General features: G+C 40.2%; 47 protein-coding genes and 1 riboswitch (1 of these 48 running past the window's edge). Of the genes, 19 read left to right on the top strand and 28 right to left on the bottom strand.

From position 1 onward, the window contains the following. Nucleotides 1-795, bottom strand: partial view of an AraC family transcriptional regulator gene (locus tag FTU02_RS13445; protein ID WP_180157570.1) — the 5' portion only. 234 nt of this gene lie to the left of the window's left edge; 795 of the gene's 1,029 nt are visible here — the first part of the coding sequence; its start codon is at nucleotides 793-795; its stop codon lies off the left edge, out of view. Nucleotides 796-940: 145 nt separating this feature from the next. On the opposite strand from FTU02_RS13445, the gene FTU02_RS13440 reads away from it, so the two are divergent. Next, nucleotides 941-1,816: a metal-dependent hydrolase gene (locus tag FTU02_RS13440; protein WP_180157568.1), complete on the top strand. Its 876-nt coding sequence runs from the start codon at nucleotides 941-943 to the stop codon at nucleotides 1,814-1,816. A 50-nt stretch (nucleotides 1,817-1,866) separates the two neighbouring features. On the opposite strand, the gene FTU02_RS13435 is transcribed toward FTU02_RS13440, so the two are convergent. From FTU02_RS13435 to FTU02_RS13410, 6 genes are all read right to left on the bottom strand, one after another. Further along, a complete protein-coding gene (locus FTU02_RS13435) occupies nucleotides 1,867-2,859 on the bottom strand; it encodes a DUF2804 domain-containing protein (protein WP_180157566.1) in 993 nt (330 codons plus the stop codon). A gap of 139 nt (nucleotides 2,860-2,998) precedes the next feature. Then, nucleotides 2,999-3,523: a DUF1543 domain-containing protein gene (locus tag FTU02_RS13430; RefSeq protein WP_180157564.1), complete on the bottom strand. Its 525-nt coding sequence runs from the start codon at nucleotides 3,521-3,523 to the stop codon at nucleotides 2,999-3,001. A gap of 23 nt (nucleotides 3,524-3,546) precedes the next feature. Continuing rightward, complete coding sequence (locus FTU02_RS13425) at nucleotides 3,547-4,272, bottom strand: CPBP family intramembrane glutamic endopeptidase (protein ID WP_180157562.1); 726 nt, start codon at nucleotides 4,270-4,272, stop codon at nucleotides 3,547-3,549. 221 nt (nucleotides 4,273-4,493) lie between these two features. Next, nucleotides 4,494-5,720: a tryptophan synthase subunit beta gene (gene trpB / locus FTU02_RS13420; protein ID WP_180024528.1), complete on the bottom strand. Its 1,227-nt coding sequence runs from the start codon at nucleotides 5,718-5,720 to the stop codon at nucleotides 4,494-4,496. Further along, complete coding sequence (locus FTU02_RS13415; protein WP_180085477.1) at nucleotides 5,704-6,345, bottom strand: phosphoribosylanthranilate isomerase; 642 nt, start codon at nucleotides 6,343-6,345, stop codon at nucleotides 5,704-5,706. Before FTU02_RS13415 ends, trpB begins: the two co-directional genes overlap by 17 nt. A gap of 160 nt (nucleotides 6,346-6,505) precedes the next feature. Beyond that, a complete protein-coding gene (locus FTU02_RS13410; protein WP_180157560.1) occupies nucleotides 6,506-8,374 on the bottom strand; it encodes a TonB-dependent receptor domain-containing protein in 1,869 nt (622 codons plus the stop codon). Between the two features lie 125 nt (nucleotides 8,375-8,499). Continuing rightward, nucleotides 8,500-8,665: riboswitch (cobalamin riboswitch) on the bottom strand. Nucleotides 8,666-8,901: 236 nt separating this feature from the next. Here FTU02_RS13410 and FTU02_RS13405 point away from each other — a divergent pair. The 3 genes from FTU02_RS13405 to FTU02_RS13395 all read left to right on the top strand — a co-directional run bounded on the left by FTU02_RS13405 (nucleotide 8,902) and on the right by FTU02_RS13395 (nucleotide 12,285). Beyond that, complete coding sequence (locus tag FTU02_RS13405) at nucleotides 8,902-10,755, top strand: TonB-dependent siderophore receptor (protein ID WP_180085482.1); 1,854 nt, start codon at nucleotides 8,902-8,904, stop codon at nucleotides 10,753-10,755. A gap of 46 nt (nucleotides 10,756-10,801) precedes the next feature. Next, nucleotides 10,802-11,386 carry a cob(I)yrinic acid a,c-diamide adenosyltransferase gene (locus tag FTU02_RS13400; protein WP_180085485.1) on the top strand — a complete coding sequence of 195 codons (585 nt, stop codon included), beginning with the start codon at nucleotides 10,802-10,804 and terminating at the stop codon, nucleotides 11,384-11,386. A gap of 185 nt (nucleotides 11,387-11,571) precedes the next feature. Further along, nucleotides 11,572-12,285: a glycerophosphodiester phosphodiesterase gene (locus FTU02_RS13395; protein ID WP_180085487.1), complete on the top strand. Its 714-nt coding sequence runs from the start codon at nucleotides 11,572-11,574 to the stop codon at nucleotides 12,283-12,285. Between the two features lie 66 nt (nucleotides 12,286-12,351). Here the strand turns inward: FTU02_RS13395 and FTU02_RS13390 are convergent, their stop codons facing one another. Next, entirely contained in the window at nucleotides 12,352-12,885 is a 534-nt protein-coding gene (locus tag FTU02_RS13390; protein ID WP_180085490.1) for an META domain-containing protein, read from the bottom strand. A gap of 190 nt (nucleotides 12,886-13,075) precedes the next feature. On the opposite strand from FTU02_RS13390, the gene FTU02_RS13385 reads away from it, so the two are divergent. The 4 genes from FTU02_RS13385 to FTU02_RS13370 all read left to right on the top strand — a co-directional run bounded on the left by FTU02_RS13385 (nucleotide 13,076) and on the right by FTU02_RS13370 (nucleotide 16,927). Continuing rightward, the gene (locus tag FTU02_RS13385; RefSeq protein WP_078191233.1) at nucleotides 13,076-14,236 is read left to right on the top strand and encodes an acyl-CoA desaturase; all 1,161 of its coding nucleotides are present in this window, start codon (nucleotides 13,076-13,078) and stop codon (nucleotides 14,234-14,236) included. 122 nt (nucleotides 14,237-14,358) lie between these two features. Further along, nucleotides 14,359-15,804: a YdiU family protein gene (locus tag FTU02_RS13380; RefSeq protein WP_180157558.1), complete on the top strand. Its 1,446-nt coding sequence runs from the start codon at nucleotides 14,359-14,361 to the stop codon at nucleotides 15,802-15,804. A gap of 111 nt (nucleotides 15,805-15,915) precedes the next feature. Then, nucleotides 15,916-16,521 carry a murein L,D-transpeptidase family protein gene (locus FTU02_RS13375; RefSeq protein WP_180157556.1) on the top strand — a complete coding sequence of 202 codons (606 nt, stop codon included), beginning with the start codon at nucleotides 15,916-15,918 and terminating at the stop codon, nucleotides 16,519-16,521. Nucleotides 16,522-16,555: 34 nt separating this feature from the next. Next, the gene (locus FTU02_RS13370; protein ID WP_218956195.1) at nucleotides 16,556-16,927 is read left to right on the top strand and encodes an MmcQ/YjbR family DNA-binding protein; all 372 of its coding nucleotides are present in this window, start codon (nucleotides 16,556-16,558) and stop codon (nucleotides 16,925-16,927) included. Nucleotides 16,928-17,004: 77 nt separating this feature from the next. Here FTU02_RS13370 and FTU02_RS13365 read toward each other — a convergent pair whose 3' ends face one another. The 6 genes from FTU02_RS13365 to baeS all read right to left on the bottom strand — a co-directional run bounded on the left by FTU02_RS13365 (nucleotide 17,005) and on the right by baeS (nucleotide 25,149). After that, nucleotides 17,005-17,514, bottom strand: coding sequence for a hypothetical protein (locus tag FTU02_RS13365; protein WP_180074264.1), 510 nt, complete (start codon nucleotides 17,512-17,514; stop codon nucleotides 17,005-17,007). Between the two features lie 193 nt (nucleotides 17,515-17,707). Further along, nucleotides 17,708-18,562, bottom strand: coding sequence for a hypothetical protein (locus tag FTU02_RS13360; protein ID WP_180157554.1), 855 nt, complete (start codon nucleotides 18,560-18,562; stop codon nucleotides 17,708-17,710). Between the two features lie 271 nt (nucleotides 18,563-18,833). Then, nucleotides 18,834-20,189, bottom strand: coding sequence for an amino acid permease (locus FTU02_RS13355; protein WP_180157552.1), 1,356 nt, complete (start codon nucleotides 20,187-20,189; stop codon nucleotides 18,834-18,836). Between the two features lie 648 nt (nucleotides 20,190-20,837). Further along, nucleotides 20,838-22,535: a carboxypeptidase regulatory-like domain-containing protein gene (locus tag FTU02_RS13350; RefSeq protein WP_180157550.1), complete on the bottom strand. Its 1,698-nt coding sequence runs from the start codon at nucleotides 22,533-22,535 to the stop codon at nucleotides 20,838-20,840. A 244-nt stretch (nucleotides 22,536-22,779) separates the two neighbouring features. Continuing rightward, nucleotides 22,780-23,466, bottom strand: a complete 687-nt coding sequence (locus FTU02_RS13345; RefSeq protein WP_078191240.1) for a response regulator — start codon at nucleotides 23,464-23,466, stop codon at nucleotides 22,780-22,782. 12 nt (nucleotides 23,467-23,478) lie between these two features. Further along, nucleotides 23,479-25,149 (bottom strand): sensor histidine kinase efflux regulator BaeS, encoded by a 1,671-nt coding sequence (baeS, locus tag FTU02_RS13340; RefSeq protein WP_180157548.1) that lies wholly within the window; start codon nucleotides 25,147-25,149, stop codon nucleotides 23,479-23,481. A 134-nt stretch (nucleotides 25,150-25,283) separates the two neighbouring features. On the opposite strand from baeS, the gene FTU02_RS13335 reads away from it, so the two are divergent. The 3 genes from FTU02_RS13335 (at nucleotide 25,284) to FTU02_RS13325 (ending at nucleotide 29,995) form a co-directional block, all read left to right on the top strand. Further along, nucleotides 25,284-25,901 carry a hypothetical protein gene (locus tag FTU02_RS13335; protein ID WP_180157546.1) on the top strand — a complete coding sequence of 206 codons (618 nt, stop codon included), beginning with the start codon at nucleotides 25,284-25,286 and terminating at the stop codon, nucleotides 25,899-25,901. A 316-nt stretch (nucleotides 25,902-26,217) separates the two neighbouring features. After that, complete coding sequence (locus FTU02_RS13330; protein ID WP_078194152.1) at nucleotides 26,218-28,020, top strand: acyl-CoA dehydrogenase C-terminal domain-containing protein; 1,803 nt, start codon at nucleotides 26,218-26,220, stop codon at nucleotides 28,018-28,020. 193 nt (nucleotides 28,021-28,213) lie between these two features. Next, a complete protein-coding gene (locus tag FTU02_RS13325) occupies nucleotides 28,214-29,995 on the top strand; it encodes an acyl-CoA dehydrogenase C-terminal domain-containing protein (RefSeq protein WP_078194153.1) in 1,782 nt (593 codons plus the stop codon). Between the two features lie 112 nt (nucleotides 29,996-30,107). On the opposite strand, the gene FTU02_RS13320 is transcribed toward FTU02_RS13325, so the two are convergent. Next, nucleotides 30,108-30,620, bottom strand: a complete 513-nt coding sequence (locus FTU02_RS13320) for a GNAT family N-acetyltransferase (RefSeq protein ID WP_180157544.1) — start codon at nucleotides 30,618-30,620, stop codon at nucleotides 30,108-30,110. A gap of 47 nt (nucleotides 30,621-30,667) precedes the next feature. Then, complete coding sequence (locus tag FTU02_RS13315) at nucleotides 30,668-31,300, bottom strand: FMN-binding negative transcriptional regulator (RefSeq protein ID WP_180157542.1); 633 nt, start codon at nucleotides 31,298-31,300, stop codon at nucleotides 30,668-30,670. Between the two features lie 170 nt (nucleotides 31,301-31,470). Here FTU02_RS13315 and FTU02_RS13310 point away from each other — a divergent pair, with 170 nt between their 5' ends. Then, nucleotides 31,471-31,968, top strand: coding sequence for a phosphate-starvation-inducible protein PsiE (locus FTU02_RS13310; protein ID WP_180026737.1), 498 nt, complete (start codon nucleotides 31,471-31,473; stop codon nucleotides 31,966-31,968). Nucleotides 31,969-32,036: 68 nt separating this feature from the next. Here the strand turns inward: FTU02_RS13310 and FTU02_RS13305 are convergent, their stop codons facing one another. Continuing rightward, entirely contained in the window at nucleotides 32,037-32,525 is a 489-nt protein-coding gene (locus tag FTU02_RS13305) for an RcnB family protein (protein WP_373684264.1), read from the bottom strand. Between the two features lie 183 nt (nucleotides 32,526-32,708). On the opposite strand from FTU02_RS13305, the gene FTU02_RS13300 reads away from it, so the two are divergent. Next, nucleotides 32,709-33,167: a hypothetical protein gene (locus FTU02_RS13300; protein ID WP_078194213.1), complete on the top strand. Its 459-nt coding sequence runs from the start codon at nucleotides 32,709-32,711 to the stop codon at nucleotides 33,165-33,167. An 87-nt stretch (nucleotides 33,168-33,254) separates the two neighbouring features. Here FTU02_RS13300 and FTU02_RS13295 read toward each other — a convergent pair whose 3' ends face one another. Beyond that, on the bottom strand, nucleotides 33,255-34,721 hold the full coding sequence (locus FTU02_RS13295) for a phospholipase D family protein (RefSeq protein WP_180157540.1): 1,467 nt from the start codon (nucleotides 34,719-34,721) through the stop codon (nucleotides 33,255-33,257). 109 nt (nucleotides 34,722-34,830) lie between these two features. Next, the gene (gene znuD / locus FTU02_RS13290) at nucleotides 34,831-36,915 is read right to left on the bottom strand and encodes a zinc piracy TonB-dependent receptor ZnuD (protein WP_180157538.1); all 2,085 of its coding nucleotides are present in this window, start codon (nucleotides 36,913-36,915) and stop codon (nucleotides 34,831-34,833) included. Between the two features lie 148 nt (nucleotides 36,916-37,063). On the opposite strand from znuD, the gene FTU02_RS13285 reads away from it, so the two are divergent. The 4 genes from FTU02_RS13285 (at nucleotide 37,064) to FTU02_RS13270 (ending at nucleotide 41,316) form a co-directional block, all read left to right on the top strand. Continuing rightward, nucleotides 37,064-37,843: a DUF4184 family protein gene (locus tag FTU02_RS13285; RefSeq protein ID WP_180157536.1), complete on the top strand. Its 780-nt coding sequence runs from the start codon at nucleotides 37,064-37,066 to the stop codon at nucleotides 37,841-37,843. Nucleotides 37,844-38,002: 159 nt separating this feature from the next. Then, nucleotides 38,003-39,787 carry an aspartate--tRNA ligase gene (aspS, locus tag FTU02_RS13280; RefSeq protein WP_180157535.1) on the top strand — a complete coding sequence of 595 codons (1,785 nt, stop codon included), beginning with the start codon at nucleotides 38,003-38,005 and terminating at the stop codon, nucleotides 39,785-39,787. Nucleotides 39,788-40,102: 315 nt separating this feature from the next. Then, the gene (locus FTU02_RS13275) at nucleotides 40,103-40,969 is read left to right on the top strand and encodes a lysophospholipid acyltransferase family protein (protein ID WP_180157533.1); all 867 of its coding nucleotides are present in this window, start codon (nucleotides 40,103-40,105) and stop codon (nucleotides 40,967-40,969) included. 125 nt (nucleotides 40,970-41,094) lie between these two features. Further along, nucleotides 41,095-41,316 carry a hypothetical protein gene (locus tag FTU02_RS13270; protein ID WP_180022426.1) on the top strand — a complete coding sequence of 74 codons (222 nt, stop codon included), beginning with the start codon at nucleotides 41,095-41,097 and terminating at the stop codon, nucleotides 41,314-41,316. Nucleotides 41,317-41,470: 154 nt separating this feature from the next. On the opposite strand, the gene FTU02_RS13265 is transcribed toward FTU02_RS13270, so the two are convergent. Then, on the bottom strand, nucleotides 41,471-42,226 hold the full coding sequence (locus FTU02_RS13265) for a glycosyltransferase family 25 protein (protein WP_180024549.1): 756 nt from the start codon (nucleotides 42,224-42,226) through the stop codon (nucleotides 41,471-41,473). 101 nt (nucleotides 42,227-42,327) lie between these two features. Between FTU02_RS13265 and FTU02_RS13260 the strand changes: the two genes are divergently transcribed. Further along, nucleotides 42,328-43,212 (top strand): hypothetical protein, encoded by an 885-nt coding sequence (locus FTU02_RS13260; protein WP_180024550.1) that lies wholly within the window; start codon nucleotides 42,328-42,330, stop codon nucleotides 43,210-43,212. Nucleotide 43,213: 1 nt separating this feature from the next. Here the strand turns inward: FTU02_RS13260 and FTU02_RS13255 are convergent, their stop codons facing one another. The 8 genes from FTU02_RS13255 to FTU02_RS13220 form a co-directional block, all read right to left on the bottom strand. Beyond that, nucleotides 43,214-44,206: a glycosyltransferase gene (locus FTU02_RS13255; RefSeq protein ID WP_180157531.1), complete on the bottom strand. Its 993-nt coding sequence runs from the start codon at nucleotides 44,204-44,206 to the stop codon at nucleotides 43,214-43,216. An 11-nt stretch (nucleotides 44,207-44,217) separates the two neighbouring features. Beyond that, nucleotides 44,218-44,862, bottom strand: a complete 645-nt coding sequence (locus FTU02_RS13250; protein ID WP_180024552.1) for a YrbL family protein — start codon at nucleotides 44,860-44,862, stop codon at nucleotides 44,218-44,220. Then, nucleotides 44,846-45,865 carry a glycosyltransferase gene (locus FTU02_RS13245; RefSeq protein WP_180024553.1) on the bottom strand — a complete coding sequence of 340 codons (1,020 nt, stop codon included), beginning with the start codon at nucleotides 45,863-45,865 and terminating at the stop codon, nucleotides 44,846-44,848. Before FTU02_RS13245 ends, FTU02_RS13250 begins: the two co-directional genes overlap by 17 nt. 182 nt (nucleotides 45,866-46,047) lie before the next feature. Continuing rightward, nucleotides 46,048-47,526 (bottom strand): phosphoethanolamine transferase, encoded by a 1,479-nt coding sequence (locus tag FTU02_RS13240; protein ID WP_180157529.1) that lies wholly within the window; start codon nucleotides 47,524-47,526, stop codon nucleotides 46,048-46,050. Nucleotides 47,527-47,614: 88 nt separating this feature from the next. After that, a complete protein-coding gene (locus FTU02_RS13235; protein ID WP_180157527.1) occupies nucleotides 47,615-48,508 on the bottom strand; it encodes a mitochondrial fission ELM1 family protein in 894 nt (297 codons plus the stop codon). Nucleotides 48,509-48,591: 83 nt separating this feature from the next. After that, on the bottom strand, nucleotides 48,592-49,518 hold the full coding sequence (locus FTU02_RS13230) for a branched-chain amino acid transaminase (RefSeq protein ID WP_078191262.1): 927 nt from the start codon (nucleotides 49,516-49,518) through the stop codon (nucleotides 48,592-48,594). Nucleotides 49,519-49,536: 18 nt separating this feature from the next. Beyond that, nucleotides 49,537-52,296 (bottom strand): bifunctional [glutamate--ammonia ligase]-adenylyl-L-tyrosine phosphorylase/[glutamate--ammonia-ligase] adenylyltransferase, encoded by a 2,760-nt coding sequence (gene glnE, locus FTU02_RS13225; RefSeq protein WP_180157525.1) that lies wholly within the window; start codon nucleotides 52,294-52,296, stop codon nucleotides 49,537-49,539. A gap of 117 nt (nucleotides 52,297-52,413) precedes the next feature. After that, nucleotides 52,414-53,691, bottom strand: a complete 1,278-nt coding sequence (locus tag FTU02_RS13220; protein ID WP_180066678.1) for a sensor histidine kinase KdpD — start codon at nucleotides 53,689-53,691, stop codon at nucleotides 52,414-52,416. Between the two features lie 1,122 nt (nucleotides 53,692-54,813). Between FTU02_RS13220 and FTU02_RS13215 the strand changes: the two genes are divergently transcribed. Then, nucleotides 54,814-57,048, top strand: a complete 2,235-nt coding sequence (locus tag FTU02_RS13215) for an NADP-dependent isocitrate dehydrogenase (protein ID WP_180157523.1) — start codon at nucleotides 54,814-54,816, stop codon at nucleotides 57,046-57,048. Nucleotides 57,049-57,671 lie beyond the last annotated feature (623 nt).

Here is a 57,671-nt window from a genome sequence, read left to right as displayed (position 1 = left end):
TAACTCCTCTGCTAACCACTCTATTTTAGGGGCTTGCTGTTTTTGTTTGAGATGATCAGCGATGCATTGTTGCATCTGTAGAATTGGATCTGCATGTTGCGGACGAGCGGCGATCGCCTCTTCGGCCTGACGTAATAACAATTGCATCAGTGACGGATCAGCAAGTTCTGACTTTAAATCCAAACTATCTGCATGAATCACAAATGAATATTTAAGGGTCGAAAATTCCATTTGGCAGCCATAAAACTTTTCATAGTGATAACGTGCCATCCGCGGCGCATGGGCAAAATGAATGCGGAGTAACTTTAAAGAATCTGGAAAAATTTGCTTGGCCAAATGTGCCATACAGGCCATCGTTAATTCATTCACCAAAGCATATTCATCATCATGCTGTGGCCAAGACAGTATAATTTGATGATCTTGATGGCTCATATTCATTGGCACAATTTGCGCCCCATCAATCACCAAACGACTAAATCGCATCACATATTGCAAAGCATCTGCTACGCTATTACTCAGTGTCGCCATATAGCCTAACACCCCAAAATGCTCTGCACGAATATACTTGGCCATTTCAAAGACCAATTGCGGGCAATCCAGATGCTGCTGAGTCAGTTGTATGATGCTGTTAAAAAAAGAATTCGGCGATTGAGAGTCGATTGGCAAAGACAGCACATGCTGAATTTGCGCAGCATACGGCGCAATCCATTCGAGCTGTGTATAGTTTAATTCACGCTCAATTAAGACCATATTCCATAGTTGGAAGTAACCGTTTGGGATCTGAATTTCAGCCATCTCGCCCCTCTTTCTGACCTGCCAATTCTGACATTTTATATTTTCATCATGGCGTAAAATGTATGAAAATTGGCAATATCTGTCAAAACAAAGTGCAATTTCTCCGACATACTGCAATCAATACGACTCGCACAGAAAAAATATCATGAATGCTATCGTCAAATATCAAGTCGAACCCATTGTTCGCACAAAGCTGAATTTTAAGTTAGAAGAAATCCCGCGCTATTGGTTTGGCGGAGACCCCTTTTTAACACGTATGTTTGATGCCTTGAGCCTAACCTTTCCTGATGGCGAGCGCTATTTCATTGAATCTGTACGTCTGTTCCGCAGTCAAATTCAAGACCCTGATTTAAAGCAACGTGTCGCTGACTTTATTCGTCAAGAAGCACAGCATGGTATGGCGCATGACAAAATGAACATGTTAATGAAACAACAAGGCATGCCTGTCGATGCGTTCATTAAACGTCTAAATAAAATTTTTAAATTTGAACTGAGCAAGCGCTCACCTGAATACAACATTGCCATGACGGCTTCTGCCGAGCATTTGACTGCGCTGATGGCTGAAACGTTCTGTAGCCAAAAGTCCGTACTAGAATCTGCGCATCCTTATGTCCGTGCATTATTTATTTGGCATGCGATAGAAGAAATGGAACATCGCGATGTGGCTTTTGATGTGATGAAAGATGTGGCTAAGGTCGATGAAAATTTAAAGAAATTTACTTTGGTCTGGACCAGTGGATTGATGCTCGGCTTTACCTTATACCGTGCCAATGTGATGCTGAAACATGACGGCTTCAGTTTCACTGAACGTTTAAAATTAAATATGAAAGGCTTACCGTGGTTCTTTGGTAAAAATGGCACCCTGACCCGTATGAGCAAGCCATATCGAGATTGGTTTAAAAAAGACTTCCATCCGAGTCAGCATCCCATTGTGCAAAATTATGATCTTTGGTTAAAAACTTATGAAGAAACCAATGATCCAATTCAAGCTGCGGAAGTGTTTTGGCAAGCTGCAAAATAACAACTGAATAAAAAAGCCGCATCGATTGCGGCTTTTTTATTGGCTTAGACTCACCATTTGGCATAGTGCTGCTCAAGCAAACCATATTCATTTAAGAATACAATTTCTTCGCCATCACGTTGAATTGTACCGCTAATTTTTGCCTGCCATTGACTGAACTGACTACCGACCAATCTTAAATTCAGGTTTTCATAGCGCCGCCAACCTGTGGTGACGATCAAATTTAAGCTGTTATCTAATGAACTAATATTCCATTGATTATCGCCTTGTTGCTGAAACAGCACATCAGACATGGGATACAAATGTCCATTGACCCACAGGCAATTTTCATTGCCAAAGCTTTCATTTACACCAGAGGCAAGATTGATCCCAACGCGTCGATTTTGACTATCCCAAAAGTTACACGACAGCCAAAACCATGCGGTTTCAGGACGAAGAAAACCACAGGTATCATCTAAAGACACCAATGTCCGGTCATGGAATTGAATGGTCTTGCCTTGCTTATTGATAAAAAAACCTTCACACCCTAACGTCGTCAATTTTTGAGTATAGGTCCAACCATTAATCCCTGTGGGGCTACACATACTCAGCGGATCAGTCCCCGCACAAAACACTCGAGCGCTCAGTTTGAGTTCGCCATGTTTCGACATTTGAATGTATCGCACACCATTGGCATGCTGAATGTCCAGTTGAATCCCTGACTTGATAAAATGACTTTGATTAAATAAAGGTTGTTCATCTAAAACGGTATTGCGTGATAGGAAATTAATCGAATTCCATTCCAACACTTCATTCGTAATATGATCATACACATAGACAAAACCGTGCCCCGCCCACGCGATATCGGCGATCGCTAGACCAATCGTATAATGTTCATGCTGAATACAACAAAATTTAAATTTTTTATATTTTAAACGCTTACGCCAACCTTCAAGTCGTTTTCCATACGGTGTCTTATATTCATACTTACTTAAATCGATGCGATTGGGAAGTTCACTAAAACGCCCATAATGCGGCTGTCCATTCGGCCGTATTAAATCCATATACGCCATTCCATTGAGGTTTAAGGTCTAAATCCTGAATGTTATTATGCCTATTATTTAACGCCTGAAAAGACAATCCATCTGATTTCAGGCGAATATCACAAAAAAATATAAAAGCTGACATTTCAGCTCTTAATCATCACAAATGTTCATTTATTAAGATGTAATCATTTTTCCATGAATTTTGCTGGCTATACGGCGTTTCAACCAATTCGATATAGCGCCCGTAGACATGATCAATCGCAATACAATCATCGACATCTAGGGTTCGGTCGGTATGTTGTTTTTGCCAATGTGACTCAAAAAAAGCTTTGCCCCGTTGTTTTGCAACGCTGGCATTTTGTCCTGTCACCAAAACATAACGATGTAATTCACCAAATTCGCGGGCATCATATCCCCCGAGATTAATCAGCCATAATTTTTCATCTTCAGCTCGGGGCGCGGCATCACAAAATTGGATGCGATAATGCCGATTTTCAGTGCTGACTGTATGTACTTGTGCCCAAGCATCAATATGTAAGCCTTTTTGCTCACCAAACCATGCCGTTCTCAGTTGTGGATAAACCTCTTCTAATGTGTTACCCACTGCAAGAATGACATCATGCACTTCGATATTTGCTCTTGGATGGCGTCCGCCGAGCATCACCATAAATAAACTGGACACAATCTCCCCCCATATTTTTGACTTCAACTGCCCACATAGGGCTGAAGTAATTTCAATAAAATCACGCCGCCTAAAGAGAGTACTGCATTGTTGACGAAATGAATGAGTAAGACATGCCAAATGTTACGCGTCCACAAATAGATCAGGTTGAGAAATAGACCTGCCGCCATAAAACTGATGGTCGCAATCAAATCGCCATCAAAATTATGATAATGAATCAAGCCGAATAAGATTGAGTTCAGTAAGACCAAAATCACTCGCCATAGCCACGGCTGTACAAAAAGCTTTTGCAGCAAGGTATAGCGGAAAATAATATCTTCAAGCAAAGCGGTAAATAATGGCCCAAGGCTGATGATCAGCAAGCTAAAAAACGCAATCGTATTCGGATCAATAGTTGATTCTTTTTCAATGCTCTCACCAACGGGCAACAGACTGCGTGTAAAAGAAATCACCACTTGTAAGACGACTGCACCGACAACCACCAACAGGCTTGAGCGCCAAAAAGCCTGTTTATACTTTTGCCAGTGTATATACAGCATCATTTTATAGAGCCAACATACGGCAATAAATAAAATACCGCGAAAGATCGAATCACCCAAAGCAACCTGAGCCGAAACACCAAAAAATTGGTCTAAGACATAACTATTGAGCAAGATCAGCGGAAGAATACACAGCGCAAAAGTATCACGCCATTGCCAAGAAATATGGGTTGGAAAGGATTCTGCACGAACCAATTGGGTAAACGTCATTGTTATAAAGTCTTTCTAAAGCAATAAAATTTGCGCAGTATTGTGATTTATTTCACACCTTTATTCTGCATCTGTTTTGTAGAGATTTGCCTCAATAAAATTTTCAGCCCAAAAAAAATCGCGCGGAATTGCTTCTGCGCGATTTTTAATTCACCCTCTCCACTTGCGAACTCAGAATATATTCCGAGATTCTCATCCCAAAGGGAGAGGCTTAAAGGAGTTTACATCTCAACCATTTCCACGCCATCAATGCGGGCAACGGTCATTAAATCTTTATCGCCACGGCCTGATACAGTCGCAATAATGATTTGGTCTTTGTCCATGGTCGGTGCAAGTTTCGTCACATAAGCCATCGCATGTGAGCTTTCCAATGCAGGGATAATACCTTCAATTTGGGTTAAATCACGGAAGCCTTGTAGCGCTTCAGTGTCATTGATTGGCACATAGTTCACACGGTGCATATCTTTGAGGAAACTGTGCTCAGGGCCTACACCTGGGTAGTCCAGGCCTGCAGAGATTGAATGTGTTTCAATGATTTGACCTTGATCATCCGACATCAAGTACGTACGGTTACCGTGAAGTACACCGACATGACCTGCGTTTAATGGTGCAGAATGCTTGCCCGTTTCAATGCCGTAGCCTGCAGCTTCAACACCGTACATTTTCACATCTTCATCATTTAAGAATGGATAGAATAAGCCCATTGCATTTGAACCGCCGCCTACACATGCAACAAGCGCATCTGGTAAACGGCCAGCTTGTTCCTGAATTTGTTTACGCGCTTCACGACCAATAATCGATTGGAAATCACGAACCAATTGCGGATACGGATGCGGACCTGCAACGGTACCAATCACATAATAAGTTGAATCAACATTGGTTACCCAGTCACGCATCGCTTCGTTCATGGCATCTTTCAATGTTTTTGAACCGCTTTCTACAGGTACAACTGTCGCGCCAAGCAAACGCATACGGTATACGTTCATCGCTTGACGTTTTACGTCTTCTGCACCCATGAACACTACGCATTCAAGGCCTAAACGCGCTGCAATTGTTGCCGTTGCTACACCGTGCTGACCTGCGCCAGTTTCCGCAATAATACGTTTTTTACCTGAAAGCTTAGCCAGCAAAGCCTGACCAATGGTGTTATTCACTTTATGTGAACCTGTATGGTTCAGGTCTTCACGTTTTAAATAAATTTGCGCACCACCCAACTCTTTCGACCATCGTTCAGCATAATACAAAGGACTAGGACGACCGACGTAATACGCCAAGTCACGGTCGAATTCTGCCAAAAACTGGGCATCATCTTTCATGCGGAAATAGAGCTTTTCTAAGTCCTTAAGTGCTGCCATTAGAGTTTCTGACACAAAACGCCCGCCATGAATACCGAAATGCCCTTGTGCGTCAGGGAATTGGGTATAGTCAATCTTATTTTGCTGATCCACGATGGACTCCTTGCATAAAGCGTTCTATGAGTTGTTGGTCTTTAATACCTTTTGCCGATTCTACACCACCACTCACATCTACGGCGTAAGCGCCTGTGGTCTGAATCGCATCTTCAATATTGGTCGGAGTTAAACCGCCTGCCAAAATTAAAGGAATATCGAGTTTTGGGAACTGTGCCCAGTCAAAGCTATGCCCTGTACCGCCTTTCAGTTCTGGATGCCATGCATCCAATAGTACGGCGCTTGCCCCAGCCTGTTGAAAGGCTTGGATTTCGGCAATCACATCCAGTTCAGGTTTCATCTGAATGGCTTTATACCAGCGGCGCCCAACGGACTGCGCAATCGTTTGGCACTGTTCAGGGCTTTCATCACCATGAAACTGCAGGATGTCTACAGGCGAATTTTTTAAAATATCCTGTATGTCTGCAGCCGATGCATTCACGAATAAACCGACGGTCTGCACATACGGCGGCACATGCTGAATCAGTTCAGCAGCCTGCACTGCCGTTACACTGCGCGGACTTGGCGCAAAGAATACAAATCCGATCGCATCTACGCCAGCTTGGACGACAGATTGAATATCTTGAATACGTGTAATTCCGCAGATTTTGGCACGGGTTCGCATGTTGTTTTGGCTCTAACTCCGCCCTATTCATAGCCTATCTATGAATATGAAGGCGAATCATTGTAATGCAATTTTCATGCATTGCGTGGATTTTCAGCATGATTGCTGCGCAAAAATAAAAAGCCCTGAATGATCAGGGCTTTTTGAATTATTGAATCAATTATTTCATCGCATAACGTAAAGTTACCCAAGCAGTACGGCCATCTTGGTTATATAAAGTGCTATTGCTGTAGTTTGTCGAATATTCTTTATCAAACATATTGGCAAGCTTGGCTTGAACACTAAATTCAGGCGTTGCTTGATAAGTTACTCGCGTATCTACTGTGGCAAATGAGCCCAACTCATCAGTATTTGCAGCATTGGTATAACGCTTATCTTCGGCATGAACTGAAGCACCGATACTCCATTTATCCATTGTATAATCTGCAGAAGCATTAAAAATTTGCTTTGGCTTTAAGACCAGTTGCTTGCCATTTGATCCTGCTGTCTCATTTTCAGGCTCTTGGTAGGTATAATTGATATTCCAAAGAAAATTATTCAACTGCTGAATGAGTGATAGTTCAGCACCTTTGATTTTTGCCTTATCTATATTGCTTGGAACATAATTCCAAGATGCATTTGGTGCCCATGCGATCATATTTTCAATTTCATTATAGAAAGCGTTTAGCTCCCATTGAACATTGCTCACCACACCTTTGAAACCAACTTCATAGTTTTCAGACTCTTCTGGAACTAATGTCGGGCTTTCACTTCCTGGCCAATACAAATCATTGAATGTCGGGGCTTTGAATGCATTGCCATAGCTGACATAAGTTTGCACTGCATCATTGAAGCGATATCCTAAAGTTGCGCTTCCAGTCGTATGATTACCAAACTGCTCGTTATCATCCTGACGGACTGCACCTTGCACATCGAAGTTACCAAATGAACCTAGATATTGCGCAAAGTAAGCTTTGTTATCACGCTCTTTAACTGCATACGCTTGCGTGCCTGATACTTCATCATTCTGATAATCAAAGCCGAGCATCAAGGTATTTTGTTCATTCAAGTACAGTGTATTCAGCCAAGATAAGCTGTCACGCTGAGTATTAATCACTGATGGATAACCATCTCGGCTATCTAACTTGTCTTCAGAGCGACCTAACTTGACTTGTGTTGTCCATATATCAAAAGGCTTATAGGTAGCACCAATGCTGTAAACATGTTGCTCGATTTTACTATGCACATTTTTTGCATCAATATAAGGAGAACCCCAGTCATCCCTATTATCATATTCATTTTCACCGTCAACGACTAAGACACTTGCATCAACATCAAATTGATCATTGAATTTATGCCCCATACGTAAAGATGCTGACTTGTTTTCATAGCCATCTTTATCAAGGTCATAAGGCTCAGCAATATTTGTCGCATCAATGCCTTGAGTTTTTGTTCCTGCAACATTCAGTGTTGCCCAAGTATCATTTTGGCGAATATTTAAACCAACATTCCCTTGATACGTTTCATGCGAACCGTAGGTTAATGATGCAAATGGTTTTATTCCATTTTGCGTGCCTTTACGTGTAAAGATTTGAATTACACCGCCAATCGCTTCTGAACCATATAAGCTTGAACGCGGACCACGCAGAACTTCAACACGCTCAATCTGATCAATTGGGAGGTGTTCAAAAGCCGTTTCACCAAGCGTTGCTGAACCTACCTTTTGACCATCCACCAAGACTAATGCATGGCGATTGCCTGTACCCCGAATTGAAACACTCGTAACTTTACCTAAACCGCCAGTATTGCTATACGTTACGCTCGGCACAGTACGTAATAAGTCTTGTAATGAATTAAATTGCTTGCGCTCAATTTCTTCACGATTAATGACTGTGACTGCTGCCAAAGTTTTTTGTGCGTCTTGCTCAACAATATTGGCAACCGTGTTGGTAATCACTGGAAGTTGATAAACTTGGTCTGCTGCCATCGCAGCAGAAAGTGGAGATAAAACAAAAAGTGACCCGATAAGAGTCTTAGAAAAAGAATGCATGCTGTATTCCCCGATCGCACCGCCCGTGCGAATAATAAAATGGATAACGCAGGGGGATTCAGGGTCAGCAATGCAAGGCCAATATTGGCGCAATGATGCAATCCCGCTATAACTCCCGCCGCATTATGTATAGGTCTGCATCAGGCCGGTCTCCGGACTTAAGGATTTATCGAAATAAAGCCTATTCACCGTTGCGGGGGCAGTGTCAGATTCAAATCACTTTTCAATGTTTAGACTGACTTCCCAGTTTCACTTCTCAATTAAGGAAGCACCTGAAGCGCAGGCAGATTAATTTCTGCTCCACAGCAAGTCAAGCTGTATATGTACCTATCTTCAAATACCCCATAGTTTCGATTGTTCGATAAATCGGAGTTCTCTATACTTAAGCCATTCACAACAGTTGGCATGGGAAGTTTCCACAACACTGCCCCCGCAACGGTGTGCAAGCAATGCCTTGCCAGTCCGATACCTGCCGACTGTGTTCTATCACTCAATCATTTACGTGGGGTAAATGCATGGAGCTTTGTATGCCTTTTCCTTTTCAGCCGACTGCTCTTGCAGCTGGCATATCTGCCCTTTGTATTTTTAGCTCCCAAATATCTGTTGCAGCAGATTCCATTGCACAACCTAAATTGGACACCATTGTCGTCACGGCAACACGCTCACAAGAAAAATTAGAAAATGTGCCAGCACGTATTTCCATTATTGATGAGTCGCTCATAGATCAATCACCAATTGCATCATTTCCACATTTATTAATGAGTGATGCTTCTATCAATATGGTGCAGCTGGGTGGCTATGGACAACAAGCTTCATTTTTTTTACGTGGCACAGAGTCAGACCACACTTTGGTATTGCGTGACGGTGTCCGTTTAAATAATGATGCCAGCGGTTTAGCGCCAAATAATTTTATAGATACCACAGACATTAAGCAGATTGAGGTTTTAAAAGGCCCAGCATCTGTCCTTTATGGCACCAATGCCATTGGTGGTGTTGTACAAATCATTAGCAAAACCCCTGAAAAAAATGCAGCTTTTATCAGCGCTGAAATAGGTGAAAATCAAACCTATAAAAGTACTGTCGGGGTAGACCTAGCCAAGCAAGGTTTTTATGCGCAAATTCGTGGACAGCGTTTAGAAACCGACGGCACACTGATTCATGAACATGAAAATGCCAGAGCTTCTAGCTTTAATCAAAAAGGCGTGTCTGCCAAATTTGGCTATGAAGAAACACGCTTTGGCACTTCATTGGATTATTCTGAAAACCAAGGTAATGCTCAATATGAGCAATACAGCTGGAATTCACTGCAATATGAGCAAAAGTCGCAAGATTTTAAAAATCAAATTGCAACCCTGAAGTCACGCTTCAACCCCACAGATCAGCTGACCCTGAATGCTCGCGTGTCTTATTTTAAAGATGAGTTGGAACAGCTCAAAATCTTTGAACAGACCCATTATGAATCCACTGAATATGAACTGACCGCAAAACAGCAAATGACGCCGTCTCAGAACATCATTGCAGGCATTACCCATCGGCAGCTAGAAACATCAACGCTAAAAACTGCAGAGTCTTTTCATCAAGACTTAAACAGTACGGGTTATTATCTACAGCACCAATATCAAACTGATAAATTAAAAACTCAAGCGGGTATTCGTCGTGAAGACCATGAAAAATATGGTCAACACACGGTCGGACAAGTTGCTGCGCGTTATTTTTTCACGCCGTTGTTTAGTAGCTATGCCAATATTGGTACAGCATTTAAAGCGCCAACCATGAACGACTTATATTATGGCGACTATGCAAACCCTGACTTAAAACCCGAAGAAAGTCAATCCTATGAAATTGGGCTAGACCTACAAATGACACCACAACTAAAAACTGGTTTGTCTATCTACAGAACTGAAATTGATAACCTTATTGATTCTGATCCCAACAATAACTGGAAGTTTGCCAATATTGATGCAGTGACCATTCAAGGTTCAGAAGTCTATGTGAATTGGAGCAATGAGGCATTTTTTACAAAGGCCAGTTATAGCTACAATCAAGCAAAAAATGATAAAACAGGTTTGGATTTGAGCCGCCGCCCACGTCAAAAACTGGCATTGTCAGCTGGTTGGGCTGATGAACATTATGGGCTGTCAACAACGCTGAGTGCGAACAGCCATTCAGACAGCAGTAATTATGATGAGGATGTGATCCCTGGACATGCTCAGATTGATTTCAATAGTTATTACCAACCCAACGAGCAACTGCGCTTCTTTGGCAATATTCAAAATGTCGGCGATGTTCAATATAAAACGGCTTCTGCTGGCAATTTCGACGGCAAATTCTATTTAAATGGCGGGCGTTTAGCCTCTATCGGCGTCACTGTTAAATATTAATACACATCACTTTATTCAACTTTTAATCAAAAAATGGACAATTAAAATGGGCCACCGTTTAAGTAAAATTTATACCCGCACAGGCGATTCAGGAACGACAGGTTTAGGCGACGGATCACGTATTGCTAAGGATGATTTACGCATTGAAGCCTTAGGCGATGTCGATGAACTCAATTCAAGCATTGGTATTCTGCGTTCGCACATCGCACTTAGCAGTATTGAAGACAAAGCGACTTGGGATAAATCCCTCAGCCTGATTCAGCATTGGTTATTCGACCTTGGCGGTGAAGTCTGCATTCCAAACTTCAACTTGGTACAACCTGTGTCAATTGAGTTTTTGGAAAATGACATTGACCGTATGAATGAAGCGCTGCCAATGCTCAAAGACTTTATCCTGCCATCAGGAACATTGGTGTGCAGCTTTGCCCATCAAGCTCGTGCAGTTTGCCGCCGTGCAGAACGTCGTTTAATGGCTGTACATAACCGTGACCAGAACATTCAAGCGCCGTCATTGCAGCTACTTAACCGACTCTCTGACTGGTTATTTGTCGCATCGCGTACATTACAACGCGCTGAAGGTGGTTCTGAGGTGCTGTGGCAGAAAAATATTAATGACACGATTGATCAATAAGTTTTGGATTCAAGAATTGCTCAAATCCTTTGACCAATTAAAAGTCTATTTTACATTGAAATAAATTGAAACATTTCGTCCGATCATTCTTGTAATTCAAAATGATCGGCTCAAAATAATAGTGTCATCTCCCTGTCATGCTTACAGGACACTATGTTTTTATCTTTCAATTTTGCAGGCCCTTTATGCGCATAATCGGACACCGTGGCGCTCGTGGCGAAGCACCTGAAAACACCCTTGGCGGTTTTCAATATATTCAAGATTTAGGGATTCGTGCTGTCGAATTTGACGTTCGGCAACTGAAAGATCGTGCCCTAGTGATCATGCATGATGACCAATTTATGCGAACGGCAGGTCAAGATAAACATCTATATGAATGCGAAAGTTCTGAACTAGAACCCTATAACCATGCTGTGACTTGGTCAGAATGGAACAAAGTTGAACCGACGCCTATGCTCGAACAAACGCTTAAAATTATTCATAACTTCGATCATATTGAAGTTGAAGTGAAAGCGGTGAAGACACAAGCTGAAGCTGAAGCGCTGACTGAAACATTAGAACAACAACTTCAAGGCTTTGAACATTCCGCTGTGATTACCAGTTTTGACCCTAAAATTCATCTTGCTTTGCAACAGAAAAAATCTAGCTTCAAACGCGGGCTACTGGTTGAAACGGACGTGAAATTTAAAGCGATTGAACAAGCACTCGAATTGGGTTGTATTCAAATTGGTTGGATGAACCAACTCGCCAATTCAGACATTATTCAGGCCACACAGCAGGCAAAATTAAATGTGAGCGTGTGGACTGTCAACGACGTTGATCGTGCTAAACAGCTTAAAGATTGGGGCATTAACGGCTTAATTACCGACTATCCTAAATTGATGATGCAGCATTTTTAATGCTGCTTTATTCCCCTAGATTTGTGTAATGTACTTCTCGATCAACACGTGGCTTTCTCAACTTATTTATTTTCGTTCTAAAACCAACACAGTTTGACCCCGACTGTTTTGCATCGTCATCTGTTTCGCTTGAATTTGAAACCGTGTTGCGGATTGCAATGCATCTGAAAGTTCAGCCTCTTGAGCCAAAGCCGAATCACAACTGAAATAGCCTGCTCGCGCATTCAAATCAATGCTGTGTTTTAAGGTATCAATCACATAAGTGCCACTGATGTTATTACATCCTGTATTACCTTGAATTTGGCGAAATTGTGAACTGAACTGCAAATAAGGTTGATGATGAAAGAACTTGGCTTTTTGCCCTGCAATTTGCACAATCGTCCACGGAATATCTTGTACCCCATCATTCACGCGAATGACTTTTAATGGCTGTTCAACGCTGTTGCCATGTGACTCCCCTTGTGACTTTGTAGTCACCTTCTGCGTCGGAGAACTTTGACAGGCCATGAGTCCCAGACAACTGATCAGAAAGCCGCCCCAGATACAGTGTTTGACCAAAAGCTGCGGATTATTTTGACGATTTTGCTGTTTTTTTAGCATCTTTTTTACCCCACAAAAAGTCAAATAACTTCAGTCGTATTATGTTACTGTTTAGAACAATACAACTGTACAATAACAGTGGTGAAAACGGGTTTTCCCGTGCTACTATTCTGTACGTTTAAAATCCCTTAAAAAATTAATGGGATTTGTCCTATCTATACCTCCCAAGGTTTCAGGAGTGCTGTTGGAGATGAATGCTCCCCTACCCAAAGCCCCAATGAACTGGATTGCTATTTTTGCATTGGTGTTTTTACCTATTGTCGCAGTTATTGCAATTCCGTTATATGCCATTAATCATGATTTTAGTGCCGCTGCTTGGATCAGTATGTTTGTTTTACTGGGTGTCAGCAGTTTAGGTATTACCGCAGGTTATCACCGCTTATGGGCACACCGTGCTTATGAAGCAACCTTGCCTTTAAAAATCATTTTAATGCTCATGGGTACTTTTGCTGTTCAGAACAGTATTTTGTTCTGGGCTTCAGGTCACCGTACACATCACCGTCATGTAGACGATATTGACCAAGATCCATACTCGATTAATCGTGGTTTCTGGTATGCCCATATCGGGTGGATGCTTCGTGATTATCCAGCAGCAGAACCGAACTACAAAAACGCGCCAGATCTTTTAAAAGATAAAGTCGTTTTGTTCCAAGATAAATACTACATTCCATTGGTGATTGCTGTACATGCAGCGATTTTAGTGCCAATTGGTTGGGCTGTAGGCGATATGTGGGGCGTTCTATTATTGGGCGGTTTAATGCGTCTAATCTTGAGCCATCATGTGACGTTCTTTATTAACTCACTGTGCCACATGTGGGGTAAACGTCCATATACTGACGAAAATACCGCGCGTGATAACTTCTGGTTAGCTATTGCTACTTGGGGTGAGGGTTATCATAACTATCACCATATTTTCCAATACGACTACCGTAATGGTGTGAAATGGTGGCAATACGATCCAACAAAATGGTTGATTTGGAGCTGCTCTAAATTAGGCCTTGCCAAAAATTTACGCCGTATTCCTAGCTTTAATATTAAAAAAGCTGAGTTGGCTATGAAGTTCAAGTATGCGGAACAAGACCTTGCGATCTATGGTCTCAACATGACCGATGATATTGCGACCGCTAAGCAACGTATTTCTCAAGAATATGATGCGTTTTCGCAAACTTTGAATGACTGGGCAAAATTAAAAGAACAGGAAATTCAAGCGAAGAAAACAGCAGTTGCTGAAAAAATTCATCAGATGGATGACAAACTCAAACTTGAATTCCTACAAGTTGAACAGCGTTTGTCACAGCACCGTGAAACACTGAATCAATTGATGCGTAATTTGAAAAAGAAAACCGCTTAACTGTTTTAAAGCTCCTCAAATGATAAAGCCTCCCTTGTGGAGGCTTTATTGATTTTAAGCTACAGTTTTTCTATCTGGTCTTTGCTATAGTTTAAACATAATTTGAATTTTTAAAGATCATTATGCTGTTCAATGCCCGCTATAACACCCTGCCACCTCGCCTGTACCATCATCAGCAACCTGTTCCTCTAAAAGGCGCAAAAGCTGGGCATTTTAATGCGGCTCTTGCAGATGAGCTGCAATGGTCGGCAGAAGATCAAGCTGCGTGGGTTAAAATCTGCAGCGGTCAAAAAACCTTTGCTGAATTTGAACCTTTGGCCATGGTCTATGCAGGTCACCAGTTTGGACAATGGGCCGGCCAATTGGGCGATGGACGCGGCTTATTGATTGGGCAAATCATCGATAAACATGGGCAAACCATTGACCTGCACCTTAAAGGCGCCGGCTCGACCCCTTACTCACGCATGGGCGATGGTCGTGCAGTATTGCGCTCGACTATTCGTGAATATTTGGCAGGACATGCGCTGAACAGCTTAGGTGTTGCATCCAGCAATGCGGTGGGTTTTACCAGTTCTGAGCAAGGTGTACAGCGCGAAAAACTCGAGCTCGGCGCGATGATGCTGCGTACATCTGACTGTCATATCCGATTGGGACATTTTGAATGGATCAATCAATATCAGGGTGATTTACTGCCTGAATTCTCGCAAAAATGCATTGAATGGCACTACCCTGAATGCTTGGATGCTGAACAGCCCATTTTGGCTTTTGCCACTCAAGTCATTCAGCGTACCGCAGTGATGATTGCCAAATGGCAGCTAATTGGTTTCGCACATGGCGTGATGAATACTGACAACCTGAATATTACCGGTTCAACGCTAGATTTTGGTCCTTATGGCTTTATGGAGCGCTTCCGTCCAAACTGGATCAACAACCATTCGGATTACCAAGGCCGCTATACCTATCAGCAGCAGCCAAGTATCGGGCATTGGAATCTCTGGCAATGGCTGAACAATTTAGTGCCGCTCTGCCCTGCTGACTATGACAAAGAACAGTGGAAAGACGATCTAGCCAAATGCTTAGAGCATTTTGAACTGACCTTCTTGGAACATTATAAAATGGGCTTAGCTCAGAAAATGGGCCTACCAAGTTTTCATAAAGACAGCTTCGACTGCGCGATGGCCTTTTTACGCATTCTGCAAAACGAACAGCTGGATTACACGCAAAGCTTTATCCGTCTGCAAAATCATGAATATGAAGCCATTAAAGATGACTGCCTTGACCGCCGCGCCTTTGAAAGTTTCTTAACACAATACGAAAGCATCCGTGCGAATCAAGATACGACTGAACTTGATACTGAAATGGCACAGGCCAACCCGCAATATATTTTGCGAAATCATATGGCGCAAAAGGCGATTGAACTGGCAGAGCGTAATGATTTTTCTGAAGTTGAACGCTTATTTACATTACTAAGCCAGCCTTATCTGAAACAGCCTGAACTGGAAACAACAGAAGATTTAGGCCCCTTGCCAAGTGATGTGCCTGAAGTGATGGTGAGCTGCTCGTCTTAAACATTTATCCACAAATTTATGCATCAATCGAAGCAAAATTGTGGATAATTTAGACATTATCCACAATACCGAAATGGATGGACTGTAATGCCGTCCATCCTCTAAAAAATAATGACAAGAAAACGTATCGCTATTTTTAGTTTCGCTATCCTCGTCTGTATTGTCGCTGCCTGCTTTGCCTATCAAAAATTTGAAAAATATCTACCTACACCTGCCAATGCACTGGTCTTTCCACCTGAATTAAGCGACTTGCAAATTCAAAAAATTCGCATACAAACGCCGATCGACAATATTCATGTATATAAAGCTCAGCGTTATTTGGAATTAAAACATCAGGATCAAGTCATTCAGCGTTACCCAATCCGTTTGGGTTTTACTCCGCTTGGACATAAAGTTCAAGAAGGTGATGGCAAAACGCCTGAAGGCAGCTATATGATTGATTGGCGCAATCCGCAAAGTTCATTTTATAAGTCCTTGCATATCTCTTACCCCAATGCGACCGATAAACAGAAAGCTAAAGATTTAGGGGTTTCTGCAGGTGGTGACATTATGATTCATGGTTCGGCGACCAGTTTACAAATGAAAGCTGCACCACAACTGATGACTTATTTCCCACAAAAAGATTGGACTTGGGGCTGTATTGCAGTGCGTAATATTGATATGGATGAAATTTGGCAATTGGTAAATAATGATACCGTTATTCATATTCATCCTTAGGCTTTAACGCTCAGGCTTATTTTGGTTATCCCTTATGATTGCATTACATGCTGTAGCAGCTAAGACGGCCTTAGCCCTGCCTGAAACCACGTGCAGCCAGCCATTTGGTGAAGGCTGTGATGTGTTTAAGGTGATGGATAAGGTTTTTATGCTGAGTTTTCATTTAGAAGGCAAAGCAGTCATCAATTTAAAAGTGCTGCCAGACAATGGCTCAATGCTTAGAGATATTTATCCCTTTATTCGTGCAGGCTGGCATATGAATAAGCAGCATTGGATTTCTGTATTTGCAGATGAAGAATTGGAAGAAGAACTGCTGCAGGATTTGGTGCTAAATTCTTATGAATTGGTGGTGTCGAAGTTAAAGAAAGGACAACGGCAGAGGATTGAATTGCTGAGAAGTGTTTAGATAACACTTCCCTTTCGATCAGATTATTTTTTTAATTTCGTGTAATCGCCATTATGTTCAACAACTGGTTTCATAAATTAAAGATTTGGAAATCGAATCTTTGTTTCAGCTTTTCTAATTTCATTACTAGTAAAAGAAATAGTTGTTCCTAATGAATAAGCATAAATTCCTTGGATAGAATCATTAGATGATTCATATGAAATATAAAATCCATTATCAACCCTACCTATCCATTCAAAATTATTTTTATATTTTTCAAAAAGATAATTAATTAATTCCTTTTTTATTTCTATATTATCTGTATCAATCTCATAAGCAATACAATGAAGTTTGCCTTGCCATTCTTGAAGAAAAATAAATCCTACTGGAGTGTTTAATTTATACCATTTTGATTCTTTAATGAAATTTACTCCTGAATTCCTTACTTCTAAGCTAAATTTGCTTTGAATATCTGAAAAATTAGAACCAATTTCAAATATAAATGGCTCTAAAACTTTATTTGCGTTCAATGTATTGGTCTCTGCATATGATAAATTATTGATAGAAGTTGAAACGAAAGCGACAACTAGCATTAAAACTTTGAACATAAGTAATTTTTGAAATTAAGATTTCCTAAAATTAACATATTGCAATCTATACGAGATTCCGAATTTGATATTACACAGTTAATTTTTTAAATTATTAAAAATTAAAGCCTAGACTACTTTATTTCGTATAACAGTCATTTGAAAATAAGAGTTTCAATCATTAGACTAAAAGTTAAATTAGAAAAATGACCCTCTACTCACCTAAGTCTTTAATCAATGTGTAGTAAGAGTCCGATAAATCACAGTTTATTTTTTGCATTAATGCAGAAAAATAATCATCCGAATCATCAGCTTCAAAATAAACAGCTTTATATTTCTTAAGTAATGTTCTCAATTCATTTTGGAAGAAAAACAGATAGTCTTCCATATGATCTTCATCAATCCCTCCCAAATATGCAACTTCAATTGAATTTTCATCTGAACCACCAATAAGAAAGTAAGCACATAGTTGAGAACAATGATTTAAAAGAATTGTTGACTCCATTACATTTATATTTTTTAAATTTTCGAACAATAGGTCAGGTGAAAATTCCTGAGCTAAAGCATTAACACCTTCATGAAATCGCTTGTAGTTTTTATGGAACAACTTCTTTAATTCTTGCCATTCAACTTTCGACATCTGATTTAATTTTTTAGTTTTTATTGTTTTTATATCTGTATAGATTTCAGTTATTTCGGTTAATTCAATCAAGTAAGTTGTTCTAGCAATATAAAAACGATGTGACTCAAAATGTTCACATAAAGAATTATTCCTAGAATTGAGTATGAGTTGTAACCCTCTCGTTTTAGATTTTTTCTCTAAATTATTGATCAATTTTATCAATAGATTAGCCTCTAAATCATTTTGTACATCATGAAATAAAATATAATCACGATGAGGATGGACATGATTAGAATAAAGCATTCCCAGTGCAATAATCGTATCATCTCTTTTCGCAACGACATGATAAAAACCTATCTTTGGTAAATGATGCTCAATTAAATATTGCTGTAAATGCATATTCATTTTTGAATCAAAATGCTGAGAATCTAAAATTTTAATATTCATAATTATTTACCGATTTATTTAAAAAAAATTAATTACTCAGCCCTCAAAAATATTCACAAAATATACTTCTTACCAAATTTTTAATGTTTTTAATTAATATCAATACTTTAACCTAAACCATATAAATTTAAAGCATACTGGAACGACTGCTATTGATACGAACACTCCATAAATATGTTTATTTTCAAAATAATTTAGCAAAGACATTATTTTACAGCACGAAACAAGAACGCCTGCATATCAAAAGGCTCGTCCCTAAGCCCTCATAGTATTAAACCTTCTTCGCTTGCATCACTCTAAACAGCACATACAGCAGTAAAATCCATACGGGCTGCATCAGCACCGACAGCATAAAGCCCTGATTCCACATGATGTATAAAATCATCAGCATGAACAACAAAACAAAATAGTTGGTGAACGGCGCAAATAATGCAGGAAACTTAGTTTGTATGCCCTGCTGCTGCATCGCTTTTCTAAACTTCAGGTGAATCAAGCTGATCAGCATCCAATTCAGCACCGCAGCGCTCACCACGATATAAATCAAATAACTCAATGCTTTTTCAGGCAAGAAATAATTCAGCAGTACACAGCCAAAAACCAGCAAAGCAGAAAATAAAACCGCGGCAATCGGCGTACCGTGTTTATTCACCTGCTTAAATGCTTTTGGCGCATTGCCTTGTTCTGCCAAGCCCAGCAGCATGCGGCTATTGGCATACATGCCGCTATTACAGACCGAAACGGATGCAGTCAAAATAATAAAGTTCAACAAATGTGCCGCCCAATCAATCCCCATCTGATTAAAAATCATCACAAAAGGACTATGATCCAAACCGCCAAGTTTCAACTGATTCCACGGCACCAGCGACAGCAATACCGCTAAGGAACAGATATAAAATAAGAACACGCGGATTACGGTTTGGTTTACTGCTTTGGGAATGTTTTGATCTGGATTTTCAGTTTCAGCCGCCGCCATGCTGATCAATTCAATGCCGCCAAAAGCAAACATCATAAAGGCTAGCATGTAGAATAAGCCTTCAAAACCGTGCGGGAAGAAGCCGCCATGTACCCATAAATTACTAATCGAAGCGGTAGAGTCTGCGCCTGCTGTAAGTAGCAGGTATATACCAAAAATAATCATGGCAACAATCGCCACAACCTTAATCATCGACAGCCAAAATTCAGATTCTGCATACAGTTTGACATTAGCTAAATTGGCTAGCGTAATCACAGCAAAAAACACCAAAACTGAAACCCAAGCAGGCACATGCGGCCACCAGTAATTGATATATTTGCCTATCGCGGTCAGCTCGGTCATCACTACTAAAATATACAGAATCCAGTAGTTCCAGCCCGTTAAAAAGCCCGCAAATTTGCCCCAATACTTAAAAGCAAAATGACTGAATGAACCTGTGACTGGCTCTTGCACGATCATCTCGCCTAGCTGGCGCATAATCAGAAAAGCAATCAAACCACCAATCAAATAGCCCAGAATTATCGATGGTCCAGCCGACTCAATAATATGCGCAGAGCCTAAAAATAGCCCTGTCCCGATTGCGCCACCCATTGCAATCAGCTGAATATGGCGGTTCTTTAATCGGCGCTGCAGTTGAGGCATTTCGCTGCTCACAACATGTTCTCATCTTATAAAAAAGTGGATTGTAGCCTGTGCATCCGCTAAGAACTACATCTTGATATCCAACAATTTTAACTTAAAGGTATTTTTACAGATCAGATGAGCATCAAATGTAAAGTTTTATTGATTGGTTTAAATAACTTAGGTCAAGACAATCTTTTGCCTATTTTTTTCAAATTTATACTTTTATTGAATATTTTTGAGGCTTCATCACACAGCAATATGCCCTACATCATAAAAACAGCGCCCAATTGAGCGCTGTTTTAAAAGCGAATCCGCAGTGATTGATCACTTATATGTAACTTACTGATGTTACGCAGTAACACCAGAAGTGCAATTTGATTCAAATAAAACAGCGATACGCGGTAACGTCATCCGCAAGTGTTTGAGACAGGACTACTTCTAATCAAAAATGTTTTTGCGATGCTTTGAATAATTTGACGGTAGTGAACGAGTTTTGCGGATGACAATGGTTTTGGGTACTTTTGCCGAAACAAAAGTACCTCCAGCCGAAGGCTAATCCCTTTATTCAATCCTTAGATGTAAGACTCCGTCGAATAGACTTAAAAATCATTTTAAAAGTGCATAAGTACTTTTACGTGCGTAACATCAGTAACTTAGATAATTAACATCTATAAGTGCTTATTTACGCTGTGGCTCGTCAGCCCACCGTGCATAACTCTTCGTGCTTTTCAACAAAACGCCCGCTTGTTTTGCAGCGACACCACTATAGTCCTGAGAGAAACTATCTGAATTTTCATCAAAACTCGCTCCATCAAATAATGGGAAAGTTCCAGCTTTTTTCTGAATCACCACATCATCAATCATCCATCCGCGGAAACCGTTATAAAGTTGATCGACCGTTTTGAATTGGAATTTCAGTTGAACATTGGCCTTGCCTGCATATTCATCCAATGAAATTGCTTCTTGCTGAACAGTAGCCGGCGCGAGGTTAAAGCCTAAATTACTGTATGGAATCGGCGCGCGCTCATATGCAGAGGACGGATCTGCCAGCGGGTTTAATCGAGCCAAAGTCTTGAAGCTATTGCCACCGTCGGTAGAAACTAAAATATTCATCAAATCGAACCCTTGATTATTTGGATTGACCGACTCAATTTCCCACCATGTTTTAAAGCTTAAACTCAAAGGCGCTTGATACTGGCTTAGATTAATGGCAGGTGAGATTAACTCACCCATATTGTGGGTATTAGATGTTCCGCCATCAAACTCTGGAGCCATAGATGAATCACTTAAAGCGCCAATAAAGTTGCCATTTACTTTGTCACCATACCAATACGCAGTATTGCCTTGCAGTGGCTCAGGCACCTTGCCTTGACTTTGGTCATTTGGTGCTAAGCGTACACGCTGATTCACTTGATTATTACGGATGTTGTGACCTTTGTTTAGCAACTGCCAATCAACATTGGCCACACTTGGCTGCGACCTTGTCCATGCATTGCGGGTTGCTGAGTCCACTTCAAAAGTTTCACGCCAAACTGCATCTGCAGACACTGTTTCAGGTAGCACTTCAAATTGATAGCCCGATGCAGAAGAAGCAATGACCGTAACTTTTTTCGTAATAGTATTAATTCCTGCACCGTTAATGGTGAGCGTGGCATTTTTCAATGCTTCAAGCAGCGCACTGGATACATTAAATGAAAGCGTGAAATATCCATTGGCATCAGTCAAAGCACTAACAAATGCGCCATTGGTCGCTGTACCGCCAGACAATGACACTTGCGCATTCGCCAAAGGTTTCCCTTTAAAAATCACTTGACCAGACAATGTTCCGACCACTGCATCATTGACTGGTGCATCACTTAGTGTCTGACAGTCTTGGTCTAAGCAGTTGAGAACCACATTCAACACAATGCTCTTATTGGTATTTTTAGGATGGATCAAGAATGCCGAAACTACAGACTGTCCATTTTTAGTGACCAAAACATAATATGTGCCTGCAGCCAATTTAGGCAGTTTAACGATGCCTTGAGCATTTGCAAGATAACTTTGACCTTTAAAATGAGTTGCTGTCGGTAAACTATTGATCGGTGGAAAGAACTGCTCAGAATCATCCGCTGTAATTGTATTCGTTGCTATTTTCAGACTGCCTGCTTGTACTTTCTGCCATTCTTCATCACTTAAAATCTGAATCGACGCAGCATTTAAAGCAAGATTATTCACATCCAACAGCGTCAGCTCTTCTACACTTTTTTGTACCATAGCATCGGCAACTGGCTCTGGCGGTACACTCCCTGTCTCATCACGATCACTACCCCCACATGCCGTTAAACCCAAGACACCCGTGACCATTATTATTTTTACAAAAGCGCTATTTTTCATCTGTTCTGCCCTCTGGCTGTTCCATTTTTAAAAATTGTTATGTCTACATTGAACTCTGCCAGCTCAAACATACTGGTGAATATTCCAGCACAATAATAACCAATTTTCATTAAATGCGCAAATTTCGCATTTTATATCTTTATGGCTTTCGGTTCTTCTTGTATTTAAAATTAATGCAACTAGCTATACACGTAGCAAAAAAAAAACAGGCCGAAGCCTGTCCTTTTAGTATTTACAATCTATTTTAATCTTCTGGATATTCAAAACGGTAGCCGACGCCATACACGGCTTGAATCCACTCATGACGGTTGCCGGTTTCCGCTGCATCTGAAATCTTACGACGTAAATTTTTAATATGACTATCAATCACACGGTCAGCCACTTCAAAACTGTCCGGATTAATATGATCAAGCAATTGCGCACGTGAATACACCTGCCCTACATGCTCTAAAAACAACTCTAGTAAACGAAACTCTGTTGGCGTTAAGCTCAACGCTTTTTGTTGATACCAAATGCGTTGCTGTGCTTTGTCCATACGGAATAAATCATTCACCTCTGGCTCTGCTTTACGTTCTAAACGACGTAATACTGCTTGCACACGTGCCACCAATTCTTTCGGACTAAACGGTTTGCAGACATAATCGTCAGCACCCATATTAAGCCCCAATACACGGTCAATTTCTTCAGTGCGTGCAGTCACCATAATAATCGGCAGATCAGACTGCTCACGGACTTTACGGCAAATGGTTAAGCCATCCATACGGGGCACCATCAGGTCTAAAATCATCAGACTCGGTTTACGTTGTGTGAAGCTGTCATAGGCTTCTTGCCCATCATGAAACATGCTGACTTCAAAGCCTGCAGCCTCTAGATAATCACGCACCAGCTGTGCAAGTTCCACTTCATCTTCAACCAACATGATATGTTTCATGCATGCTTCCTTTTAATATTTCATCTGTTTGGGAAATGTCAATTTGCAACGCAAACCGCCCAATGGAGAATGATCAAAACTCAATTCTCCGCCCAATGCTCTAGCTATTTTTACGGATAACGCCAATCCTAATCCTGTACCACCAGTTGCACGCGTACGTGAATCATCCACACGATAGAAACGCTCACCTATACGTGCCAACTGTTCATCAGTTAAACCAAATGGGCTGTCATCAACATACACGGTCCACTGGGTTTCATCTTGCTCAGTATGGACATGCACTTCACCACCAGCTTCCGTATAACGAATACTGTTACCCAATAAGTTGACCATAATCTGTTTAAAACGGTCTATATCTAATTGTAATGAAGTCCCTTCGCCCATTGCGGTAATTTTCAAATCTGCTTGCTCAAACTTCGGCTTAAAGCTTTCAACCTCTTGGATCACTACATCCCAAGGATTGAGCGTGGTCAAATAACAATTCAGTTGTTGTGCATCGGCTTGTGCCAAATCTGCCAAATCTTTGGTCAATTTTTTCAAACTACTCACTTGATTCAGCATCGAAGTAAAATGCTCTGGCGTTGGCTTACGAATACCGTCCTGCATCGCCTCAATTTGAGCCTGTAACACGGCCAATGGCGTTTTCAATTCATGTGAAGTATCAGCCACCCATTGACGACGTGACGTTTCATGCTGATCGAGAATTACGGCCAACTGATTCAATTCATTCGATAAATCACCAAGCTCATCATTACGGTTCACTGCAACTTGATGTTGATAATTACCCTTGGTTAATTCACGTGTTCCCATTAACAAACGCTGAATCGGTTTTTTAAAGTATGTTGCCAATAACAATGCTGCAATCAAACTTGCAATAAACGTAAGCACATAAACCAATAATAAATAACGTTTTTGCTTACTAAAGAAGTTAATACTGATCGCATCATCTTGATCGAGTACAGGTTTGAGCCCCAAATATCCCACGATTTGATTATTCACCATAATCGGACGATAAGAGATTTGTTCATCTGTCGGCTCACCCACAACAAATTGGCGATGTGCATCATATAAAGATAAACGCGAACTCAAGCCCAAGCGATCAGGCATTTGGATAAATTGTTTCTTACCACCATTATTACTGTTACTTTGTGAGGATTGATCTTCATCTTTTTCATCTGTGTTCGACTCTTTTGGACGGAATACATTTTGGTTCGTACTTAAAGGAAATTTTAAACCTTCAAAGGGTTGGAACTCAGATGGTAAGTTTTGTTCCAGCCATTTCAGCTCTTCAATTTTTTGCTCTGCCGTTTGCTGTGGTGTTGCCAGCATCGATGCTGCATTCAAACTATGATCTTGAAAATAGCGCTGCTGCAATGCAATGTCATATTGACGACGTAACCACCACCGAGAGAGACGATCATAGTCATCTGGTGCTGCCTGCCCTTCAATTTGCAGAATCTGTGCCTGAATCGCATTGCCCCAATCATGATAGACCGTATACACATCGGCTAAATTTTCAATGACATGGTCAAGCTTTTGCATCTCGACATCGGCCACATATTTGGTGAAATTACGCTGCATATTCCAATGCAAAACGCCAAGACTTACCGTTGTGATGACGAGCGTCGTCAACAGCACAGTCAGAAACAAGCGTAGGGCAATCGGGATACGACGTATTTTCAAAAGAGAACTCTCATTTTTCTTCTATATTCATTATTGTAGCGAACACGCAACTAAAAAACTCTCCATTGTTTCTACATCTTTATTATTTAATCTTTAACCATCGGAAAAATATCTAATCTGGTGGGGTAGAGACTATGAAACAAATGACCAAAATGGCTTTAATCGGTGCAAGCGTACTGAGCATGGGTGCATTAACTGCCTGTCAATCGACAACCGCACCAAAAGATAACGATCATGGCCGTATAATGAAACAACATCATGGTGATCACGATCGTCGTATGTCACCTGAGCAACGTGAACATTTTAAACAAATGCGTGCCGAGCAACGTCAAGTGTTTGCTGATATGCAAAAAGCCTGCGATGGTAAGGCTACAGGTTCAACAGTTCAAGTAAAAGCTGGCGATAAAAATATTGATGGTACATGTACCATGGTGTTCAAAGCAGACCGTCAAGACATGAAAAAAGCACGTGGTGAACACAAACCAATGCGCGGTGAACATCATCCAATGCGTGGTCAGATGCAACGCGGTGAGCCACTGACTGATGCAAAACGTGCAGAACTGACTAAAAAGTTTGATCAACGTTTAGCAGAACGCCAAACGAAGCAACAAGCGATTATGAAAGCATGCCAAGGTAAGACTGATGGTAGCGCGGTTGCCATTAAAGTTGGCGAACAGCAAATCAATGGTAAATGTGAAGTTCGCTTCCAACCTAAAGCTCCTGTTGCCCCGACGCCAGCCCCAGTGAAATAATCCAAACTTAGATCGCAATATCATTGCGTAAAAAAGGCACTCCCATGAGTGCCTTTTTTATTGGACATATCTTTTTACGCTTTTTGACTATTTGTGTCATTCATTTTCATCTAAAAGCGTTTACACTCAATGCACTTAGCTTTTTCAAGGGATATTTCTTTGACTTTACAGTCACCAACAAATCACCCTGAAATGCTTGTACCCAATAAGAAGATGTTGCACGATTAGAACCATTCCAATACGTGTCATTGAAGACACGTTCAAATGTTATTTAGGATTACTAACGCTGGTAAAAACCAGTATTGAGGAAAACGATATGCCACAATACAAAGCGCCCTTACGTGATATGCAATTTGTTCTGCATGAACTTTTAAAAGCAGAAGATCACTATGCACAACTGCCTGCATTTTCTGACACCGTAAGTCGTGAGTTGGTTGACCAATATCTAGAAGCTGCTGCTGACTTCTGTGAAAATGAACTTTCTCCTCTTAACCAAGTCGGCGACCGTGAAGGTTGTACTTGGAATGATGGCGTTGTAACAACACCAACTGGTTTTAAAGAAGCGTATCAAAAATATATCGAACTCGGTTTCCCGTCTTTGTCTGCTGAAGAACAGTATGGCGGTCAAGGTCTACCAGTTTCACTAGGTAACATCATTTCAGAAATGGTGGGTACGTCGAACTGGGCTTGGGGTATGTATCCTGGTCTATCTCATGGTGCTGTACGTACTTTAGAACACCACGGTTCTCAAGAGCAAAAAGACACTTACCTGCCTAAACTTGTTTCAGGTGAATGGACAGGTACCATGTGCTTAACAGAATCTCATGCAGGTTCTGACTTAGGTATCATCCGCTCTAAAGCTGAACCGCAAGCAGACGGTAGCTATGCAATTTCTGGCGAGAAAATCTTTATCTCTGCTGGTGAACACGACATGGCTGAAAATATCATCCATATCGTACTTGCTCGTCTTCCAGGTGCACCAAAAGGCACGAAAGGTATTTCATTATTCATCGTACCTAAATTCAATGTAAATGCTGATGGCTCAATTGGTGAGCGCAATGCGGTACGTTGTGGTTCGATTGAACACAAAATGGGTATCCATGGTAACGCGACTTGTGTCATCAACTTTGATAACGCAAAAGGCTTCTTGATTGGCCCTGAAAACCGCGGTCTAAACTGCATGTTCACATTCATGAACACTGCACGTATCGGTACTGCTGTACAAGGTCTTTCAGCTTCTGAAGGTGCTTTCCAAGGTGCGCTTGCTTATGCAAAAGACCGTTTGGCAATGCGTTCACTTTCAGGCCCTAAAGCACCTGAAAAAGAAGCAGATCCAATTATCGTGCACCCTGCAGTACGCAACATGCTGCTTACGCAAAAATCATTTGCTGAAGCTGGTCGTGCTCTGGTTTACTTATTGTCTTTCCATGCCGATATCGTGGAACAAGGTGCAACTGAAGAAGAACGTAAGTTCTCTGACAATATCTTGTCATTATTAACTCCAATTGCTAAAGCATTCTTGACTGAAACAGGTTCTGAATCTGCAAAACACGGTGTTCAAGTATTTGGTGGCCACGGCTTCATTTCTGAACATGGTATGGAACAAATTGTACGTGATACACGTATTTCATGCTTGTACGAAGGTACGACTGAAATTCAAGCAATTGACTTGTTAGGCCGTAAAGTATTGGGTACTCAAGGTGCAATGTTGAAAGACTTCACCAAGATCATCCATAAATTTGTTGAAGCGAACAAAGACAACGCTGCCATGAAAGAATTTGTTGAGCCGCTTGCTGCGCTAAACAAAGAATGGGGCGACTTAACCATGCAGATTGGTATGAAAGCAATGCAAAACCCTGAAGAAGTGGGTGCTGCTGCAGTCGATTACCTCTACTTCTCTGGTTATGTGACGCTTGCTTATTTATGGGCTCGCATGGCCTTAGTTGCACAAGAAACTTTAGCTGCAGGAACAACAGATGTTGATTTCTACAATGCAAAAGTAACGACTGCTCGCTTCTACTTCAAGAAAATCTTACCGCGCGTTCGCTCTCATGTAGAAGTGATCGCAGGTGGCCTAGATCCTCTTATGGCATTGGATGCAGAACACTTTGCATTCTAATGTGAATATCTAAAACATATTCAAAAAATTGTACTCTTGAGTGCAGAAATAGAGAAAGGACGGTCATAGCATTGGCAGTCCTTTTTCTTTATAAATAGTCTCATAATTTTACTTTGGTCAATTTTCTCCACCCTTTATGTCGATACAAATTGCCCCAAGTCCACAGATTCAAACAATAAACAGGTGAACGAACATGCCAATTTATAATGCGCCGCTTGCAGATATGAAATTCATCTTAAATGATGTTTTTAAAGCAGAACAATTCTGGCAAAACAACGAAAATCTTGCTCACGTTGATGCTGCTACTGCAGAAGCCATTCTTGAAGAAATGGCAAAATTTGCGCAAAACGTCACTCATCCTTTAAACCGCACAGGTGATGAAGAAGGCGCAACCTATAGCAATGGCAATGTCACGACTCCTGCTGGTTTCAAAGAAGCATTTAAACAATATGCAGAAGGCGGCTGGATTGGTCTAGGCGCAGATGAAGAATGGGGCGGTCAAGGCATGCCAAAAATGCTGACTGTTCTGTCTGACGAAATGCTGTTTGCAACCAACCCATCATTCATGCTCTACCCGCTTCTTTCTGTAGGTGCAGGCATGGCATTAAACAGCTATGCATCACAAGAACAAAAAGAAACTTATTTGCCAAAAATGTATACAGGCGAATGGTCAGGCACGATGTGCTTAACTGAACCGCATGCAGGTACAGATTTAGGTATTATCAAAACTAAAGCTGAACGTAATGAAGACGGTACTTATAACATTACTGGTACGAAAATCTTCATCACTGGCGGTGACCACGACCTTTCTGAAAATATCATCCACTTAGTTTTAGCGAAAACGCCTGATGCGCCTGCGGGCTCACGCGGAATTTCACTATTCATCGTACCTAAATTCTTGGTGAATGCAGATGGTTCATTGGGAGAGCGTAATGCTGTAGGCCCTGGTTCTATTGAACATAAAATGGGGATCAAAGCGTCTGCAACATGTGTGATGAACTTTGATGGCGCGAAAGGCTACCTGGTTGGTAAAGAAAATGAAGGCCTTGCAGCGATGTTCGTCATGATGAACTACGAACGTCTGTCTATGGGTATTCAAGGCCTAGGTGCTTCTGAATTTGCTTATCAAAATGCAGCGCAATATGCGACTGATCGTTTACAAGGCCGTAGCGCTTCTGGCGTTCAATCGCCTGCAAAACCTGCAGACAGCATCTTAGTTCATGGTGATGTACGTCGTATGTTGCTGAACGCACGTGCCAACAATGAAGCGTCTCGTGCATTTGCGGTTTATGTTGGTCAACAACTGGACATTACCAAGTTCTCTACTGACCCAGAAGCAGTCAAAGCAGCCAATAACCGTGTTGCGCTGTTAACACCTATTGCGAAAGCGTATTTAACAGATACAGCTTTCCAAGCAACACTCGATGCGCAAATGGTCTTCGGTGGTCATGGCTTTATTCGTGAATGGGGTATGGAACAATGTATTCGTGACCTTCGTATTGCACAGATTTACGAAGGGACCAACGGTGTTCAATCGCAAGACTTAATTGGTCGTAAAACCATTAAGTGCAATGGTGAATTCATTGCTGAATATATCCAAGAAATCCGCGATTTTGCCAATAACTTAGATGCCAGCTTGAACTACATCAAAGATGCAACATTAGATGCAGCAGCTGAAGTTGAAGCGGTGACTCAATATGTACTTGAAGCTGCTCGTGAAAATATTGAGTTCCCGAACTCAGCAGCAGTTGATTACCTACATGCTGTAGGCCTACTCAGCTTTGCCTATATGTTTGCCCGCATTGCAGATGCAGCAAAAGACAAAGATGGCGAGTTCTACCAAAACAAACTTGCACTGACTCTTTACTTCACGCAGCGTATTTTACCTGAATTGGCTTTACGCATTGCTAAAGTAAAAGCAGGTTCTGAAGTGATCATGAACTTCTCTGAAGATTACTTTACCAACCAAGCTTAATTAGCCGTACAAAATCAAAAATGCCCGATTTATCGGGCATTTTTTTTATTTTACTGCTCTTATTGCATAAACACTGAGTGCAACTTTTTCAAAAAATCATAAGCATACTTACTTATTCACAATCTCCTAATTCCATTCGATATGTAAAACAAGAATGGAGCTGATCGTCTAGCATTGGAAATGTAGCCCAATGCGTTTTATCTTTATCTTGTTTAAATCCTGCCTTCATTAAGACATTTTGTGATGCTAGATGTTCCTCAGCACAAAACGATGAAACAACCTTCGTGACCTGATTCTGCTTTAAATACTTAATTCCCCCAATTAAAGCCTCAGTCATATAACCACAACCATGAAAATTCACCCCTAACCCAAAATGTATTTCCCCATGGTTGTCTTGATTGAAGAAATACAGTAAGCCCATCGCTAAATGCGTATTCTTATCACTAATCACCCATGCAAAATCAGGATTGTGTATCGACCAATAATGATCTGCCCACTTTTCTAAAACACTCTTGGTCTGTTGAATCGTTAAATGTGGTAACCGCTGCAGATAACGAGTTGCTTCTATATTCGAAAAATATGTATCAAATAATGAAATTTCATCTCCTAACTGATACTTTCTCATGCATAAACGTTCAGTTTCAATCCTATTGGGCATGATTTTTTAGCCTGTTATTTCATGGGATAAAATTTTTTGATCGACTCAACCATTTCAGCATTCGACATTTCCAAAGCTTTTGCCACATTCATTGCATCTACAACGCTGCGATTTTGACTCACTTTAAACTTACCCAAAATTGAGTCTATTTCGATTTCAATCGCTATAATTTTTTCCAGTTGTTCCGCGATAAAATCATGAGGCACATCGCCCATTTTCCACGGCACGGGTTGGCTAGCTTCATGTTGTCGAGTCAACCGAGCCAGAACCCCTCGTAAATATTTTTCATCGTCAACTTTACGAATTGTGCCTTTGACATGCACCACACGGTAATTCCATGTCGGTACAACGCGATGATGCTCCTGTTTTCCTTCATACCAGCTAGGCGAAATATATGCATCATCGGCATGAAAAATCACATAGGCGTGCGCTGACTGATTTAGCAATTCAAACATTGGATTGGTCTTGGCAATATGACCGCGCAATATACCCAATTCGCCTGACTCAGTGTCATATTCTAGTGGTAAATGATTCACTTCCAACTCACCATTGGGTGCCGTCAGTATTACTGTCGCCAAAGCATGCTTACGCATAAGATCAATCAGATCAAGGAGTTCATTCTGTTTAAAATGCGTTGGTTGATACATCGTCGCTTCATTCTTATAGGACAAAATTTAAGCTCAAACTTAACATTAAAGACTTTATTTAACCTAAAAAATATTTTTGTCATATGCGCTTCATGTGCATGAAATTTGCTTGGTATTTAATGACTTGTTCTTGATTGAATATTCACGCAATTTACACAGGAGGAAGATATATGAAACACCGTGATCCTAAAGTAGAAAAAATTGAAGCCCTCCTCGACCGACTTGGCAATCTTGCTGTAGAAGGTTTTCATTATCTTGCGCTGTTTGTCATCGGCTGTATGATTTTATGGTCTGCGGGTCATACCATTTTTGAAATTATTACAGTTAAGCAATTCGCCACGATTGACGATATTTTATTATTGTTTATTTACCTCGAACTCGGTGCCATGGTTGGTATTTATTTTAAAACCAACCACATGCCTGTTCGCTTCCTGATTTATATTGCTATTACTGCCCTGACCCGTTTACTGATTTCGGACATTCAACATGACCATAAAGCGGATATGGGCTTGGTCATTACTACAGGTTCGATCCTCATCCTTGCTGTGGCCATTTTGATTGTGCGCTATGCCTCTTGGACATATCCTTCGGTTATTCGAGATAAGCATTCCGAGAAGCCACTGCCTGAAGGAAAAACCCCACGTCCGCAAGATGATGAATTGGCTTAAACACTAATTCGTTCCCTCTCCTTTTAGGAGACGAGTAGCACTGCTACGCAAGGGAGAGGTTATAAACCTTATCTATTTGGCACCAATACATAGCGACCATTTTCAAAGATCCAGTACATGCCACTTGGGGGTGCTGGTAAACCAATCCGTTTCCAATCGCTGATAAAGGTATAGGTCGAACTGGAAATACTGGCACTCGCAGGATCGCCATTGACCCAACTATAGCTTTGTGAATTTTGAGTAATCGTGGTCGGTGCATTGTATTGAATGCTAATGCCACTCTGAGGATACTGCGGATAAGGTCGATTTGGATATTGCGGATAAGGTCGATTTGGATATTGCGGATAAACCGGCGGGCGACTTGGATAATGAGGATAATGTTGAGGATAATTCGGCGCATGCTGCGGATAGCCAGGCCGATTCATCGACGGTGGGCGGTGTTGTGGTTTTGATGTATCCACACCTTGGTAGTTTGCCCATTTGTTTTCCGCAAAAGTACTGGCTGAAGCACTGATCAGCATCACACCTGCAATCGCATAGAATAATGTGGTTTTCACTTAAGCTCTCCTCGACGGTTTATACGCTCAGTATAAATTCCATTGTAGGAGAAAAAATGAATAAAAATCCATCAAGTGCAAGAATTTGTTAATTTTCCGACCAAGCTGATCGCACCTTCAGGCTAGCCTGTTTTTCATTGGATTATGCTAAGATTGATTTTATTTCGTAGTGGATCAAACGCTGTGTCTGAATTAAGTTTTGACCGACTTCATCAATTTTTTTCTAAAGTTCCAAGTATTCAAGAACAACTGATTGACTCGTACGGAACCGATGGTAAAACTGCTTGGTGGTTTAAATTTCAAATTAATGTAGATCACCCTTTAGCATGGCAAACTGTTCAAGAATTGGGCCATGTATTGAACTATATTTCTAAAAATGAACGCTTACCGACTCAATTTTTACCGGTTTCTCCGCCACCATATATGAATGGCGAAGCAAAACAATTCTTGTCTTGGGTGATTCAATGTAACCACGCCGATTTTCCACCAGATGTCATCTGTGACTGGTTAGAAGCTCGTTTGCCACAACCAGTAGATGATGCCGATAAATGGAAAATCAAAACCGATATTAAAGAATTGGATCAAATGACAGATAAAGATTTAGATCAAATCGTTCCGCCGAATCCTGTACCGAAGAATTAAAACTGATTTAGTTCCTCCTAACCTCCCTTTAAAAAAGGGAGGAAAGCCCCTCTTTAAAAAAGAGGGATTTGGGAGATTAAGACAATTCTAAAAAGTAGATATTCCGCTCCATTCCATAAAGCGATACAACACATATTTCAAGGTCGATTCATCCGCATATTTACTATAATCGACACTCATTTGTTTACCATCCAGATTTGACCAAGCCGTATTGAAGTACTGTGATGCATCTTTAAAAACTTGAGCATTTTTCAGACCGATCACGCGTAAATCAGTTTCTAAATTATAATTTTTCAAGTTACGCGCCGTGAAATTGGCAGAACCTAAAATCATATCGGCTTGATAAGCAGTACGTTTTAAAATCATCTTGCTATGGCACTGCTCACCTTGGGTATTACACCAACGTACATCAATACCGGCATTATGTAGTTCTGAAGCAACAGGACGGTTTGGAATACCATTTTTGGTTCGACCAAAAGCATCTTTATTCGGATCGAGTAATACACGAACTTTCACGCCACGTTCATGCGCAGCTATGAGTGCTTTGATAATTCTACGTTCTGACAAGTAGAACATCGCAATATCAATTTCTGTACCCGCTTTTTGTGCCGTATTAATCATATCTAATACGCCATCATAAATGGCTTTTTCAGTCAGCACCTGTACTTGAGGCTCAGTTTTCGCAGCTTCAACATCTTTAATCACTACAAATGGAATATTGGCTTTAGACATCATACCTACGGCTTGCTCGGTTTTTAACAGATCAATCGCGGTCATGCCTTTGACGGTTAAGGCCACATTGGAATGTCGTGAGCTACCATCATGTGGATTCATAGAGGTGACTAAACCTTTCCAGCCATCGATGGTATCTACCACCAAAGTTTTTCGGTGATTCGCTTTAAAGTTAAACAGATCCATATAACTACGAATCGTCACTTTATCGGTTCCCAATGGGTTCGGTAACCAGCCTTGTTCAGGATTATTGCCAATATCTTGACAGCAGATATACCAAAAACCTGACCATGCTGGGTTGGAAGCACGAAGCGGTACCAAATTGGTTTCCATCAACTCAATGCCCCCTTGTCGTAATTGACGATAATGCTCGGGTTGAATGCCGCCATAGACCGAATTGACCGGGTCAGTAATCACAAAAATTTCCACTTGAGGAGATAGTCGACGCTTCAAAATCAGCGCATCGGTCAACTCCTGTGTTAATTGTTCATGTTTTAATTGAGAGTCACCAACTTGCGGATTAAAGAGAAACATATCCAACACAATGGTCGACTGTGCTTCCTCAAGCATTTTCAGCATTTCTTTAAAAATGCGATGTTCCTGTTGCTGCTTTCCTTGCGCATCGATATAGGTTTCATCCACTAAAAAGTTCACTTCAGCATGGCGAAGTTTTCCCGTGTAGTTCAACCCTTCTGGGAGTGGTTTTAGCGTGTGATAGGTTGCCGATGCCAAATAACCTAAAACTAATAAACCAATGACCACACCCACATAGCGACGACGTGACCAATTGAGCTTGTGATGTATTCGTTGAATGATGCGCATAAGAAAAAACCTAGTCTAATGCGCTCAGACTAGGTTTTATTCATTGATTTTTCAAGAGGATTTCTGTGACTTCAGCTTGATTAGAACACCTTACTCAGTCACATTTAGCTTAAAAACCAAATTCTAGCCCCACAGTAAAATTGCGTCCTACTTGTGGAATATTGGCTAAGAATGAACTGTGTGAATAAACATCTTCATCCAATAAGTTGTTGGCTTTGAAGTACACACGGTAATCATTACGGTCTTTTAACTGACCGCTATAAGCGACACCTAAATTCACCATGTTATAACCGTCAGTTTCTTGTTCATACGCCGTGATTTTATCTTGCTTAAAGACATGTGCATATTCTGCAAGACCTGACCAACCATCGGCAAAGTCAACATCGACCTTGGTTCCTAAGCGCCCTGCAGGCACACGTGGCGCATTTTCACCATCAATTTTGCCGCGTACATAATCACCAAAGACACTGAGTTTATACATATCATTAATGGCATAACCCACTTGAGCTTCCGCGCCATAGAACTTGGCTTTGTCTTGGGTGTAATCAACTAAGCGGAAGTTTTCAAAATTATCTTTGGTTGCAGCATAAATGTAGTTGTCATACCAGTTGTGATACACATGTACATGGTAGTCCAATTGGTCTTTTTCATAATGGAAACCTAATTCTAGATTATTAGATTTTTCAACATCTAGATTTTCATTTCCGCGTTCATAGGTATTGGTCGCAAAATGCTTACCATCTGCATAGAGCTCTTGCGCCAATGGCAAACGCTCTTGATGAGAACCCACCAAGGATAATTTATAATTGGGTGCAAACGCCCAGTTCACAGCACCTGAGTAGGAAATACCATAATCGTCATAATCTTTTTGTGCAGAATCGATCTGAATTTTCTGCTGATCGACACGTGCGCCCAGCTCGACATGGAAATCACCAAATTGTTTATGCTCTAAACCAAACACACTCCATTTTTGGGTTTTATTTGGGTTCATCAATGATTCTTCACCACTGATATTGAGCTTTTGCTGATTGTATTGTGCGCCAATCACACCTTCCCAATCCGCAATCGGGTTATGCACTAACTCTAAACGACCATCGTAACCTTTACTTTTAAAGGTCGTTGCCGCTGTATCACCTTCAATTTCATCATGTTGATAATCGGTATAACTTGCATGTGCACGGATTTTTTGGAAGCCCGCAAACGGATTCGCAAGTTCGGTACGGAAATCATAGCGTTCTGACTTTAAATCAACCCATGGGCCTGCGGCATCATGATCGTGATCATGCTCGTCATGGGCAGAATGGTCATGCTCATCGCTGTGATCATGATTATCATGCCCGTCACAATGCAAATGATCATCATGTGGATGACAGCTTTCATATTCATGACTATGCCCCGGCAGGCCATATTGGTCTTGTCGGTTGCTATAAGACAGTCCAGCAAAACCACGATCATGAATCCATGACGCACCTACACTGACATTTTGCCCTTCTGCAAAAGTATTACCGACTCGGCGTTCTTTTTCTAATTCACCATCATGATCATGAAAATAACTGGGTGCAATATAGTCATTGGCTTTACGCTTTGATCCCTCAACTCGCAGTGCAAAATTTTCTCCTAGCGCAGCAGTGATACCTGCACTCGCTAATTTTTCGTCACTACCTGAGTTATAACGTAGCCCAACCTGCCCCTCTAAACCATTTTCAGGCATCTGCGTTGGAATTTTTTGATCCGTCACATTGACCAAACCGCCAACTGTGCCTGCCGCGTATAACAGTGTTGATGGCCCACGGATGACTTCAATTTGTTTTGCCAAAATTGGATCAACCGTAACCGCATGATCAGGGGATAAAGTTGAAACATCTGCTGTTTCAGATGCATGCTCCAAAACTTTGACACGTGGCCCATCTTGCCCACGTATTACAGGTCGACTTGAGCCTGCACCAAACTGATTTGAATATACACCCGGCTGTCCGGCTAACGCATCACCAATAGTGACTCCACCTTGTGCCAAATCTTTATGCTTAATAATATTATCTGCAACCGCAAAATCTGCTGCACTTTGATTTAAAGGATGAACCTGAACATTAATCGCCTCTAAAGTTTGTACCTGTTGTTGCTGATCATCAGCATAAATATTGGGTGCAATCACTGCAAAAATTGAGATTGTGATTAAATTCTTATGAAAGGACATTTGGAGAGACTCAAATCTGGCTAATTTTGAATAATGTTATAATATAACATTTCATTACTTTTGCAATAAAAAACAATTGAACATCTTCAAATCAGTTACACTGCGCTATACATAACCTTGTATTTATTGATAAATTTATTCGAATTCAATGCCTTTTACCATATCCCATGCTGTACTCGCACCGCCTATTTCCAAGTTAAGCGGAAATCGCCTGCCTATTGCAGCACTCGCAATTGGTAGCATGGTGCCAGATTTATTCCGTTTATTTACTAATGCTGACTATGCAGGTTCACATCAATGGTCGGGGTTAATTGTTCCAAACTTAATCCTTGGTTTGCTGTTTTGTGTGCTGTGGTATGTGCTCTATCGCCCGATGTTATTTGCTTTTTTTGGTTTAAATAAGCCGCTGAATCTACAGAATTTCAATCAATGCTGTGGGTTTATGCTCAGTCTCATCCTCGCACTCATCATTGGAACTTCGACGCATATTGTTTGGGATGGCTTGACCCATGTTGACTTTCGTACCTTTGCATTTAAGGATCTATTGAGTCTACCGATTCAATTTTTCGGTCATTCATATCCCTTACATCGTGTGTTGCAAATTGGATTATCTGGCTTGGCACTCCCCGTTTTGGCATGGATGATTTATCGTCATCATCTTCACTATCGAAGTACTGCAAACGTCCACACATCCATCAAAGTCTATGTATATGGTTTAGCGGCCCTGTCTTTAGCTGCGGGAATCGCTAGTTATTTTTATTTTGCAGATAGTGTTTATTCAGATGCATTTGTGCATGACCTGTATGCCTATGTCGGCAAAGCCATTAATTATTTTTTTCGTGCATTCCTAAGTACTTTTAGTTTGGGATGTCTTATTTTCCTGTTATTAAAATCAACAACGAATATTTTCTCAAAAACAACCTCATAAATCGTTTCAGAATCTCTCAATGCAAGGATTTTTGTTCTATAAAGCCGAAGTCCTTGTGACAAAATAGCCAAAAAGAGGCATAATCCTCTATTCGAATAAAAGCGGTGCGCTGTTTACGTATTCGCTGACCTTAACCCATATAGTTGGATTTCTAACGCTATGATGCGAACTCATTACTGCGGTTCTTTAACCGAAGCTCAAATTGACCAAACCGTTACCTTATGCGGTTGGGTTCACCGTCGCCGTGACCACGGTGGTGTAATCTTCCTTGACATGCGTGACCGTGATGGTCTTGTTCAAGTGGTTATTGACCCAGATACTCCTGAAGCATTCGCAACTGCGGACAAAGCACGTTCAGAATTCGTATTAAAAATTACAGGCCGTGTACGTCGTCGTTACGCAGGTACTGAAAACGCGAATATGACTAGCGGTCAAATCGAAGTTCTTGGTAAAGAAATCGAAGTGCTTGCTGGTTCAGAAACTCCGCCATTCCCATTGAATGACGACAACACAAATATTTCTGAAGAAGTACGTTTGAAATATCGTTTCTTAGATATCCGTCGTCCAGAAATGTTAGATCGTCTTCGTTTCCGTTCTAAATTGACTAACCTAATTCGTAACTATTTCGAAGAAAATGGTTTCCTAGACGTTGAAACACCTATTTTGACTCGTGCGACTCCTGAAGGTGCGCGTGACTATTTAGTACCAAGTCGTGTTTCTAATGGTAGCTTCTACGCACTTCCACAATCTCCACAATTGTTCAAACAGTTGTTAATGGTTGGCGGTATCGATCGTTACTACCAAATTGCTAAATGTTTCCGTGATGAAGACTTACGTGCTGACCGTCAGCCTGAATTCACACAAATCGACGTTGAAACATCGTTCATGAGTGACGATGACATCATGGATTTAATGGAACGTTTAACCGTTAAGATGTTCAAAGAACTTCTAAACGTTGAATTCGACAAATTCCCTCGCATGACTTATGCAGATGCAATGCGTGACTATGCATCTGATAAACCAGATATGCGTATTCCTTTGAAACTTGTTGACGTTGCAGACATGATGCAAGACGTTGAGTTCAAAGTATTCGCAGGCCCTGCTAAAGACCCTAAAGGCCGTATTGTTGCGCTTCGCGTACCAGGAGCTGGCGCGCTTCCACGTAGCCAAATCGACGAATATACTAAATTCGTTGGCATTTATGGCGCGAAAGGTTTGGCTTACATCAAAGTCAACGAGCTTGAAAAAGGTATTGAAGGTCTTCAATCTCCAATCGTTAAATTCATCGAGCCTATCGTACTTGATCTATTGAAACGCGTTGGTGCTGAAAATGGCGACATCGTATTCTTTGGTGCAGACAAAGCGAAAATCGTAAATGATGCGATGGGTGCTTTACGTATTAAAGTCGGTCACGACATGAAACTTGCAACTTGCGAGTGGGCGCCACTTTGGGTTGTTGACTTCCCAATGTTCGAAGAAACTGATGACGGTAAATGGACGTCTGTTCACCACCCATTCACGCTGCCAAAATCAAGCGTTGAAGAAGTGAAGAACAACCCAGGTGCTGCACTTTCTGTTGCTTACGATATGGTATTGAACGGTACTGAAATCGGTGGTGGTTCATTACGTATCTTCAACCTAGAAATGCAAAAAGCGATCTTTGAAGCGCTTGGTATTTCTGAAGAAGAAGCAGAAGAGAAATTCAGCTTCTTGCTTAACGCCTTGAAATTCGGTGCACCTCCTCATGGTGGTTTGGCATTCGGTCTTGACCGTTTAGTGATGTTGATGACTGGTGCATCTTCTATCCGTGACGTGATTGCATTCCCGAAAACTAAGACTGCGGAATGTCCACTGACTCAAGCGCCTGCGCCAGTTGAAGCAACCCAATTGCGTGACTTAGGTATTCGCTTACGTGAAAAACCAAAAGCTGAAGAATCTAAATAATCTTACATTTTAAGATTTAGATTTTAAGGTTCAAAAAACCCTGCGCTATGCAGGGTTTTTTTATTTCAACCTACAAAAGGTGGTCGAAAACCTACAAAACATAAATTAAAGATTTGATTGACTTTGCTAATATCAAAACGCTTCAAGTACGTTATGATGATGCACCACTTCGTTTGAGCAATGGACACCTCAATTTTCCACTTCCAATTATTTTGTTTTTAGATTCAGATCTTTTTGTACTTTTCACTGAATAAGTCCGGTCTCTTGGCAAAATTTATTTTATTCCATGCTGTCAATTTTGAGACCTTGTGATCCATGTACTTTATATTCAAAATCATCGCGCTATTGCCACTTTGGCTGTTACAAAACTTGGCTTTGATGATCGCGTTTATTCTTAACCTGTTTAACTCATCAATCAAACGTATCACTAGCATCAATATTCAACTGGCCTACCCAGACTTGTCCGAGACAGCGCAGAGACAGCTCGTCAGCCAAAGTATCCGCAGCCAATGCTTGACCTATATTGAATTTATTAAATGTTGGGGGATGCCACCAAGTTATAGCCTGAGCTTACTGAAAAAAATTTATGGTGAAAATATCCTTACGGAAGCGCTTGCGAATAAAAAAGGTGTCATTGTTGTGGTTCCGCATTTTGGCTGTTGGGAACTACTCAATGCATGGCTGAACTTGTATACAGAACCGATGATTATGTATAAACCGAATAAAAATAAAGGGATCAATCGGTATCTGTTAGAAGCACGAGAGAAGTTCAATGCAACCTTAGTCCCGACAGATGAAACTGGGATCCGTGCCATATTTAAACATTTGAAACAAGGCGGCTTAACAGTGATTTTACCTGATCATTTACCGAAGCCTTCAGGCGGTATTTATTCCAATTTTTTTGGGCAAAATACTTTATCGATCACACTTGTTTCAAAACTTGCTGCAAAAACCCAATGTAATGTCATTGGCTTAAGTTGTATCCGACAACCTAACCTACAGTACTTTGATGTGCATTGCCAAACCTTAGCAGACGAGATTTTATCTAAAGACTTACAATGTTCTGTCGACACGCTCAACATTGCCATGCAAGACATCATTGACCAAGCACCAGAACAGTATATCTGGTCTTATAAACGCTTTCGGGTCTGCTTTGGCAATATCAATATGTACCGCAAATAAAGGTGATCTAAGAACATCTCAACCTTTAGAGTTGTGTTCCGCAGGCTTGAATTAATCTTATTCAATTGAGATCGATTATCGACAGTGGCATAATAGCCTCAATTTCCACTTTAAGTGATTCTCCTATGGCTATGCGTCCTGAAGTCCGTCGTCGTGCAATCGTGTTGATTGTTTTTTCTGTCGTACAATGGTTGTTCATGCGCTACATTTTAGCCAATGAATTATTCAACTTAACCACCTATAACCGAATCGTTTTATTCTGTGTCAGCAGCCTTGCAGGTGCATTATTAATCTTTGTCGGTTTGATTTATATGGTGTTGAAAGGTAATGCGGAAAAGGACTCTTAAAACACTCTAAAGTCTCTTTTATAAAATTAAATAGTTTAGAAATTTTATAAACTGTTAACTAAAAATTTGACCTACTTTATATTTACATGAAATTTTATTTAGAAATAAAGTAGGATATAATTTTATAAAAACAGAATAAATTATTCGTATTCAATTATTTATACTTACTTAAGAATATTTTCATAATTTTCTTTTTATATTTATTTATATATCTTTTTTTCTTACGTATTGTTAATTGTATTTGCTGTCTTTCTTTTTGCAAGTGACTATCTTTATCTACATCTAATATAGGAGGATGTTCAAAAAGATAAGATGCATAAAAATTTACTTGAGGGTATTCAACAATTAAGTCTGCCCATTGATCAGAGAGGTTCGGTGATTCATGATATTTAACTAAAACTTCTGCCATTGCTCTATCTATAACATAAGCATATGCGGATGCCATATTTTCAATAAAAAAAGGATGAATCTTCAATATATTGCGCCCAAATATTTTTTGCTCAATAAATCTACCATAGACATTTTTAGAACAACTGAGCTGAATACCACCTAAACTAAGAAAAAATGTAGATTTTAAGCTCAATTTTTTTATATGTGAATAAAACTCATCAAAATCAATCTCACTTAATAGTGAAATTGCATCATCTTCAAATACAAATGCCAATTTAGCATCTGTATCTAAAAAGTCTTGATAAGCTTTTAAATGAGAAAGTGTACAACCTAATTCACCTGGCGTTAAAGGTCTGGTTTTTCCTAATACCCCCAAATGAAAATACTCATCAACTGTTAATTTTTTACCAGCAACGCCAATTTTATTAAATGAACTTGAATTTCTAAATATTCTTTGCTGAAAAAAGCCCACTAGTCGTTCACTATTTTCTTTCTCAATAGAAATCACATATTTTTTCATGAACTGTTTCAAAATAAATGCTAAATTTATAGCTAAATCATATCATTTGTCTGTTTAATTATTCAATTGTTCGAGAATCTTAATTAAAAATAGAGTTATATATGCGGTTTATTGTAAAAAAATGGTTTTCATTTCTACAAAAAAAAAGAGAGTTAAAATTTAACTCTAGATGGTATCTCCGCTTTGGCAAACTACACCAGCCTTTTAAACCACAGCAAATTCCATCCTTACATGAAATTCATGCACCAGAAGGGCACGTTTATGCCGATCCATTTATCGTAGAAGAAAATGGACGTACATATATTTTTATTGAAGAAATTTCACCTGAGCATCCTGTTGGTTATTTATCTGTCATGGAAGTTTTTCAGGATGGTCAATACAGTCCACCTATTCCAATTATTCAATGTTCTTATCATCTCTCTTATCCCTGTGTATTCAAACACGAAGATACGTGGTATATGATTCCTGAAAGTGCAGCCAATAAAAGTATCGAGTTATGGAAATGTACAAATTTTCCATTTTCATGGGAATTTGATCGCATATTAGTAAATGATGTAAACGCTGCGGATACTACCCCTTATTATCAAAATGGAATGTGGTATCTATTTACTGCAATCAAAAATAAATATTCAAAAAAGTATGGCAATGAACTCCATATTTTTTATAGTGACCATCTACTGAGCAGCGATTGGAAATCACATCCCCAAAACCCTGTTAAAAAAGGAATTGTGCAATATCGCCCAGGGGGTCACTTGACCACAATTAATGATAAGTTAGTCCGTCCATCACAGGATTCTCTCAAGCGCTATGGTGGGAGTTTAGACCTCAACGAGATTACCAAACTTTCCCCAGAGCACTATGAAGAAAAATTTTGGATAAAATTAGATAGTGAATGGCATCCAAATGATAATGGCTGTCATACCTTTAATATTTTTAACCAGCATATGGTGATAGACGCAATTCGTGAAACGCCTAAAGATTTGTAACTTAGTTTCGATACAGATTTTCAGTTTGTGCCAACATTGACTCAAATTTTAGGTTCTGTTCTGCTTTTATAAATGCTTTCTCAAATAGAGGAAGCATTTGTGCTTTTGGTTTTAACGCGATAGAAATTAAACTCGCCATCTGTTCAACAGAGTCCGGTTCACATATAAACTGCTCATCAATAAAGTCGGCAACCATTCCCACATTAGAAGATAACACCGGTGTATGACTCAATAATGCTTCGGCCAGTGTAATCGGCCCCCCTTCTTTCAAAGAAGAAATCACTAAACAGTCTGCTTGCGTTAATAGCTTTGGAATGTCTGAACGAAAACCCAGTAATTTCACGCGGTCATTTAAATTAAGCTGAGCAATTTGAGTTTTTAAAACTTGATATTGAGTTCCGTCCCCCACTATCCATAGTTCGCTATTGATGTTTCTCCATGCTTCAATCAGGATATGAAACCCTTTGACCTTTTCTAAACGTCCAATCGCTAAAGCAATAATAGGCTTATTTTTCTTTATAACTATATCTTTGACTGGGCTAAGGAGTTGATTCCCGCCATTCCAAATCACTTGAACCGACTGTGAAGCAGGAAACTCCTCTTTAATTTTTCCACTTACAGCAATGATCTGATCAAAGGCCATAAAAGGTTTTAAATTGCTCTTCATACCATGCACGGTCACAACTTTTTTACATGAAAATTGCTTCAGCCAAGGGGCTAAAATGCTTGCTGCTTTACTTGCCTGCACATGCAAAATATCGGGTTGCAGCTGTTTTATTTTTTTAACTAACTCATAAATAAGAAATGGATTCCATCGGCTTCTTGAAAAATCAACAGCGTGCAATGTGATATTCGAACTGAGCTTTTGCTGATAAGATTGATCTGCAATTAAATGAACTTCATGATGTTGTGCTAATCCATGACATAAATCCAGGGTATGTTTTTCAAGCCCCCCCATACCACCACTTGTTGCCATAACTTGTACAATTTTCATGGTTACCCCGACTACATAGTTTTTCGTATTAACTGTTTAAGACGCTCTGCACGACGACGAATTTTCTTATGCATCAATACTCTAGACCAGTAAGATAATGGAATAATTTCTTTGCTCTTGAATGTGGATTTCACATCAATACACTTTAATCGAATGCCTTCATGATGGTGTTGGACAACTAAATTACCCGAATTTAAGTCAAACAGAGGAATATTATATTGAATCAGCCAATCGGTTAATTGATCTATCGATTGAGATACGCCATCTATATTTAAAGGCATTTTATGCTTTAAATAATGATGTAGGCTCAAAGAAATTTCCCCGTGTTCATCTCGAATTAATTCACAACTTAAAATCAGTTGATCTTCAATAACCTCCAGTTTTAAACACGCTGCAATAAATCTATTTAATTCTTTCTGATCAATGCGAGCTTGTAAACGTTGATAAGCGCACCATTCAATATAATTTTCATTAAACCGATAAAACTGAGTACTTAAAAAACGCTGTAGCTTTTGACGCCAATTTTTAATTTGACGGCGTTCTTTAGGCAAATCTATTTTCAAACATATCTTGGGGTCAGATGGAGAAACGACACAATAACGATTTGCACCTTCGCCCAGATAATGTGCAGATTCCAACTCAGCAATTGAAAACATGTGCCTTCCATTCATAGTCTTCAGTATAAGGCTGCTTAAAAATTGTCTCTAACATAAACTTTGTTACGCGTTTAGAGTTATAACTAGAATGTGTCCGGCTCCAACCTGCTTTTGCAACTTCTTGAGCTTCTGCCGGATGATGTGCAAAATAATTGATTTGATCTGCCAATTCATCAACATGACTAAAGTAGACCACTTCTTTATCCGAAAATAAAGTTTCAAATCCTGGAATACGAGGTGTAAAGGTCAACAGACCATTACCTGTAAGTTGCGTGATACGGTCTGAAGTATATAAGTCTAATGAATTAGCCCGTGAATAATTTAATCCCATACGAGACTGACTGAGGACTTTAAAATAGCCCGCCCCAAAAACCTTTGGATCTTGGTCAAATCCACAATAACGCGCCGGAATATGTTTAATTTTCGCTTGCAAACTACGGATAAACTTGGTTCGCTCTTGATCAGATGATGAACCGCAGAATACCAGTTCATTTTCAAATTCATTTTTTTCAAAATTTTTTAGGCTATCGATAGTATCTAGACTCATATTTGGCATATAAGCCACCGTATTTCCATGACCCAACGTTTTGAGGAGTTCACCACTTGTTGTCACAAAAATAGTATCTAAATATGGCGACCATTCTTTAATAAAATTCGCTTTCTTATCCACACAAATCCAGTCTACATACCAAAATGCAATTTTAGTTTGTGGATAAACTGATTTGATTGTTTTTAATGTTTCACTGCTTAATAAAGAAGAATGTCCAATTAAAATTAAATCCGGCTCAAAGTTTTCAACAATTTTTATAACTTCTTCATTCGCCCACTTTTTGCCAACTTTTTTCGTTCTCCATACTGTTCCATAGTACGCCATATCATGAAAAGAGAAATCATAAACATGATGACCATTTAAAACCAAACCTGCCGAGATTTTTCGATCAGTATTGTAGAATTCTGCACCTGACTTTTTAAACGCAAAGTTATTAATATGTAATATTTTCATAAATTAACTCAGTAATGATCTACCTGCATCGAACAACAGATTTCTAAAACTTATCAGCAATAAAAAAACCTAGACTATCTTACAAAAAAAACTTTCAAACTTTAATAAAAATTTATGTGTATTTTTCCTGCAGCCTAAACAGTAAAATTTTAATTTTATTGATTTTTATATTTAATTATGAATCATCTCATTTCACTCTCATCTAACTCTTGATAAGAAACATACGCATCCCAATCAAAAACGGTGACATTTTGATTGTCTTCGATATTCGCCAACGATTTTTTAGGATCTAATAATGGTGTTTTCACCCCCAATAAATCTGCATAAATATGCATATAATCATAGGCACTCACAGTCTTGTTATAGTGGTTTTTTGCCTGTGCATCGCTACGTAATACAAAAAACGGAACTTGATAATTATCTTTATAATCATTATCTACATGATATGAATCTTCATCTACGGTCATACCATGATCAGAAAAATAGGTCACACTGAAACTACGCTGATCAGCCTTCAAAGTGGTATATATCTGTTCTATAAAGTGATCCAACTTATTGATCGAAGATAAATAACAATTAATCGTTTCAGGTTTATTCGCATACATACGTGGTGCATTAAACAGACGTTCACAAGCATCCGGATGTGAGCCCATCATATGAATAAAAATTACATTTTTTTGATTGGCATATTTTTTTAACTGGGCCTGTAATATTTCGACCATTTTGTCGTCATCAATATTACTCGACATATAGTTACCACTTTTCAGGAAGAACTGATGATCGGCATGAATGGCAATTTTAGAAATCGCCGTATCATTTTTCCCCATAAATCCCTGATTTGAAATCCAAATGGTGTTATAGCCCGCTTGTTTTGCTAGCGTCACAACATTTTTTGCAATCTGCGGTTCACGATTTTGATCAACCAGAGTCAGCGTTCGAGTCAGACTAGTTACTGTATTCGGTGCAGTTGCGATGTAATGATCTACAACATCCAGTGGCATCTCATTTAAAAAAGGTGTGGTATCGTCTTTCGAACCGTAGAGTGATAAATGATCTCGCTGAACACTCTCACCAATGATAATCACTTGATTGTCATAGCTAGCATTCACCTGCTGAATTTCCCAATCGATATCTTGCAAATTATCTTCAAGGAGTTTGGCCTCTTCTTGTTTATATTTAACCGTCGCCATTGCAGTTTGAATACCAAACACACTAACGCCGTTAGCAATAAAGATAAGTGTCAAAATCAGCTTGGGATAATTTCCCTGATTAGATTGATTAAAAAATAAAATATAAAAACAAAGGCTTAAGAAAATAACAAAGGCAAAAACAATATATTTAGGATCGACTACAGATAAAAACTCAAAGGCTTCATTGGTATTACTTTGAAACATCGATGCCACGATTCCCAAAGACATATGCCCTTGTAAGAACCCTGTCCCACTTGCAATATACAGGCTAATGACAAAAAATAGCGCAAGGAAAATGTACTTAAAAATAGAACTATGTAGTTGTTTTACTGCAATGAAAAAAAACGTACTCGAAAGAACCAAAACAAAGAATAAAGGAGCATCTTTGATTTCAGATAAATAGTCCCAAAAACCTAAGCCAACGCAAAACCCAATTGAAAGCAAAAATGGAAACAAATAGGTTTTTAGCATTGACCCGACAACCTTGTAATATTATTCAAACATTTTCGAGATAGACTGAAATGTTGGTAGAAATTTTTCGTCGGGTATTATCTATACTTTAGGGACCGAGTACAATCTTTTTGGCGATACGGTCAGTTTCTTTAAATTCAGCAGTAAGATTCAAGTCAGTTAAAGTGGTCTGTAACGACACCAAGCCTTGTTTTAACATTTCATCTACCGACTTGGTAATCCGGTCTTCCTTCAAACGATCCACTTCAATCACCCCGACTTTACAACCCGCGGTGAGTGCCTCGTAAATCATTGAAACACTATCTTCAGTTACCCAAACCGCTTCAGCTTTTTGCATTTCTTCGAAAATCCAACCTTGCGGAGTGACTTCAACTGGGAAAATCTGTACTTTTTCAATATTCTTTAACTGTTTTAATTCTGCTAAAAACGCTTGTGGTGTGCGCCGTGAAGTGGTCAAAATGATTTGTGAATTTGGATTCTGCTCGACTATCTGTTCAATTGCATGAAGTACTTTAGCTGCATTCCACTGATGGCGTTTTGAAGAGCCACCCAAAGCGATCAAGATTCGACCATGCTGATGCCGCTCTTCATTTACAATAGGATTTAACGCACCTTGTGTGGTTAGTACTTTATTAGATGCCTGAATACCATCGTGCTGTGGAATCACCGCATAATCAAAGCATGCAAACGGCAAGCTTGGCTTCATTAAAATAATGGTTTTGGCTTTGTTATACACTTTGCCTAACAGCCATACCCTAAAATGCGTATGGCTGCCGACGCCAAAAATATAGGTTGGCTCGTGTTCTACGGCATGAAGCTGATGGCTAAATAGCGCAGAAATAAGTGTCACTATAGGCAAATCATCAATTGAAATTTCTTGAAATGTGACTGCTTCCTGAGATTTGCGCTGCATGGCCTTAAATAAACCTAGAGCCTGTGAGCGATGTCCTGCTTTACCATCACTGACATAAACAATATGCATAGTCACGTTCCAAAAAATTCAATATCTTCAAGCCAATAAAAAAGGCGAAACTTAGTTTCGCCTTTTCATCTTAACCGATCAGCTTATTTTACGTAAGTTAACCAGTGCGCATATTTAGGGTCTTTACCCTGAACCGCATTAAAGAATGCAGTTTGGATTTGCTCAGTGATTGGACCACGACAACCTTCACCAATTTGACGGTCATCATATTCACGGATTGGCGTCACTTCAGCAGCCGTACCTGTGAAGAATGCTTCATCTGCGATATAGAATTCGTCACGTGTAATACGACGTTCAACCACTTCAAAACCAAGGTCTTTCGCAATCGTAATAATGGTTTGACGGGTAATACCATCAAGTGCACCACCCGCGATGTCAGGAGTATGAATCACGCCATCACGAACTAAGAATACATTTTCGCCTGAACCTTGACATACATAACCTTGTGGGTCGAGTAACATTGCTTCGTCATAGCCAGCATGTGCCACTTCTTGGTGTGCAAGAATTGACAAAGTATAGTTACCAGATGCTTTTGCTTTACACATGGTCACGTTTGGATGATGGTGCGTAAATGAAGACGTTTTAACACGAATACCCTTCGCCATCGCTTCATCACCAAGGTAAGCACCCCAGCTCCATGCAGCAACAACGGCATGAATTGTATTGTCAGTTGCTGCAATACCTAATTTTTCTGAACCAATAAAAATAATTGGGCGTAAATAGCAAGAAGCCAATTTATTTTCACGAACCACATCAATTTGAGCTTGTTCTAATGCTGCATGATCAAATGGGACTTTCATTTGATAAATTTTTGCAGAATTTAATAAACGCTTAGTGTGTTCTTTTAAACGGAAAATAGCCGTTCCATTCGGAGTTTCATAAGCACGGACGCCTTCAAACACACCCATGCTGTAATGCAATGTATGTGTTAATACGTGAGTTTTCGCCTCACGCCAGTCAACCAATTGTCCATCTTGCCAAATAAAACCATCACGATCAGCCAAGTTCATGGCACACACTCCAAATTTTTATACACAGTCATTTTTATCCAATGCAAACTTTGCAGTTGGATCAATTAATCTTTGCCATAGCTTGCAAACGACCACTCGGGTATCGTGCCAATCGTCAGCTGAAACTTGCATGGATTGATTCGCAAGTGCTAAACGGTGGCTCTCGGCTCGTTCACGGAGATAAGCTTGAATCAATGCTGTCGCATCGGCGCTGGATAAGCAATCCGTTCTTGCGGCATCCTCAAGGATTCGTACGTTGTCAGAGTAATGGGCGAGATCGGGATTCGACCCACTCCATGCTAATACTGCATACTGTGCCATAAATTCGATGTCAACGATACCACCTGCATCTTGTTTTAAATGAAAAATTCCATCTTTTTGCTGCTCTTTAGAAGAACCTAGATGGTCTTTCATTTTTTGGCGCATTTTTAGCACTTCTGCACGAACATTGTTCTCATCTCGTGGCTGAGTCAAAATATTGCAGCGCAAGTTTTCAATTTCAATCCGTAAACTGTGCTCACCTGCAATCGTTCTGGCACGTACTAAAGCTTGATGCTCCCAGACCCAAGCATTTTTATGTTGATATTGCTCAAAGGCTTTTAAGCTGGTCACCAATAAACCCGCCTCTCCCGAAGGTCGTAAACGTGTATCCACCTCATACACTCGACCATCTAGGGTTTGCGTGGTCATTAAGGACATAAATTTTTGTGCCACCCGCATGGCAAATTCAAAGCCACTAATTGGTTTCTGTCCATCGGTATCCGCTTGTTCGTCCATATAGTGAATAAACACCAAATCCAAGTCCGAACCATAACCCAGCTCGATGCCACCCACCTTGCCATAGCCAATTACCGCGAAAGCCGTGTGATCAATCGAACAACGCTGCCCTTCTGCATCGATTGGATAGCCATGTTTTTTGGCAACAATTTGATATGCCAAATGCAAGGTTGCATTCACCGACACTTCAGCAATATCGGTCAATGCATCCGACACTTTCATCAACGGACTTTCTGCCAAAACATCACTAGCAGCTACTGCTAAGACATTGGATTTTTTAAATAATCGAAGAACACGCATTTGGTCTTCGACTTGATCAATTTCAATTCGAAGCAGTTGTTGACGTAGAGAGTCTTCTAAATCTTTACGCTTTGGCAGCTCAAAATCCATCGATAAAAACTCATCCAACAGCACGGGATAATGCGTCAATTCTTCGCAGATCCACGGACTCACTGTTGCCATTTTCACTAATCGTTGTAATGCCCCTTTGCTCTCAATCAGCATCACCAAATAGACCGTACGGCGCAGCACCGACTCCACCAAAGGCATGAGACGTAGTAAGGCCACCTGAGGTTTATCTGACTGTAATATCGCCTCAATGAGATGTGGCCAAAAGGTTTTTAAGCGCTGTACAGCTTTGGCAGGTAATTTTTTCAGCGCATGTCCATACCAAAATTCGTGAATTAAATTTTTGGCATCATCATCTAGAACATCGTTCAACTGGGCTTCTAAATGACTAAAACTTTCCAATAACGGATCGGGTTCTTTTTCTTTGATAAGATGTTCAAATTGGTAAATGACTTTGGCACGTTTCTGATTGAGCACATGCAAAAAGTCATCCCAAGATGCAAAACCTAAAGTATCTAAAATACGTTGGCGGGGTTCAGGCTCATGTGGCAACGATTGGGTTTGCTGATCATTGAGCGCTTGAATCGCATGTTCAATGCGACGTAAAAATAAATATGCATCTTCTAGATCAGCAACTGCGGTTTTTTCTAATAATCCAACTTCACCTAAATGATGCAGACTCACTAAACATTGACGGTCTTGCAACTCGAGTTTTGAACCGCCATAGATGAGCTGAAAGACTTGAACAATAAACTCAACTTCACGAATTCCGCCTGCACCGAGTTTAATATCATCTTCGATATTACGACGTAGCACTTCACGTTCGATCATGGCTTTCATGTCACGCATAGCTTCGAAAGCGGTGTAATCGACATATTTGCGGAAGACGAAAGGTCGGGTCATTTCCAATAACTCGGCGCCTTCTTTACCGCCCGTGACGATACGTGCCTTAATCCAGGCATAGCGTTCCCATTCGCGTCCATGCTGGCTTAAATATTTTTCTAATGCCGCATGACTGATTGCCAAGGCAGAACCATCACCCCATGGGCGAAGGCGCATATCTACACGGAAGACAAAACCATCTGCGGTAATATGGTCAAGCAGGTAAATTAATTTTTGTCCCCACAAAATACAGAACTGCTGTACATCGATACATTTTCGACCATTGGTTTCGCCCTGTTCATCAAAGGCAAAAATAAGATCAATATCACTTGAAAGATTAAGTTCCTGTGCACCAAGTTTTCCCATGGCAACCACAATTAGGTCTTGAACTTTCCCCTTATAGCCTAGCGGTTCGCCATATTTCGCAATCAACGGATTCAGCGCAAAATCTTTTGCCGCACAGATGGACGCATCGGCAAAGTCTGAAAGCTCTCGAGTTAAGGTGACGACATCGGTGAGTTGATTGGCATCTTGCCAAATCCAACGAAACATCAGACGTGCGCGCAGCACACGAATTGCACGCATCCAACTATTTTCATCTTGGATATCGGCAAGGCTGCTTGCGACAAAATGTTGAATTTGTGCTGTACTGAGCGAGGTTTGAAACTGATCAATTGCATAGTCTTGTTCTAAACTGGCCTGATGGATTCCGAGCACCTGTTCAGCATATTGACTGGCACGTAATGTTTTCTGCAATTGCTCCGCATTCATTTCACAAACCCTAGCGTGATTTTTTTCTAGTTATAACAGTTGATAACGCTTAGGGAAAAGTATTTTTAGGCTTTTATACCAATAGATGCGTATTAAAGTTCACTTAAGGTCCCATCTTTATAAGGTCGCATCTTTCTGTGCACTGCTACTCTCGGTATTTAGGGTTTGATGCAGGCTCGTCGCCTGTGGCAACCAGACTTTAAATTGTGTGCCTTCACCTTCTTTCGAATTCACCACAATTTCACCCTGATTTAAGTCCACAAAACGTTTACAAAGGACTAAACCCAACCCCGTACCACGTTCTCCTGCCGTACCTTTAATACTAACCGTCAGTTTTTGCTGAAATAAATCATCGATCTGAGCTTGGGTCATCCCCAATCCAGTATCTTGAATAGTGAATACAACCCGTTCTCCATCTCGATCGGCTGAAATCGTCACCACACCTCTACCATCGGTATGGGTAAATTTCAATGCGTTTGACACCAAGTTTTGCATCACTGATGTGATCATATTGATATCTGCATTGACTTTAATACCTTCAGGCACGGCATTGATCAGTCGAATATTTTTCTTCACAGCCAAGCTATTTAAGACATCACTGACGATTTTTGCAGACTGATGTAAATCAAAATTAATCGGGTGATAAACAAAGCGACCACCTTCTGCCATGGCCCAGTTCAACAGGCTTTCTAAGAGGTTATACGTCGATTGTGTGGTGTCATATAAATAGTCTGCAATATTTTGCACACTCGAATCATCTAAGGTATGACGCTCCTGTGCCAAAACTTCAGAAAATCCAAGTAGACCATGAAAAGGTGCTCTTAAATCATGCGCAATAATTTGGAAAAATTTAGTCTTACTAAAATTCAGTGCCGACTGCTGTTCATAGGCTTCTTTTAATTCGGCATTTTCAACACGAAGTTGAATAATATTGACTAGACTTTGTACAAATTCTTCAACGATCTTTAATTGTTTGGCTTCAAATGCAGTGACTTGATCATCGAATAAAATAACTTTACCGATAGATTCTTGATCATATTTTAAATCGAAAGCGACTAAACGCTGATGCCCTAATCCAAGTTCTTGCATATAGTCGGAATAAGCTTGGTAATTTTCAGCGTCTCGGTCTATACGAGAATGTTCAGCAAAAAACTGATCTAGACGATCATCATCAGCTTCGGCCATAAAGGCCTTAAATATGTGCTCTGACGCATACCATATATAAGGTTCATTTTTAAATGCGAGGACAGCATTATCGACTTGCACAATACCACGCGCGAACTTTAAAAATTCTGCAATGCGGTTGTCGTCCGTATAAACCCCCATCAATAAAGACAAACGACAGGCAGTTAATAATTCGGTTTGTGTACCAATATCCAGTAAACGTAAAGCCATCCCGTTGCTCTCCTCAGGGTTTATCTTAAAGATAAAAACCAACTGTTATGTTCAAGATTAATAGCAAAAATAGCCCAAACACTCAATAACAAAACCCAACAAAAAGACAAACATCATTTACGAATACGCTATTTAATCGAACTTTCATCCAATTAGAAAATAAAAATATCTATAAAGAACATAACATTAAAGGTAAAACAAAAATTAAAACAATAAAATTAGAAACTTAAATTAATTTAAATTTTATTGACTGTTTATTTTAAATCGTACTTTTCGCGTTTTATTCAAACTAAAAACATGACCAAAAGAAATATTCATTTACATAAGACCTAAAAAACTGGGTTTAATTTTCTTTAAATACATCACAAAAAATAGTGAGTTTTATGACTATTCTATGACCAGATTGCTCATCAGGATGCTCGTTTCAGTCAGCTACACTAAATGAATCTATTTTTAAGTTTTTCTATTAGACTAATTTATTAGTTTTTATCAGTTGTGTGTGTCATTTGAGCATTAAACCATACTTGCTCGCTTTTACTTTATTAAACTGAGCTAAAGATTCGTTTCATGCTTCTAATGCACATGAACTCATTCACCCAAATGACTGAAGCTGAAAAAGTGCCATGCCTTATTCATCAGATATATAAGTTATCGCATAAACATTCCGCGACCATTCAAAGTCAAACGGGGCATCAAACTCACGTCGTTCTTTAATAAAGTCCCCAATCCTGACTAATTTTCGAACTTTCGCACCAAATCTACACCCAAAAGTTAAGGCATTCGGTTTGACCTATCAAACGCTTTGCTTTACAACTAAAACTCGAACGAGCCATAAAGAACAGATCAGCCCCCAAAAAATGATATAAATTTAATCGTTCAATAGCTTTAAGCTATGAATAACAAGCTTTCAATATTTCCCTTCTCGGTTTTGCGCTAAAATTGGGCGTCAAACTGCACTTCTTTTGTATCATTTTTCTACGAAATGACCACATCACAGGATCTTGCGTTGACTGAAAAGCAATGAACCCCGATACTTTCATAGTTTTATTTAAGCAAATCGGTTCATAGAGGCGAGCCACAAGCTCGGACCTCAAAGACACAATCTAAAGCAAGGGGCTATATATGGCTGGTGGAAAGTCAACTATCATCTACACACTGACCGACGAGGCGCCATTATTGGCGACTTACTCTCTGCTGCCGATCATTGAAACCTTTACTAAACCTGCTGGCGTTGAAATCGTTAAACGCGATATCTCAGTTGCAGCACGTGTACTCGCTGAATTTTCAGACTATCTAAGCGAAGAACAAAAGGTGCCAAATAACTTGGCAGAGCTTGGACAATTAACCCAAGATCCAAGCACAAACATTATCAAACTTCCGAACATCAGTGCTTCAGTTGGCCAATTAACTGCTTGCATTAAAGAATTACAGTCTAAAGGTTTTGCAATTCCGAACTACCCAGAAAACCCAGCGACTGAGGAAGAAAAAGAAATCAAGGCACGTTATAGCAAATGCCTAGGTTCTGCTGTAAATCCTGTACTTCGTGAAGGTAACTCTGACCGTCGTGCGCCTACTGCAGTAAAAAATTACGCGAAGAAACATCCGCACTCTATGAGCGAATGGAAGCAGTGGTCACAAACTCACGTTTCTCACATGGATGAAGGTGACTTCTACCACGGCGAAAAGTCTATGACTTTAGACCGCGCTCGCAATGTAAAAATGGAATTGATCACTAAGTCTGGTGAAACTGTTGTTCTTAAGCCAAAAGTTGCGCTTCAAGACGGCGAAATCATCGACTCAATGTTCATGAGCAAAAAAGCACTTTGCGACTTCTATGAAAAAGAATTAGATGATTGTAAAGAAGCAGGCATTTTATTCTCTCTACACGTAAAAGCGACCATGATGAAGGTGTCTCACCCAATCGTTTTCGGTCACTGTGTGAAGATTTACTACAAAGATGCATTCGAAAAACACGGCAAATTGTTTGATGAGTTAGGTATTAACATCAACAACGGTATGTCTGGTCTTTACGAAAAAATTGAAACTCTTCCGACTTCTCTTCGTGAAGAAATCATTGCTGACTTACATGCTTGCCAAGAACACCGTCCTGCTCTTGCAATGGTTGATTCTGCAAAAGGCATCACTAACTTCCACTCACCTAACGACGTAATTGTAGATGCATCTATGCCTGCAATGATCCGTGGTGGCGGTAAAATGTGGGGTGCTGACGGCAAACAGTACGACTGTAAAGCTGTAATGCCTGAATCTACTTTCGCGCGTATCTACCAAGAAATGATCAATTTCTGTAAATGGAATGGTAACTTTGACCCACGTACTATGGGTACAGTTCCTAACGTTGGTTTGATGGCGCAAAAAGCTGAAGAATACGGCTCACACGACAAAACTTTCGAAATCGCTGAAGCGGGTGTTGCAAACATCACTGACCTAGAAACTGGTGAAGTGTTGATGTCACAAAACGTGGAAGAAGGCGATATCTGGCGTATGTGCCAAGTGAAAGACGCTCCAATCCGTGACTGGGTGAAACTTGCTGTGACTCGTGCACGCAACTCAGGCATGCCTGCGATCTTCTGGCTTGACCCGTACCGTCCACACGAAAACGAACTCATCAAGAAAGTTCAAACTTACTTGAAAGAGCACGACACTACTGGTTTAGACATTCAAATCATGTCTCAAGTACGTGCTATGCGTTATACACTTGAACGTGTTGCTCGCGGCCTAGATACAATTTCTGTAACTGGTAACATTCTACGTGACTACCTAACAGACTTGTTCCCGATTATGGAATTGGGTACTTCTGCGAAAATGCTTTCTATCGTGCCTCTAATGGCTGGGGGCGGCATGTACGAAACTGGTGCGGGTGGTTCTGCGCCTAAACACGTACAACAACTTGTAGAAGAAAACCACTTACGTTGGGATTCTTTAGGTGAGTTCTTGGCGCTTGCTGTTTCTCTAGAAGAAATGGGCATCAAAGAAGACAACGCGAAAGCTAAACTTCTTGCAAATACGCTTGATGCTGCGACTGGTAAATTGCTTGACAATGACAAGTCTCCATCACGTCGTACTGGCGAACTAGACAACCGTGGCAGCCACTTCTACCTTGCTAAATACTGGGCTGAAGAACTTGCTGCGCAAGACGAAGATGCAGAGCTTAAAGCGAAATTCGCTCCTCTTGCTCAAGCACTTGCTGAAAACGAAGAAAAAATCGTTGCAGAACTTGCTGAAGTTCAAGGTAAAGCCGCGGACATCGGTGGTTACTACGCTGTAGATACAGCAAAAGTAAATGCTGTAATGCGTCCAAGCGCAACTTTAAATGCTGCTCTTGAGGCAGCTCAATAAGTTGATGCAAAACTAACGCGAGTTAGTGATGTAAAAAACCAGCGCGAAAGCGCTGGTTTTTTTATCCCTGAATAAACCTTTTTTTAGGAACTGAGATTAATTTTCTCTAATTCCAAGAAATTCTTAGCTGCTTCAGGTTTTAGGAAATGCCATCAAACAAACATTGAAATGATAAAAAATGTCATAAAAAAACAAATTAAAAGGTAATTCAATTCACTAGGTAACGTTGAGATACTCTCACTATAAACAAAACTAATATAAGTAATAACAATATATGGAGCACAACCAATAGCATTAATGAAAAAATATAAAATCGTCCCGCAATACCCATACCATTTTATCTTATTCTTTGTATATTTTTTCTTCAGCTCATATTTACGACTTACTTCATCTTTTTCCAAATACTCCTGCCCCCTTTTATATAATCTAACGGCCCTATCTTTATCACAGCAAGACAAGATGTATTTAAGCAAATCTATATCTTTATTTTTAACATTAAGCCTCTTTCATAAATCAAAAAACGAACAGTCTCTTGCTGATTATTTGTACCGAAGAATTTTAAATATTCATGCATAATCTGCGGATGAAATATATCGATTCAAAGAAGCTTTCTGAAACACAGT

The sequence above is a fragment of the Acinetobacter sp. YH12045 genome (assembly GCF_013419925.1).
GTDB classification, from domain to species: domain Bacteria; phylum Pseudomonadota; class Gammaproteobacteria; order Pseudomonadales; family Moraxellaceae; genus Acinetobacter; species Acinetobacter amyesii.
This window is presented reverse-complemented; position numbering and strand designations above follow the sequence as displayed.

What these genes read in the sequence shown, in the direction of transcription:
- FTU02_RS13375 (WP_180157556.1), top strand. Translation starts at nt 15,916, where the DNA reads ATGACAAGAAAACGTATCGCTATTTTTAGTTTCGCTATCCTCGTCTGT.
- FTU02_RS13220 (WP_180066678.1), bottom strand. Translation starts at nt 53,691, where the DNA reads ATGGCTTTACGTTTACTGGATATTGGTACACAAACCGAATTATTAACT.
- FTU02_RS13410 (WP_180157560.1), bottom strand. Translation starts at nt 8,374, where the DNA reads ATGCATTCTTTTTCTAAGACTCTTATCGGGTCACTTTTTGTTTTATCT.
- FTU02_RS13235 (WP_180157527.1), bottom strand. Translation starts at nt 48,508, where the DNA reads ATGCATATTGTTTATGTCAGTGATGGTAAAGCAGGACATCGCTCACAG.
- FTU02_RS13230 (WP_078191262.1), bottom strand. Translation starts at nt 49,518, where the DNA reads ATGAACTTGGCTGATCGTGATGGTTTTATTTGGCAAGATGGACAATTG.
- FTU02_RS13315 (WP_180157542.1), bottom strand. Translation starts at nt 31,300, where the DNA reads ATGTATCAACCAACGCATTTTAAACAGAATGAACTCCTTGATCTGATT.
- FTU02_RS13390 (WP_180085490.1), bottom strand. Translation starts at nt 12,885, where the DNA reads ATGCTAAAAAAACAGCAAAATCGTCAAAATAATCCGCAGCTTTTGGTC.
- FTU02_RS13260 (WP_180024550.1), top strand. Translation starts at nt 42,328, where the DNA reads ATGCGGTTTATTGTAAAAAAATGGTTTTCATTTCTACAAAAAAAAAGA.
- FTU02_RS13425 (WP_180157562.1), bottom strand. Translation starts at nt 4,272, where the DNA reads ATGACGTTTACCCAATTGGTTCGTGCAGAATCCTTTCCAACCCATATT.
- FTU02_RS13385 (WP_078191233.1), top strand. Translation starts at nt 13,076, where the DNA reads ATGAATGCTCCCCTACCCAAAGCCCCAATGAACTGGATTGCTATTTTT.
- FTU02_RS13275 (WP_180157533.1), top strand. Translation starts at nt 40,103, where the DNA reads ATGTACTTTATATTCAAAATCATCGCGCTATTGCCACTTTGGCTGTTA.
- FTU02_RS13325 (WP_078194153.1), top strand. Translation starts at nt 28,214, where the DNA reads ATGCCAATTTATAATGCGCCGCTTGCAGATATGAAATTCATCTTAAAT.
- aspS (WP_180157535.1), top strand. Translation starts at nt 38,003, where the DNA reads ATGATGCGAACTCATTACTGCGGTTCTTTAACCGAAGCTCAAATTGAC.
- FTU02_RS13440 (WP_180157568.1), top strand. Translation starts at nt 941, where the DNA reads ATGAATGCTATCGTCAAATATCAAGTCGAACCCATTGTTCGCACAAAG.
- glnE (WP_180157525.1), bottom strand. Translation starts at nt 52,296, where the DNA reads ATGAATGCGGAGCAATTGCAGAAAACATTACGTGCCAGTCAATATGCT.
- FTU02_RS13360 (WP_180157554.1), bottom strand. Translation starts at nt 18,562, where the DNA reads ATGAATATTAAAATTTTAGATTCTCAGCATTTTGATTCAAAAATGAAT.
- FTU02_RS13380 (WP_180157558.1), top strand. Translation starts at nt 14,359, where the DNA reads ATGCTGTTCAATGCCCGCTATAACACCCTGCCACCTCGCCTGTACCAT.
- FTU02_RS13285 (WP_180157536.1), top strand. Translation starts at nt 37,064, where the DNA reads ATGCCTTTTACCATATCCCATGCTGTACTCGCACCGCCTATTTCCAAG.
- FTU02_RS13405 (WP_180085482.1), top strand. Translation starts at nt 8,902, where the DNA reads ATGCCTTTTCCTTTTCAGCCGACTGCTCTTGCAGCTGGCATATCTGCC.
- FTU02_RS13215 (WP_180157523.1), top strand. Translation starts at nt 54,814, where the DNA reads ATGGCTGGTGGAAAGTCAACTATCATCTACACACTGACCGACGAGGCG.
- FTU02_RS13435 (WP_180157566.1), bottom strand. Translation starts at nt 2,859, where the DNA reads ATGGATTTAATACGGCCGAATGGACAGCCGCATTATGGGCGTTTTAGT.
- FTU02_RS13310 (WP_180026737.1), top strand. Translation starts at nt 31,471, where the DNA reads ATGAAACACCGTGATCCTAAAGTAGAAAAAATTGAAGCCCTCCTCGAC.
- FTU02_RS13350 (WP_180157550.1), bottom strand. Translation starts at nt 22,535, where the DNA reads ATGAAAAATAGCGCTTTTGTAAAAATAATAATGGTCACGGGTGTCTTG.
- FTU02_RS13265 (WP_180024549.1), bottom strand. Translation starts at nt 42,226, where the DNA reads ATGAAAAAATATGTGATTTCTATTGAGAAAGAAAATAGTGAACGACTA.
- FTU02_RS13415 (WP_180085477.1), bottom strand. Translation starts at nt 6,345, where the DNA reads ATGCGAACCCGTGCCAAAATCTGCGGAATTACACGTATTCAAGATATT.
- FTU02_RS13295 (WP_180157540.1), bottom strand. Translation starts at nt 34,721, where the DNA reads ATGCGCATCATTCAACGAATACATCACAAGCTCAATTGGTCACGTCGT.
- FTU02_RS13270 (WP_180022426.1), top strand. Translation starts at nt 41,095, where the DNA reads ATGGCTATGCGTCCTGAAGTCCGTCGTCGTGCAATCGTGTTGATTGTT.
- FTU02_RS13335 (WP_180157546.1), top strand. Translation starts at nt 25,284, where the DNA reads ATGAAACAAATGACCAAAATGGCTTTAATCGGTGCAAGCGTACTGAGC.
- FTU02_RS13320 (WP_180157544.1), bottom strand. Translation starts at nt 30,620, where the DNA reads ATGAGAAAGTATCAGTTAGGAGATGAAATTTCATTATTTGATACATAT.
- FTU02_RS13345 (WP_078191240.1), bottom strand. Translation starts at nt 23,466, where the DNA reads ATGAAACATATCATGTTGGTTGAAGATGAAGTGGAACTTGCACAGCTG.
- FTU02_RS13400 (WP_180085485.1), top strand. Translation starts at nt 10,802, where the DNA reads ATGGGCCACCGTTTAAGTAAAATTTATACCCGCACAGGCGATTCAGGA.
- FTU02_RS13240 (WP_180157529.1), bottom strand. Translation starts at nt 47,526, where the DNA reads ATGCTAAAAACCTATTTGTTTCCATTTTTGCTTTCAATTGGGTTTTGC.
- FTU02_RS13250 (WP_180024552.1), bottom strand. Translation starts at nt 44,862, where the DNA reads ATGTTTTCAATTGCTGAGTTGGAATCTGCACATTATCTGGGCGAAGGT.
- FTU02_RS13395 (WP_180085487.1), top strand. Translation starts at nt 11,572, where the DNA reads ATGCGCATAATCGGACACCGTGGCGCTCGTGGCGAAGCACCTGAAAAC.
- FTU02_RS13245 (WP_180024553.1), bottom strand. Translation starts at nt 45,865, where the DNA reads ATGAAAATATTACATATTAATAACTTTGCGTTTAAAAAGTCAGGTGCA.
- FTU02_RS13370 (WP_218956195.1), top strand. Translation starts at nt 16,556, where the DNA reads ATGATTGCATTACATGCTGTAGCAGCTAAGACGGCCTTAGCCCTGCCT.
- FTU02_RS13365 (WP_180074264.1), bottom strand. Translation starts at nt 17,514, where the DNA reads ATGTTCAAAGTTTTAATGCTAGTTGTCGCTTTCGTTTCAACTTCTATC.
- znuD (WP_180157538.1), bottom strand. Translation starts at nt 36,915, where the DNA reads ATGTCCTTTCATAAGAATTTAATCACAATCTCAATTTTTGCAGTGATT.
- FTU02_RS13255 (WP_180157531.1), bottom strand. Translation starts at nt 44,206, where the DNA reads ATGAAAATTGTACAAGTTATGGCAACAAGTGGTGGTATGGGGGGGCTT.
- FTU02_RS13330 (WP_078194152.1), top strand. Translation starts at nt 26,218, where the DNA reads ATGCCACAATACAAAGCGCCCTTACGTGATATGCAATTTGTTCTGCAT.